The organism is Pedobacter sp. BS3 (genome assembly GCF_008274585.1).
In the GTDB taxonomy this organism is placed as follows: Bacteria; Bacteroidota; Bacteroidia; order Sphingobacteriales; family Sphingobacteriaceae; genus Hufsiella_A.
Map to the genome: position 1 here is coordinate 1 of NZ_VTRT01000013.1, position 47236 is coordinate 47236.

General features: G+C 43.9%; 33 protein-coding genes. 21 read left to right on the plus strand and 12 right to left on the minus strand.

Annotated features, from left to right (window positions below):
- Positions 1 to 135: 135 nt before the first annotated feature.
- The 3 genes from FW774_RS19790 to fbaA all read right to left on the minus strand — a co-directional run bounded on the left by FW774_RS19790 (position 136) and on the right by fbaA (position 2278).
- Complete coding sequence (locus tag FW774_RS19790; protein ID WP_242457894.1) at positions 136 to 525, minus strand: GNAT family N-acetyltransferase; 390 nt, start codon at positions 523 to 525, stop codon at positions 136 to 138.
- Positions 506 to 1060: a low affinity iron permease family protein gene (locus FW774_RS19795; RefSeq protein WP_149350204.1), complete on the minus strand. Its 555-nt coding sequence runs from the start codon at positions 1058 to 1060 to the stop codon at positions 506 to 508. Before FW774_RS19795 ends, FW774_RS19790 begins: the two co-directional genes overlap by 20 nt.
- A 138-nt stretch (positions 1061 to 1198) precedes the next feature.
- The gene (gene fbaA, locus FW774_RS19800) at positions 1199 to 2278 is read right to left on the minus strand and encodes a class II fructose-bisphosphate aldolase (protein WP_149350206.1); all 1080 of its coding nucleotides are present in this window, start codon (positions 2276 to 2278) and stop codon (positions 1199 to 1201) included.
- A 157-nt stretch (positions 2279 to 2435) separates the two neighbouring features.
- On the opposite strand from fbaA, the gene accD reads away from it, so the two are divergent.
- Entirely contained in the window at positions 2436 to 3278 is an 843-nt protein-coding gene (gene accD, locus FW774_RS19805; protein ID WP_149350208.1) for an acetyl-CoA carboxylase, carboxyltransferase subunit beta, read from the plus strand.
- A gap of 188 nt (positions 3279 to 3466) precedes the next feature.
- Here accD and FW774_RS19810 read toward each other — a convergent pair whose 3' ends face one another.
- The 6 genes from FW774_RS19810 to FW774_RS19830 all read right to left on the minus strand — a co-directional run bounded on the left by FW774_RS19810 (position 3467) and on the right by FW774_RS19830 (position 6397).
- The gene (locus FW774_RS19810) at positions 3467 to 3811 is read right to left on the minus strand and encodes a hypothetical protein (protein ID WP_149350209.1); all 345 of its coding nucleotides are present in this window, start codon (positions 3809 to 3811) and stop codon (positions 3467 to 3469) included.
- A 114-nt stretch (positions 3812 to 3925) separates the two neighbouring features.
- On the minus strand, positions 3926 to 4231 hold the full coding sequence (locus tag FW774_RS19815; RefSeq protein WP_149350211.1) for a hypothetical protein: 306 nt from the start codon (positions 4229 to 4231) through the stop codon (positions 3926 to 3928).
- Between the two features lie 210 nt (positions 4232 to 4441).
- Entirely contained in the window at positions 4442 to 4567 is a 126-nt protein-coding gene (locus FW774_RS20755) for a hypothetical protein (protein WP_262714451.1), read from the minus strand.
- A gap of 12 nt (positions 4568 to 4579) precedes the next feature.
- Positions 4580 to 5716, minus strand: a complete 1137-nt coding sequence (locus FW774_RS19820; RefSeq protein WP_149350213.1) for a cysteine desulfurase family protein — start codon at positions 5714 to 5716, stop codon at positions 4580 to 4582.
- 44 nt (positions 5717 to 5760) lie between these two features.
- Complete coding sequence (locus FW774_RS19825; RefSeq protein WP_149350215.1) at positions 5761 to 6066, minus strand: helix-turn-helix domain-containing protein; 306 nt, start codon at positions 6064 to 6066, stop codon at positions 5761 to 5763.
- Positions 6050 to 6397 carry a type II toxin-antitoxin system RelE/ParE family toxin gene (locus FW774_RS19830; protein ID WP_149350217.1) on the minus strand — a complete coding sequence of 116 codons (348 nt, stop codon included), beginning with the start codon at positions 6395 to 6397 and terminating at the stop codon, positions 6050 to 6052. Before FW774_RS19830 ends, FW774_RS19825 begins: the two co-directional genes overlap by 17 nt.
- 222 nt (positions 6398 to 6619) lie before the next feature.
- Between FW774_RS19830 and FW774_RS19835 the strand changes: the two genes are divergently transcribed.
- Positions 6620 to 7561 carry a hypothetical protein gene (locus FW774_RS19835; RefSeq protein ID WP_149350218.1) on the plus strand — a complete coding sequence of 314 codons (942 nt, stop codon included), beginning with the start codon at positions 6620 to 6622 and terminating at the stop codon, positions 7559 to 7561.
- 132 nt (positions 7562 to 7693) lie between these two features.
- Here FW774_RS19835 and FW774_RS19840 read toward each other — a convergent pair whose 3' ends face one another.
- Positions 7694 to 8224 (minus strand): dihydrofolate reductase family protein, encoded by a 531-nt coding sequence (locus tag FW774_RS19840; protein WP_149350223.1) that lies wholly within the window; start codon positions 8222 to 8224, stop codon positions 7694 to 7696.
- 254 nt (positions 8225 to 8478) lie between these two features.
- Between FW774_RS19840 and FW774_RS19845 the strand changes: the two genes are divergently transcribed.
- From FW774_RS19845 to FW774_RS19880, 8 genes are all read left to right on the plus strand, one after another.
- On the plus strand, positions 8479 to 8637 hold the full coding sequence (locus FW774_RS19845) for a DUF433 domain-containing protein (protein WP_262714452.1): 159 nt from the start codon (positions 8479 to 8481) through the stop codon (positions 8635 to 8637).
- A gap of 1097 nt (positions 8638 to 9734) precedes the next feature.
- Entirely contained in the window at positions 9735 to 10013 is a 279-nt protein-coding gene (gene rpsO, locus FW774_RS19850) for a 30S ribosomal protein S15 (RefSeq protein WP_149350224.1), read from the plus strand.
- A gap of 217 nt (positions 10014 to 10230) precedes the next feature.
- The gene (gene pnp, locus FW774_RS19855; RefSeq protein WP_149350226.1) at positions 10231 to 12387 is read left to right on the plus strand and encodes a polyribonucleotide nucleotidyltransferase; all 2157 of its coding nucleotides are present in this window, start codon (positions 10231 to 10233) and stop codon (positions 12385 to 12387) included.
- A 178-nt stretch (positions 12388 to 12565) separates the two neighbouring features.
- Positions 12566 to 13843 (plus strand): Na+/H+ antiporter, encoded by a 1278-nt coding sequence (locus tag FW774_RS19860; RefSeq protein WP_149350227.1) that lies wholly within the window; start codon positions 12566 to 12568, stop codon positions 13841 to 13843.
- Positions 13844 to 13967: 124 nt separating this feature from the next.
- The gene (locus FW774_RS19865) at positions 13968 to 14843 is read left to right on the plus strand and encodes a helix-turn-helix domain-containing protein (RefSeq protein ID WP_149350229.1); all 876 of its coding nucleotides are present in this window, start codon (positions 13968 to 13970) and stop codon (positions 14841 to 14843) included.
- A 61-nt stretch (positions 14844 to 14904) separates the two neighbouring features.
- The gene (locus FW774_RS19870) at positions 14905 to 15489 is read left to right on the plus strand and encodes a DapH/DapD/GlmU-related protein (RefSeq protein WP_317132772.1); all 585 of its coding nucleotides are present in this window, start codon (positions 14905 to 14907) and stop codon (positions 15487 to 15489) included.
- Between the two features lie 17 nt (positions 15490 to 15506).
- Positions 15507 to 16562 carry an NAD(P)-dependent alcohol dehydrogenase gene (locus FW774_RS19875; RefSeq protein WP_149350230.1) on the plus strand — a complete coding sequence of 352 codons (1056 nt, stop codon included), beginning with the start codon at positions 15507 to 15509 and terminating at the stop codon, positions 16560 to 16562.
- Between the two features lie 41 nt (positions 16563 to 16603).
- Complete coding sequence (locus FW774_RS19880; protein WP_149350231.1) at positions 16604 to 16999, plus strand: cupin domain-containing protein; 396 nt, start codon at positions 16604 to 16606, stop codon at positions 16997 to 16999.
- A gap of 252 nt (positions 17000 to 17251) precedes the next feature.
- On the opposite strand, the gene FW774_RS19885 is transcribed toward FW774_RS19880, so the two are convergent.
- Together FW774_RS19885 and FW774_RS19890 are read right to left on the minus strand one after the other, a co-directional pair.
- Entirely contained in the window at positions 17252 to 18886 is a 1635-nt protein-coding gene (locus FW774_RS19885; protein ID WP_149350233.1) for a RagB/SusD family nutrient uptake outer membrane protein, read from the minus strand.
- Positions 18887 to 18905: 19 nt separating this feature from the next.
- Positions 18906 to 21836: a SusC/RagA family TonB-linked outer membrane protein gene (locus FW774_RS19890; RefSeq protein ID WP_149350234.1), complete on the minus strand. Its 2931-nt coding sequence runs from the start codon at positions 21834 to 21836 to the stop codon at positions 18906 to 18908.
- 391 nt (positions 21837 to 22227) lie between these two features.
- On the opposite strand from FW774_RS19890, the gene FW774_RS19895 reads away from it, so the two are divergent.
- The 11 genes from FW774_RS19895 to FW774_RS19945 all read left to right on the plus strand — a co-directional run bounded on the left by FW774_RS19895 (position 22228) and on the right by FW774_RS19945 (position 46745).
- A complete protein-coding gene (locus FW774_RS19895; protein ID WP_149350235.1) occupies positions 22228 to 24816 on the plus strand; it encodes a glycoside hydrolase family 2 TIM barrel-domain containing protein in 2589 nt (862 codons plus the stop codon).
- A 211-nt stretch (positions 24817 to 25027) separates the two neighbouring features.
- Entirely contained in the window at positions 25028 to 28063 is a 3036-nt protein-coding gene (locus tag FW774_RS19900; protein ID WP_149350237.1) for a discoidin domain-containing protein, read from the plus strand.
- 158 nt (positions 28064 to 28221) lie between these two features.
- Complete coding sequence (locus tag FW774_RS19905; RefSeq protein ID WP_149350238.1) at positions 28222 to 31155, plus strand: glycoside hydrolase family 2 TIM barrel-domain containing protein; 2934 nt, start codon at positions 28222 to 28224, stop codon at positions 31153 to 31155.
- 235 nt (positions 31156 to 31390) lie between these two features.
- Positions 31391 to 32623, plus strand: a complete 1233-nt coding sequence (locus tag FW774_RS19910) for a DUF2264 domain-containing protein (protein WP_242457895.1) — start codon at positions 31391 to 31393, stop codon at positions 32621 to 32623.
- A gap of 228 nt (positions 32624 to 32851) precedes the next feature.
- Complete coding sequence (locus FW774_RS19915) at positions 32852 to 34048, plus strand: glycoside hydrolase family 88 protein (protein ID WP_149350239.1); 1197 nt, start codon at positions 32852 to 32854, stop codon at positions 34046 to 34048.
- Positions 34049 to 34172: 124 nt separating this feature from the next.
- Complete coding sequence (locus FW774_RS19920; protein ID WP_149350241.1) at positions 34173 to 35729, plus strand: GH39 family glycosyl hydrolase; 1557 nt, start codon at positions 34173 to 34175, stop codon at positions 35727 to 35729.
- An 876-nt stretch (positions 35730 to 36605) separates the two neighbouring features.
- Positions 36606 to 38873 (plus strand): GH92 family glycosyl hydrolase, encoded by a 2268-nt coding sequence (locus FW774_RS19925; RefSeq protein WP_149350242.1) that lies wholly within the window; start codon positions 36606 to 36608, stop codon positions 38871 to 38873.
- A gap of 47 nt (positions 38874 to 38920) precedes the next feature.
- The gene (locus FW774_RS19930) at positions 38921 to 39811 is read left to right on the plus strand and encodes an ROK family protein (RefSeq protein WP_149350243.1); all 891 of its coding nucleotides are present in this window, start codon (positions 38921 to 38923) and stop codon (positions 39809 to 39811) included.
- A 168-nt stretch (positions 39812 to 39979) separates the two neighbouring features.
- The gene (locus tag FW774_RS19935) at positions 39980 to 42634 is read left to right on the plus strand and encodes a galactose oxidase (RefSeq protein WP_149350245.1); all 2655 of its coding nucleotides are present in this window, start codon (positions 39980 to 39982) and stop codon (positions 42632 to 42634) included.
- A gap of 381 nt (positions 42635 to 43015) precedes the next feature.
- Positions 43016 to 45439 carry a glycosyl hydrolase family 95 catalytic domain-containing protein gene (locus tag FW774_RS19940; RefSeq protein WP_242457896.1) on the plus strand — a complete coding sequence of 808 codons (2424 nt, stop codon included), beginning with the start codon at positions 43016 to 43018 and terminating at the stop codon, positions 45437 to 45439.
- Positions 45440 to 45467: 28 nt separating this feature from the next.
- The gene (locus FW774_RS19945) at positions 45468 to 46745 is read left to right on the plus strand and encodes a glycoside hydrolase family 71/99-like protein (protein ID WP_149350248.1); all 1278 of its coding nucleotides are present in this window, start codon (positions 45468 to 45470) and stop codon (positions 46743 to 46745) included.
- Positions 46746 to 47236 lie beyond the last annotated feature (491 nt).

Below are 47236 nucleotides of genomic sequence, written 5' to 3' on the forward strand. Positions count from 1 at the left end.
TTAAGCCCGCCAGAGCCGATGGTACTGCCGTAACAGGTGGGAGAGTAGGTCGGTGCCACCCCTTTTTTTGAACGCCTGGTAATGACTATTACCGGGCGTTTTGTATTTAAGGAAGTTTTTAATTTTTAGAGATATTTAGCGATGTAATACCATCTTATAATGCAGTATACCTGCTTCTTCAAACGGATTGTTTTCCTTTACAAATCCAAATCTTTCATACAGCGGTATTGCCATTATTTGTGCATGAAGGCAAACCTGATCTCCTGGTGCCGGCCGGATATCGGCCAAAACGTTTTCTACCAGTGCACTTCCTACGCCTATCCCTCTGTAGTCTTTTAACACAGCGAAACGTTCTAATTTGATCCCCTGTTCTGTCTTACGCCAACGGGCTGTTCCGGCTGCATTGCCGTTAACAAATGCCAGAAAATGAGTAGATTCTTCATCGTACTCCCACTCCATTTCCGGTGGACAATGCTGTTCTTCAATGAAAACAGTTCTCCGGATATCAAATACTTTTTTTAGCATTTCCGGATCGGTTGTTTTTTTGACCTCGAGCTGATGATTTAGCATGTTTTATGTTCTTATCAATGGCTTCTAATTCCTTCTCTTCAGTCTTTAATTCATTTTTAATTTCTTTAGCATCAATAGAATGGGAGCAGGTAATATCACGTTCCTTTTTTGCTACCTGCGCCAGATGTGCATAGAATTTATGAAGATGATCCAGTTCTTCTTCTGTAAGATCTTCTATATCGACCATTCGATTGCTTGAACCTTCCTGTGCTGCTATCAGCTCATTAAGTTTGAGCTGTATAGCTTTTGAATCTTTGTTCTGAGTTTTCTGAATAAGAAATACCATTAAAAAGGTAACAATGGTGGTACCTGTATTGATTACCAGTTGCCATGTTTCCGAGTAATCGAAGAATGGGCCTGATACTGCCCATAAAACAACAATAAATACGGCTGAAATAAAGGCATAAGAACTTCCTGTGAAGGTTGTGGCTGCGTTAGCAAAGCGTTCAAAAAAGCTTTTTTTTACTTTGCTGTGCTTTGGATTATCCATGCAATATATATTTAACTATGAAGTTTGATGGGCTGACTATCAAGATTTTCGTTCCTGATGTGCCAAATCTTCAGTATATATACATAAAAAAACCACCGATAAAACATCGGTGGTTCTAAAAAAGAGTAAATAACTTAATTACAGTTTATCATTTACATTTAAGCAGTTGAGGTCTTCAAATGCTTGTTTTAATCGTTTTACAAAAGCTTCTTCACCTTTACGCAACCACACACGGGGATCGTAATATTTTTTATTTGGTGAATCTTCACCTTCGGGATTACCGATCTGGCCTTGCAGGTAAGCTTCCTTAGATTTGTAGTAATCTAATACGCCTTCCCAGAATGCCCATTGCATATCGGTATCGATATTCATTTTTATAGCTCCGTAAGAAATGGCTTCGCGTATTTCTTCTTTTGACGAGCCTGAGCCACCATGAAATACGAAATTAATCGGCTTTTCGGTAAACAGGTTATGTTGCTGTTTTACGAAATCCTGCGAATTTTTAAGAATTACAGGTTGTAATTTTACGTTTCCTGGTTTGTATACGCCGTGAACATTGCCGAATGCTGCAGCTATAGTAAAGCGCTCGCTAACACTTTTCAGTTCCTTATAGGTATATTCTACTTCTGCTGGCTGGGTGTATAATCTTGAGCTGTCAACATCTGAATTATCCACACCGTCTTCTTCACCGCCGGTTACGCCAAGCTCTACTTCGATGGTCATTTGCATGGCCTTCATGCGCTCCAGGTATTTTTTGCTGATCTCAATGTTCTCTTCCAGCGGCTCCTCTGAAAGGTCGAGCATGTGCGAAGAAAATAACGGCTTGCCATGCTGTTTGTAAAACTCTTCACCATAGGTAAGCAATCCGTCTATCCAGGGTAATAATTTTTTGGCAGCGTGGTCGGTATGAAGAATAACTGCAACTCCGTATTTTTCGGCTAACAAATGTACGTGCTTTGCTGCAGAAACTGCGCCTAATACGCATGCCTGTAAATTATCGTTGTTCAGTGATTTTCCTGCATAAAACTGGGCTCCGCCGTTTGATAGTTGAATAATAACCGGAGAGTTTACCGCTTTGGCTGTTTCCATTACAGCATTGATCGAGTTGGTGCCAATAACGTTTACTGCCGGTAAGGCAAACTGATGCTTTTTAGCTTCTTCAAATAATTGTTGTACCAAATCGCCGTATAAAACGCCTTTATAATTTTTAAGATCCATAGTTTAAGTTTGACTTTATTTGCGTGCCCGAAAATAGGAATTTTAAATGACCTGAGTATCATTAAGGTGCAGTTTTTAACGGCTGCCGGGAATGGTTTAATGTTTAGGCAATCTATTTTTTAAATTTTTTGTTTATTTGTACCGATAATCCTACTACATGGCTTGGTTTAAAAGAGAGAAAAAAGGAATAATTACAACTACCGAAGAGAAAAAAGAAGCTCCGGATGGCCTTTGGAATAAGTGCCCTAATTGTAAGAAGCCGCTGCATTACACAGAACAAGTTGAGAATAAGTACGTTTGCCATTATTGTAACTATCACTTGCGTATCGGATCAAAAGAGTATTTTTCTATATTATTTGATAATAATGAGTTTACAGAGTTGTTTGGGAACCTGAAATCGGGCGATCCTTTGCACTTTGAGGATACTAAAAAGTACACCGAGCGCCTGGAGGATAGCTATAAAAAAACCGGTCTTAACGATGCCATTCGGGCAGCTCAGGGTAAAGTTAACGGGATTGATATGGTAATTGCCTGTATGGACTTTAGCTTTATCGGTGGTTCTATGGGTTCTGTAGTGGGCGAGAAGATAGCCCGATCTATAGATCACTGTATAAAAAAGAAATTGCCTTTTCTGATGATATCAAAATCAGGCGGAGCCCGTATGATGGAAGCTGCTTTTTCATTGATGCAGATGGCTAAAACATCGGCAAAGCTGGCTTTATTGAGCAAGGCCGGCATTCCCTACGTTTCGTTGCTAACGGATCCTACAACCGGTGGCGTTACAGCTTCGTACGCAATGCTTGGTGATATTAATATTGCTGAACCGGGAGCGTTAATTGGCTTTGCCGGCCCACGGGTTATTAAAGAAACGATTAAGAAAGAACTTCCTAAAGGATTTCAAACTGCAGAATTTGTATTGGAACATGGTTTTCTCGATTTCATTGTAGACAGAAGACATTTAAAATCCAAGCTATCGGCGTTTTTGCGGATGGTAGAGTAGATAACAAAAATATACCTGCAAAAAGAAGGGGTTGTCTCAAAAGTCAGTAAAACCATCTATTTACAGTCACGCTTCCCCCGAATTCTCGGGGGAAGCGCCTGTAGCCATAATGAACCAATCCTTCGACAGGCTCAGGATGACCATAGGGGACTTTTGAGACAACCTCTTTTGTTTATTGTTCTTTCTGATTATTGCTTTGCGGCGTTTTGTTCTTTAATGGCTTTTTTCATTTCTTTTACTTTTTCGTTTTGTTCAGGAGTAAGCACTGCTGAAATAGCGTCATTAGTTTCTTTTGACATCTGTTTAGCTTTTGCCTTTTTATCCTCATCACTTAACGTGGTGTCTGCAGTGAGGGCTTTCCGGTCGGCACTGGCCTTTTTCCTGATCTCTGTAATTTTTTGCTGCTGATCTGCCGAAAGACCTAATTGTTCCATTGTTTCTTTGTTCCATGAAAACGTGGCCTTTTTCTCCTGAGCATGTGACGCTACACCCAGAAATAACGCAATAATTGCTGTTAAAAATAATCTTTTCATAAATTTATTATCATTAATATAAGGGATTAAATTACTATTTTATTTGAATAAAAAAGGCTTCGCTGAAAAAATATTTTTCAGCGAAGCCTTTTTGTAATGTATTGAAAATGAGTATTATATTCCGGGTTCGTGCCCCGGGCCCAAAGGTTCATGGGTACGTCCGGTTGGGCGACTGGCAAAGTCCGGGTCTATTGGCGGACTATTTGTATGATCGATGTGTATTTTTTCGTTAGAATCTTCATTCTCGTCCCAATCTTCATCGTTGTCAGTATCCGGGTTACCGGTATCTTCATTTTCATCCCAGTCTTCGTCATCATCAGGATCCGGAATATCCTCTGGTCCCGGGTGTTCTGGCCCCACATCATAGGGTGAATAATTCCTTGAATCATCAGCCCATTCGGTTTCTTTGATAGTTTCCATAGGTTTATTTATTGATAATAACAAGTGAGCGGGTAGTAATTGTTTTGGGGAAATTGTTAAAAGATGGAAGGTGGAAGGCTGGAAGGTAAAAGGAGTAAGGTTTAGGGCGTAATGCAAACAACGAAGGACTAACAACTAACAACTAACAACGAAACAACCAACAAACCAAACAACCAACATACTAACCAACGAAGGATTGCCCTGACTTATTTAAACCTGATTGAAGTGTATACCGGCCCGGTGCGTAATGCCCCGCGAGGTATCGGGCCGGGCAGCAGGCGTATGAACGGAAAGCAGGACTATTTTTGCCAAAGCCACACTGACCTTGCTTTTCAAAATTTCTTAATGCTATTTCTGAGGGTTAAATAGTTCTTTAATGCAATTGATGGCATAGTCTATTTCTTCACGGGTGGTGTATTTGCTGAAGGAGAAACGTACTGCCGGGCGATTGGGATCGGCGCCGATTGCAGTGAGCACGTGCGAGCCAATGTTGCTGCCGGAACTGCATGCGCTGCCTCCCGAAGCGGAAATTCCGGCTATATCCAGGCTGAACAGTAGCATATCGGCCATTTCGGTTTCGGGAAAGAGTACGTTTAAAATGGTGTACAAACTTTTACCGGGCGATGTTTCGCCGTTAAACGTGATTCCGGGTACGGCTTGTTGCAGTTGCTGCATCATATAGGTTTTGATTCCCTGGATGTAGTTTCTGTGGTTATCCAGGTTGGCATAAGCTAATGTGAGCGCTTTGGCAAGACCTGCTATGCCGTAAACGTTCTCGGTTCCACCACGCATGTTTCGTTCCTGTGCGCCACCGGTTATGAAGGGCTGTATTTTTATGTTGTGGTTGATGTATAAAAAGCCGGCTCCTTTGGGCCCGTGGATTTTGTGCGCTGAACAGGTTACAAAATGTACGTTTAGCTTGCTCAGGTCAAAGCGGTAATGTCCCATAGTTTGCACGGTATCGCAATGAAACAGGCTGTTATAGGTTTTGCACAACTCGCCTACTTTTTCAATATCGGTTAGGGTGCCTATTTCGTTATTGGCATGCATCAGCGATACAAAGCTGCGTTCGTTTTGCTGTAGTAATTGTTCCAGGTGCTGCAGGCTGATATTGCCTTTATCGTCGGTTTCTACGTAGCTTAAGCGGATGCTGTTTTCTTTTTCGAGCGCCTGAAGGGTATGCAGTACGGCATGATGCTCTAGTTGAGAGGTAATGGCATGTTTGATACCGTAATCGTGTATACCACAACGGATGGCCATGTTATCGGCTTCTGTGCCGCCGGACGTGAAAAATATTTCTGCCGGTGATACACCCAATAGTCCGGCGATGGCTTTGCGGGCTTTTTCTATAATGGTACGCACCTCACGCCCGTGCGCATGTATGGATGACGGATTACCGAAATGTTGTTCCATAACCTGGTACATTTCGGAAAGCACTTCCTTATCAATGGGTGTGGTGGCTGCATTATCCAGATAAACTCGCATAGGGATTATAAAGGTGTAAAGTTAAGATAGTATGGGTTTTCTTTTTACAGTTTGATTGAGAGTTCTAAATGCCCGCCAAATCCAAGTTCAACTATCTTTTGTAGTGTTGAAATTCGAGCTTCTTTAATGTTATTCTCAATTTTTGAAATGTAAGATTTGGTTGTGCCTACTTTTGCAGCCAGTTCTTCTTGCGTTAATCCTTTTTCAAGTCTGGCCTGGTGCAATAAAACTCCTATTTTGAAGTTTTCATAACCCGCTTCCAGTTCGTCCCGCTTTTTTGTTCCGCGTTTGCCGTAGTTCTTTTCTTTAAACTCCTCAAGAGTCATCACATTTTTATTTTTCGTTTTCATATTCTTCTTTTATTTTGAGCGCCAACTCAATCTCTTTTTTAGGTGTTTTTTGTGTCTTCTTATGAAATCCGTTTGCCAATACGACTAATTTTCCTTCGTCGAAAAAACAGAAAATGCGAAAAATATCGCTCCCTGACTGAACTCTTATTTCGTAAAGCCCGGCTGTATTCTTAATATGCTTGAGATAAGTTTCAGGGACTCTTTTTAAATCTTCTACCAGGTCAAATGTCCAAACAATCTTCGCTTTTACTTTCCTGTTCTGTTTCTCAAAAAAAGTTTGGAAGTAATCCTTGTAAAAGATAATGGTTCTGTATTTCCGATTTTCATTCACACTGCAAAGATACGCAAGTTTCACTTTAGTGAAACAATGTTTTGTTTTTAATAAGAATGTTTGTTCGGGAAGCTTGAAAGCGAGCGAAGCGGGGCTTTGTCATATAAACCAGACAAAGGACAGCGATAGTTGTCCGGAGTTAGAGACTTATCAATAAATGAAGCTGGAGCTTCGTTTAATCGAGCTTCTAAGAATTAAATTGTTTACCTATCTTTAAATGCCATGAGAAAAATATTTTTATTACTTGCCGGGGTATTCATCGGAATAGCGGCAAGCGCACAACATATTGGTACAGCGTACCGGTTAAAGAAAGTGATACCCGTATCGGGGCGCCAGGGAATTGCCATTGATAAGGACTATTATTATGTATCGGACACGAAGGCGCTTTATAAATACGATAAGGCAGGTAATGTTGTCATGAAGAATCTTCAACCGTTCCAACATCCGGAAATCGCGAATCATTTTGGGGATATAGATATTTTTAACGGTGAACTATATTGCGGCATTGAGAAATTTGAGTATGGACGCGGGCAGAATATAGCGGTTTCGGTTTATGATACGAAGACTTTAAAGTGGAAACGCGATATGAATTGGGAACCGGCTTCGGGGCAGGTTGAAGTTTCGGGCATTGCTATTGACCGTGAAAAGAATATGGTTTGGATGTCTGACTGGGTAGATAGTCGCTATGTGTATTGCTACAGTCTTGAAACCGGCAAGTATTACACTAAGATGCAATGCCGGCCTGCACCTTACTGGTGCCAGGGTATATTCATTGCAGATGGAAAGATGCTGTTTACCGCCGACGATGGCGAAGCTACGTACCAGATTGCCGATAATATTTATATTGCTGATATCTCTGCAGTTCCATTTACGGGTTTAAAGGACGGCGAACAATTTTCTGTGGTTGATAATAAACCGGTAAAAACACCTGGCAAGGTTGCTGCCGGAGCTATGGCGGGGCGTTTGACGCTGTTCCGTGAAATGTCCGACTTTCGGCGTGCAGGGGAGATAGAGGGCCTTTCTATCGACCCGGCGAATGATGACCTTGTTGTTTTAAACAATCGCGGCACACAAATTCTTCTTGGCATGTCGCAGGGGCCTTTTACCGATGAAGGCTACACGCAAGAAATTCATGAGCTTTATATTTATGAGAAAATTAAGTAGGAAAGGAGCTTTAGGCTTTACCATGATGGCATAAGGTAAACTCTGTACGGTTTAACCTTACGCCAAGAGTGGGCCTTCTAAGGCTTATTTATGCCAGCTTAGTCTCGCTGAAATCTAAGCCAGGCAGAATGTTTATTTCTTTATGGGTTGATAAGTTAGCTGGATTGTCCCTGTACTAAAAGTTTCAGTTTTTATCAGTTTAAAAATCGTTTCATCAGGTTTGTTTGCAAATAATGGTAACCCTTCTCCAATTACAATCGGTACAATCCGTATCAGGAGTTCGTCTACAAGCCCTTTGTTTAAAAACTCAGTATTGATCTGTCCGCCGCCAATCAACCAAATATCTTTTCCGCCTTTTGCTTTTAAGTTTCTTACCAGATTAGAAATGTCGGACGTGAACTGTACAAATTCTGTGTCAGCATGATTTGTTCTGCTTATAACATAGTTCTCTTTATCGGGGAAAGGAAATGGGATACCGAACCCCAAAATTTCTTTGTAGGTACTGTTCCCCATGATGGTTGTATCAATTTTCTTGTAAAATTCGCTGAATCCGTGGTCGGTCTTGTCAGGGTTGGGCACACTTTTTAACCACTCTACATCTCCGTTTGGTTTAGCAATATACCCGTCTAAGCTCATTGCTAATGATAAAATGATTTTTCTCATCTATTGCCTATATTAACTTATTTGGTTTAATGATATACAGCGTAAACTTTTTTTTGTGACAGAATTATTTGAAACTGGTCAAATTAAACATGTTCTAAAGTTCCAGATAGCATGAGCAAAATCGTAAGTATTTCGGACTTTAGAAAGAAAAATATTATTTTTGAATAAAGGCCAGCAATCATGGATACGCATGTTTATATCGAAGTCAATCCACAGATTATGATGGGTAAGCCCGTTGTAAAAGAGGTACACGCATTGCCGTAGAAATGATTTTAGAATCACTTTCGGAGGGTAAATCTATTGAAAATTTGTTGGAAGCCTATCCCAGGTTGTCCAGGGATGCCGTTTTAGCAGCCTTGTCTTTTGCCGCTGATGCGTTAAAAGGAGAAAAGATTTATCCGGTTGCGGTATGAAGTTCTTAGCCGATGAAGGGATTGAATACTTTGGAACGTTCTAAGATGGTTTGCCCGGCTATCTCTCAATATCATGAGCAATTGAACGGTTCGTTTACCGTTATCCAGCCTAATGCTGCCCGGATAAGGAAATAAATACCGGCTTATTTATGTCAGTCACTATGCTTTGTTGAAATTTGAGCCAGATGAAGCTTAATGCTTTATCAGGATGGCACAAGGTAAGCCTTGTACGGGTCGCCGCTTAACCTTGCGCCAGAGTGGGGCTTAATCTTTTCTCTTTACCCTTTTTCTTCTCCAATAAATCTACTATTTTACTCCTAATCATTCAACTCCTACAAACATAGGATGACGAGAGCTTTTTTGGTCAGCCCCTATTCGTAAGTTAATAGCAGCACTGCCCCGACCCATCTAAACCGCGATGGAAGCGGATACCGGCCTTGTGCGTAATGCCTCGCAGGCGTATGAGCGGACAGCCGGGCTACCGGAAACTAAGCGGCAATAGTTTTGCTTTTCAATAAAAAAATAAACCTGTTTGCCGTTCGCTCAACACTTTCTTTTAATATCGGTAATGATTTTATTGGGCGGGTAGCGTTAATCTCCGGCTTTATGAAAATATTACGGGGAAGTTGTAAGTGGGCTTATGGTTCATAGCTTATGGTTCATAGTTCATAGCTTATAGTCCGGAAGTCGGGAAGGTCAGAAAAGACCGGAAGCGAGAAAGGTGGAAGGTTAGAAGGCAGAAGGTTTAAGGCATAAGGGTAGCTAATGGCTTATGGTTCATGGCTTATAGTCCGGAAGTCGGGAAGGTCAGAAAAGACCGGAAGCTTTCTCCCTCCCTTTGGGAGGGTCGGGGTGGGCCAAACAAGAGACAAGACAAGGAGCAGAAACTACTCCCTCTCCGCCAGCCGGCGGAGGGTTGGGGGTGAGGCCTAACAACGAAGGACGAATAACGAACAACAATATAACCATTTAGTATTTCAGCCTGGTGACCGGGCAGGCGCTGGCATTTTTACTTTTTACTTTTGATTTTTGACTTAACAATGCGTACCTTTGCGGGCAATTAATTCATTTTTAACCGCTTTAATATTATTCAGGTAATGTATTTAAGTAAAGAAGCAAAAGCAGATATTTTTGCAAAGTATGGAAAAGGGGCAACCGATACAGGTTCCGCTGAAGGTCAGGTAGCGTTGTTTACTACACGTATTGCTCATTTAACCGAGCATTTGAAAGCAAACAAAAAAGATTTTTCTACCCAGCTTGCACTGCAAAAATTAGTAGGTAAACGCCGTGCAATACTGGCATATCTCTACAAAAAGGATATTGAAAGATATCGTGCTATTATCAAAGCCCTGCAGCTAAGAGATATTATTAAATAGATCTGGCCGGGCACAAAAAAGCCATCTCAGCGGGGATGGCTTTTTGTTTTTTCATCAGTAAATGCCGGCTTCAAAACCTGGTGAAAAAATGATAAAATTCTTTACGCTGTTTTAGCAAAATTCACCCGAAAGAATTTTATCTTAGCTGCAAAACAAACAAAAATTATCATATAAAAACGGTGTATTCAAAAGAGGAAAAATACACTACTTAAACAACATGAGTTATAACACAATTAAAAAAACATTCGATCTGGGCGATGGCCGTATGATCGAGATTGAGACCGGTAAGCTGGCCAAACAGGCCGATGGATCGGTTGTAGTGAAAATGGGCGATACTATGCTGCTTGCCACAGTGGTTTCGTCAAAAACAGCTAAAGAGGGCGTTGATTTTCTGCCCTTATCGGTAGATTACCAGGAAAAATATGCGGCTACAGGCCGTATCCCGGGAGGCTTTCTCCGTCGCGAAGCAAAATTATCAGATTACGAAGTATTGATCTCACGTTTGGTAGACCGTGCCTTGCGCCCGATGTTCCCGGACGATTATCATGCAGACACACAGGTAATGGTTACCCTGATCTCTGCCGATAAAAATATTATGCCCGATGCGCTTGCCGGCTTAGCAGCTTCGGCGGCATTGGCCGTTTCAGATATCCCGTTCAACGGGCCTATTTCCGAGGTTCGTGTAGCTAAAATTGACGGAAAGCTGGTGATAAACCCGCTAATGAGCGACCTGGAAAGAGCTACGCTGGAATTTATTGTAGCCGGCTCTGAGAATGATATTGTGATGGTTGAAGGCGAGGCAAGCGAAATTTCTGAAACCGAAATGGTGGAGGCTATTGAGTTTGCCCACAAAGCAATTAAAGTACAGGTACAGGTACAAAAAGAGCTGTCTGAAATGGCTGGAAAAACCGTTAAACGGGAATATTGCCATGAAGATAGTAATCCTGAGCTTCGTGAGAAGGCTTTCGCCGATACATACGATAAGGTATATGCTATTGCCAGATCCGGTTCATCCAAGCATGAGCGTTCTGAGAAATTTGCCGAAATTGAGGAAGCGTTTATTGCTTCGTTAGGCGAAGAAGCAGATGATACAACCGTATTTCTGGCCAAAAAATATTTCCACGATGTGCAATACGATGCGGTTCGTAACCTGGTGCTGAACGAAGGCATCCGCTTAGATGGCCGCGATGTACGTACGGTACGCCCCATCTGGAGCGAAGTAGGTTATCTGCCTGCCGCACACGGTTCGTCGATATTTACCCGTGGCGAGACCCAATCGTTAACCTCGGTTACGCTGGGCGCTAAAATGGATGAGCAACTGATTGACGGTGCATTCATTAACGGTTATAACCGTTTCCTGTTACACTATAATTTCCCGGGATTTTCAACCGGAGAAGTTCGTCCGAACAGGGGCCCTGGCCGTCGTGAAATTGGTCACGGTAACCTGGCTATGCGTTCGTTGAAAAAAGTTCTGCCACCGGATGATGAGAATCCGTATACTATCCGGGTAGTATCTGATATCCTGGAATCTAACGGTTCCTCATCAATGGCAACAGTTTGCGCCGGTACGCTGGCGCTGATGGATGCCGGTGTAAAGATCAAAGCACCTGTATCCGGTATTGCCATGGGTTTAATAACCGATGAGAAAACCGGTAAATATGCCATTCTGAGCGACATCCTGGGAGATGAAGATCACTTAGGTGATATGGATTTTAAGGTTACCGGAACAGAGAAAGGTATTGTTGCCTGCCAGATGGACCTTAAAATTAACGGTTTGCGTTGGGAAGTGCTTACCGCTGCCTTAGAGCAGGCTAAAGAAGCCCGTTTGCATATCCTGAACGAGATGAAGAAAACCATTTCGGCTCCGCGTGAAGACTACAAGCCGCATGCGCCACGTATCATTACGCTTAAAATCGATAAAGAGTTTATCGGTGCGGTTATCGGGCCGGGTGGTAAAATTATCCAGGAGATACAGCGGGAATCCGGCGCTACCATCGCTATCGAAGAAAAAGATAACCAGGGCATTGTTCAGATATTTGCTGATAATAAGGAAGCCATTGATAAAGCGCTGTCGCGTGTACGGGCTATAGCCGCAAAACCGGAAGTGGGCGAGATCTATGAAGGTAAAGTGAAATCAATTATGCCTTTCGGTGCATTTGTTGAAATTATGCCTGGTAAAGATGGCTTACTCCATATTTCGGAGATTGACTGGAAACGGTACGAATCAATGGATGGCATTTTCAATGTAGGCGATGAAGTTCGTGTGAAATTGCTGGATATTGATAAGCAGGGCAAGCTGAAATTATCGCGTAAAGCGTTAATTCCGCGTCCGCCAAAACCAGAAGAGAAAAAAACGGAAACAACAAATCTGTAATAAAAAAGGCTGCCAACAGGCGGCCTTTTTTGTTTAGGGCCGAAGTGATCAAAGCGTGATAATGATACTTCCTCTATATAGTGATTAGAGCAACATTTCCTTGAATTTCACCGTAATAAGAAATTGCATACAGCGTGTAACATTGCTATTTTGCATTTAATCTAAGTGGCATAGCCTCATGGAAAACTACACCATCATATTATTGTTGCTCGGTGTTATGGTGTTGCTAAGCACTATATCCGACAAGATAAAAGTTGCGTCGCCTATACTGCTTATCTGTGCAGGTATCGGTATGGGCTTTTTGCCCGGTATGCCGCCCTTACAGATCGATCCTGAAATTATTTTCCTGCTGTTTCTGCCGCCATTGCTGTACGATGCGGCCTTTAACATCTCACAACCACATTTTAAAACCAATTTTGGCACTATCAGCGCTTTAGCCATCGGGCTGGTGTTTCTCACTACGGCCGGCATAGCCGTTATTGCCCGGTACACTATTCCGGGTATGACCTGGCCGGTTGCTTTTGTACTGGGCGCCATACTTGCAGCCACCGACGCTGTGGCGGCCATTGGTATCACCAAAAATCTTGGTCTTACGCATAATACTGTTACCGTGCTGGAAGGCGAAAGCCTGATCAACGATGCCTCTGCATTGGTAGCCTATCGTTTTGCCGTAGCTGCTGTTACCGGCATCACTTTCGTCTGGTGGAAAGCAGCATTGAGTTTTGCGATCCTGATGGCCGGGGGAGCACTTACCGGCCTGCTGATGGGCAAGCTGTTAGGCATCCTGTTACGCTTTGTCCGGAAAAACAGCTTGGCCGTTCTGAGCTATACCTTGCTGGCTCCGTTTGTTACTTATCTGGTAGCCGAAGAATTTCATTTTTCCGGCATTATCGCGGTGGTGGTATTAGGTCTTGCGGTATCGAGATTAAGCGCCGCCAAATTTCCGGAGCATTTGCGCCAGCAATCGCATACTATCTGGAGTATGATCGTCTTCCTGTTAAACGGACTAATCTTTATCATTATTGGTTTAGAGCTGCCTATGGTCATCAGGTCAATAGACAGTAGCCTTTTGCTGCCATATATGGGGTATGCGTTGCTCATCTCAATTGTTGCGTTGCTTATCCGTATGCTGATGGTTTTCAGGGAACGGAAAAGCGTAGAACGTGTGCAGCAGCGTGCTCATCAGATACCGGCACGAAGAAGAGTGTATAAGTCGGTGCTCTTAACGGTGAAAGAAAGTCTGATCATTGGCTTATCCGGTATGCGGGGCATTGTGTCGCTGGCTATTGCGGTAGGTTTACCGGTAACATTAGAAAGCGGTGCAGATTTCCCGATGCGCAATGCTATTATTTTTATATCAACGATGGTGGTGCTAATTACCATATTAGGCCAGGGACTTTTGCTGCCCGTTTTTATTAAGAGACTTAATGTCAGAAACTCTGCAAAAGCAGCATAGTTCAATATTCCTGCACGGCATCCTAGAAAATTGAATGTCTGAACGGTAAATTAAGTACGATTGACAATAGGGACGCTCAACTGTAAAGTTGAATTAAAATGATTGATTTTCTTAATTTTGTTTTATGGATAAGCAAGTGCGTCCGGTGTCTGCATTCAACAATGAACTCAAGCTGAAAGGTTTCAATGTATTTGAGATTGAAAGCGACAGCCCGGCGGTGCGCTTTTACAGCCGGAAGGATTTTTATAAGATCTGCCTGACGACCGGCAAGAGCGTCATTCACTATGCCGACCGTAGCTTTGAAGCTGAAGGTACGGTTCTGTTTTTCGGTAACCCGCATATTCCATATTCATGGGAGACGATCTCCTCAGCTTATGCAGGCTATACTTGTCTTTTTTCGGAAGGATTTTTAAACACTTCTGAACGAGCAGCCATCTTGCAGCAGCCGCCTTTTTTCAGGGTAGGGGGAACTCCAATCTTAACCATCACCGAGCAGCAACGCATTTTTCTGAATGGCATATTCCGGAAAATGATCGAAGAGCAGCAGAGTGATTATGTTCACAAGGATGACCTGATCCGCAATTATATCAGCCTGATCATTCATGAAGCCATGAAGCTTCAGCCCTCTGAAAATTACGATCAGCATAAAAACGCGGCTTCCCGTATTACCGCTGTTTTCTTTGAGTTACTGGAGCGGCAGTTTCCCATTGAAAGTCCTGATAAACCTTTGCAGCTCAAAACAGCGCAGGATTATGCGCAACACCTTGCCCTTCATGTCAACTACCTGAACCGGGCGGTGAAAGAAGTTACCGGAAAGCCGACAACTGCCCATATTGCTGAACGGATCATCAGCGAGGCCAAAGCATTGTTACAACATACCGATTGGAATATCGCCGAAATTGCTTATGCCCTCGGCTTTGAATATCCAAGCTATTTCAATAACTATTTTAAACGCCTTACAGGTACCAATCCAATGTCGCTTCGTGTTGCCGAAGTTTGATTTTCTTAATCATTGGTTTGAAAATTATAAACAGCAGAAGCCCTGGATATCCGACCTTTGCATGATGAAAGGTATTTTTGAAAGATTGAAAGGCGGCAAGACCGTTCCATTGGATGACCCTGAGTTTCTCAAGGTAAACGAGGTGGTGAACCGTACGCTATCTTTGTCTCCGGCACTCAATGCTGCAACAAGTACGGCTGAAATACGGCAAAGATTAAGTGAGATCATCGGTACTTCGCTGGATGAAAGTACTACTATATTCGCACCATTCTATACCAATTTTGGTCGCTTTATAAAAATCGGTAAACAGGTTTTTATCAATCATGCCTGTTCTTTCCTGGATATGGGTGGTATCACCATAGAAGACCAGGTCATGATCGGTCCGAAAGTCAACCTCATTACGGAGAACCATCCTCTGGATCCGGCCGACCGGAGATCGATGCTGTGTAAGCCTATCCTGATCAAACGCAATGCCTGGATTGGTGCGGGTGTTACCATTCTGCCTGGTGTAACCATCGGCGAAAATGCCGTAGTGGCTGCAGGAGCCGTTGTTTCAAAAGATGTACCTGCAAACACTGTTGTTGGCGGCATTCCGGCAAAGGTTATTAAAAACAATTTTTTCATAAGGAACGATTATATTAATTAAGGTAAAATAAGAATCAGATGAATATAACAGCAGTTAAAGCGTATGGCACTAAAGCGGCCGAAGCACCGTTAAACCTATTAAATATTAACCGTCGGAAACCGACGCCGCATGATGTGGCCATTGATATCCTGTATTGCGGTGTTTGTCACTCCGATTTACATACAGCCAGAAACGAATGGCATGGTACGATCTATCCATGCGTTCCCGGCCATGAAATTGTGGGAAGAGTAGTCAGCGTGGGCGATCATGTCAGCAAATTTAAGGTTGGCGATTTGGTTGGCGTGGGTTGTATGGTGGATTCCTGCCGGGAATGTGAGTACTGCAAGGAAGGTTTGGAGCAATATTGCGAACCCGGTATGACCGGCACATACAATTCGCCTGATAAGCATTTAAATATGCAAACTTTCGGGGGCTATTCAGAAAGTATTGTGGTTGATGAAAATTTTGTGCTGCGTATACCAGAAAACCTGGATCTGGCGGCCACTGCACCGTTGTTATGCGCAGGCATCACTACTTATTCACCGCTGCGCCACTGGAACGTGGGCCCGGGCAAAAAGGTAGGTGTGGTAGGTATTGGCGGTCTGGGTCACATGGCTATCAAGCTGGCTAAAGCAATGGGGGCACAGGTAGTGGCTTTTACCACCTCAGAATCAAAGTTTGCAGAGGCCAGGCGGTTGGGTGCAGATGAAGTGGTATTATCCAAAGACGCTGAGCAGATGGCTGCATATCGCGGTAAACTGCATTTCATACTGGATGCTGTTTCTGCCGAACATGATATCAATGCTTATCTCAGCCTGTTGCGGGTAGACGGTTCGCTGGCGTTGGTAGGCGCTCCGGAGCAGCCATTGCCGGTTGTTGCCTTCAGCCTGATCCCTGGGCGCAAAAGCTTTTCCGGCTCGATGATCGGTGGTATTGCTGAAACCCAGGAAATGCTTGATTTCTGTGGTAAGCATAACATTACGGCCGATATCGAAATGATCGGTATACAGCAGATCAATGAAGCGTATGAACGTTTGCTGAAAGGCGATGTAAAATACCGCTTTGTGATCGATATGGCATCATTGAAAAAATGAGCACGGGTCTGAACCAGGAATTTTAACTATAAATAGCTATTATGGAAATTACAAGAAATGGCTCGAACCCATCCGTAAAGGGATCAGCGGATTGGTTCACCGGTGCAGTGAGGATAGATCCTTTATTTGACGCGAATGAAGCCCGGCGTGGGGCGGCTGCTACCGTAACCTTTGAACCAGGAGCGAGAACTGCCTGGCATACACATCCACTTGGGCAAACCCTGATTATTACAGCCGGGCTTGGTTGGGTACAACGCGAAGGCGGCCCGGTAGAGCAGGTTCGTCCCGGAGACGTAGTTTGGTTTGAACCTAACGAAAAGCACTGGCATGGTGCTTCGGCAACAAACGGAATGAGCCATATTGCCATACAGGAAAATCTTAACGGGAAAGTGGTTGACTGGCTGGAGCAGGTCTCAGACGATCAGTATAAGATCTAAGCAAAAACTGGCGTTTTGTACAGTGGTTGCCCCGAAATAAACTTTTGTTTCTATTTATTATTTATTTCCGGACTTTTTAGTAAAACGGGGTTGACTAAAAAGTTCTCGTCAAAATGACAGTGTTTTTTGACTTTTTGGTCAGCCCCGTTAAAAATAGTTGCCGTTATAAAAACAGGTTAATAAAGATTGCTTCTCCGCCAACTGGCGGAGAAGCAATGATGCTCTATTTTCGTCATTACCCCGAGGCCCAGTTTAATAATCTTTATTCTGCGGCATGGGTGTCACCCGGTTGGCATCAATTACATCCTGTGGAATAGGCAACAAGGTATCCCGTGCAGTTACTACCGGCCCGGCTATATGGTTGTATTGTTTTACACGCGTTAGCCAGGTGTGTGTACGCAGCAGCGTATAGCGGCGTTCTTCTTCAGAGAATAGTTCCCTGGAACGTTCGTCTAAAATAAAGTCAAGCGTGATCTGGCTGGCATTCACCGTTGGTGCATGAGCACGGTTACGCAAGGCATTAATTGCATCGCTGGCCAGATCGGTGCGGCCTAATTTCAGATACGCTTCGGCCAGAATAAGGTATGTTTCTGCCGAGCGGATATACATCTGATCGTTATATTGCCGGTCAACGTTAACGTCGATAGGGCTGGTATAATCCCATTTACGGGTACTGGGCCAGTTAGCATTAGAGTTTTTCTCTATAGAGGTACGGTTGAGTGCAACGACGTCTCCCAAATGATACCCGGCAGGAACACCGTTGGGGTTATTGATGGTATAAGAAAATCGCCAGGCGTAATCCGAACCGCGATCATCGCCGGCATCGTACAGGCTGATAGCATACAGGGTTGGCCCGAACCGCCCGATACCACGGCCGCCAAAGTCGGCTGATACCAGGAATGGCGAAGTGCTTTTTCCGTCGGTACCTTTCATTGTAAATGAGTAATAGCGATTCACCCAATAACGGCGCATCAGGTTATCACCTTCGCCGCCAGCCACATTTAATTCGTTTTGCAGTACCCAAAGCGCTTCGGTGTTACCTGCGCTGCGGTTCGCGTTGTCGCCGATAAACATATCGGTAAATGGGGTGCCGGGTTGCGAGGCATTAGCGCCAAAGCGTGCTGTTACCAGTTTATATTTGGCATTGGTGGTAACTTTTAACGCGTAATCCCTGGCTTTTTCGTTAAGCCCTTCGGCAAGATAAAGCTCTGCCAGGTAATGCTGGGCAGCGCCTTTGGTCATTTCGCCGGCATTGGAGGGTTCTTCGGGTAAATATTGTTCGGCAAATAACCAGTCATCTTCCATCGCTTTGCGTACTTCTGCTACGCTGTTGCGTGGCCAATCCTCGCGGATATTTTCTCCCGACGATTCTTCAAGCGTTAGCGGAACATCGCCCCATAAATAGGTTAAATGGCGGTAACACCAGGCCCGGATGAAACGGGCATTGGCCAGTATCTCATTTTTCTGAGCTTCTGTCCAGTCTATACCCGGGTTTTCTGCCCGGTGGATAATGGTATTGGCCGCGTTAATGGTTTCATACAGCCAGGCCCATTCTTTGCTGAACTGTGGTTGCGAGGAGTTGTTATTGGCTCCGAATTTATTGAAGATGTCTTCTAAAACGCTGGCATAGTTACCATACGCGTTATCAACACCGATGAATGCCGGCCCCAGCATCATGGAGTTTGGCGAGCCATAATCAATACCCGACCGTGAGCGTCTGACCTCGTTATACAGCCCGTTGATACCGGCATTAAAACCTGCTTTATTGGTATAGAGGTTGTCGGCAAGTAAGGTGCCCGGGGCGTCTATTTTTAGTGCATCTTTTGAACAACCGGCCAATAAGGTGATGGTGAAGATGCCGGTTGCTAATTTTTTATGTAGTTTCATGACTTTTCTGTTTAAGCTTTTACAATCCAATGTTTAACCCGAAAATAAACTCCTTTTGTAAAGGGATGCCTTTCTGATCTGTCAGTTCGGGATCCATACCCGTCCATTTGGTAATGGTAAACAGGTTCCGGGCATTAACGTATACCCGTAGCTTATTTACGTGAATATCCCGCAGCACTTTCTGCGGAATATCATACGAAAATGAAATATCCTTTACCCGAAGATAGCTATCGCTTTGAAAAATATGTGCAGGTGCCGTGTTTGCTCCCACAACGTTGGCATAATATTCATTAGTAGGATTATCCGGCGTCCACCAGTTCTTTTTAACCGTGTTATACCTTACGCCCGAGTTTACATCATCTATCAACAACGGGTTACTTCTGCTGGTGCCCTGTACACCCTGCATAAATACATAGAATGTGAAGTTTTTATAGGCGAAGGTGTTACCTAAACCCCAGATGAAATCGGGTTGCCGGCTGCCGATAATGGTTTTGTCGCGAGGATTGATCAAGCCATCGTGATTTAAATCGACAACTTTTGCATAGCCCGGTTTGGCATTGTATTTAGCGGCTTCTGTTGCTTCATCAAGCTGCCATACACCAGCATAGATGTAGTCAAAATTTACATTGATAGGCTGCCCGATAAACCAGGTATTCAGCGTATCGTTCTTGCCATCGCCGTACAGGTCTAAAATTTTGTTACGTACAAATGCAAAGGTAGCGTTGCTGTTCCATGAAAACCCGCTTTCTGTTTTCATATTGATGCTGTTCAGGCTAAGATCGAGACCTTTATTGGCTGTTTTACCCAGGTTCTGTACAATGGAACTGCTGCCATGCACAGATGATATCAGGCGTTTCAGCAGCAGGTCGTGTGTTCTTGCCGAATAGACATCCAGGCTTCCCTGTATACGACCGTTCAGCAGGCCAAAGTCAACCCCAAGGTTTGCAGTATTGGTAGTTTCCCAGCGCAGGTTGGGATTGGCCAATGTTTTGGGAATGTACCCGGGTGCTGTAGAGGAGCCATTAACATAAGATCGTTCTAACATGGCGGCTAATGTCCGGTAAGCACCTACGGCCTGGTTACCATTACTGCCGTACGATAAACGGAGCTTCAGGTTAGATACCCATTTAGTATTAAAAAATTTCTCGTTACTGATATTCCAACCCAGGGCAACAGACGGGAAGAAGCCGTATTTATAGTTCTCGCCAAAACCGGAAAATCCGTCTCTACGGCCCGTCAGCGTTAGCAGGTAACGGCTATCGTACGAGTAATTGATACGGGCCATCTGTGAGATCAGCGTTTCTTTGGTATAGCCGGCTGCGGGCAATGCAGAAAGAGCGACATTGGCCTGATAATAGGTTAAAACGTCGTTCGGGAAACCGGTAGCATCCAGCGTATCTGCTTTGTTTACATCATACTGGTAGCTATATAATCCTGTAAAGCTGATGGTATGCTTGCCGAATGTGCGGTTGTAATTTAAGATGTTTTCAATCAATAAATTATTTTCCAGGTTGTTACGGGTTCCTAAGCTACCCTTATTTTGTACACCTGTACGGGTATTCATGCCGTAATAGGTTTTCTGCTCACGCGATGTATACTCTATACCGGTATTTAAACGGTATGATAATCCTTTAATGAACGGCAGGTCTATATTCAGGTAATTGTTGGTTAGCACCTTATAGGTTTCATCGTCATTGCTGGCCAGGGTAGGAGCAAGGGGATTGGCAAAAAAGGTGTCCTCCGGCCAGGGATATATGGTAGGAGAGCCGTCGGGGTTGTATGCTGTAGTAAGCGGGTTAAAGGTAAATGCGCCGTATTCGCCGGCAAAAGTGGCCGGCAGGCCGCTGCGGTTATTGTAGGATAATTGCGTATTGGTACCGAATGTTAACCATTTGGTCACATTAGATTCTACGTTAACACGGGTTGAAACACGCTTGAAATCATCGTTAATGGCAATTCCCTTAACACCCAGGTAGGTGCCTGACAAATAATAACGGGTATTCTCACTGCCGCCGCTAACACCCAGCGAATGTTGTGTCCGCTGGCCGGTCCGGGTTACCAGGTCGGCCCAGTTCGGGAAATTTTTAGAGCTGTATACCGCCTGTTCTGAAGCGGTAATCACACCCGGCTCGCGGGTTTGCTTAAACTGGTAAAACTCTTCGGGACTCATCATATCCGGCAGGTTGGCATAATGCTGTATGCCATAAAAACCGTCATAAGTAATGGTTGGCTTGCCTCGTGTTCCTTTTTTAGTGGTAATAAGTATTACTCCGTTAGAACCACGGGAACCGTATATGGCCGCTGATGAAGCATCTTTCAATACTTCAATGGATTCAATATCCGTAGGATTAATATCCGATATGCTGCCATTATAAATAATACCATCTAACACGATCAGCGGCGTATTGCTGGCTGTAATAGAATTGCTGCCCCGAATCTGGATATCATTGCTGTTGCCTTCGGCTCCGGCACTGCTCTGGTCAATAGATACGCCGGCAACAGCTCCCTGTAAAGCCTGTGCGAAATTGGTGTTGGGCAGGTCTTCCAGCCGTTTCCTGTCTACCGATGCTACGGCCCCGGTAATATCTTTCTTCTTTTGGGTTCCGTATCCCACAACAACAACTTCTTCCAGGTTGGTAATGGCCGATGCCAGTACGGCATTAACGGTTGTTTTACCCGAAACCGGAATTTCCCGGGTAATAAATCCTACGGAAGTAAAAACCAGCATATCGTTATTGCCGGCTTCTATCTGGTAATTTCCGTTAGCATCGGTAACCACTTTTTTGCCTGTACTTTTTACAGCTACTGTTGTTCCCGGTAAAGGGCCGTTATCGCTCTGAGCGGTAACCTTACCCTTAATAATCTCTGCCTGAGCTAACGCTATACTGCTATAGCATAATGCAGCAAACAGCAGGAAGAGATGAATTGGATGTTTAAGTAATCGTTTCATACTTTCATTTAAATTTAGAATTGATTAAGTGTTGGCTTTTTGGATTCGTTTATTTAGTATTCTGACTATCAGATCATTGTTCTCAGAACGAATAATAAAAAGCTGATTAGTAAAAAAGCAATGAAAAGAAGACCGGCATAAAAGTTAGACTTCAGCTTGTTTAATATAGATTTCATAGGCAAAAACTGTTAATAAAATTAAGCTGACTTTTAAAAATTAGTACGGGTCATTTTTCCCATTTATACCTGTTAAATGCTGCAACACATTTGTACTGTATATTGTTACATCAGGTCTGATTTGTACGGTATATCTGTTTCATTTATCAGGTATCAATCTTTCCGGCTCTGTATACCTTGTGCTTGTCAATTTATAACCGGAATCAATACCTGTGATGCTAAAGAGATTTTTGCTATTGTGTGCCTGTATGTTGTTTCTGACACGTATAACGCCGGCCCAAACGCCACCGGGCAGGGTGCAGTGGAGCGTGAATGATAACTGGAGGTTTAAACCTTCGGGCAGTGAGTTTGCCATGCTTGCCAAAACCAGCGACAATGCCTGGGAACGTATTAACCTGCCTCATACCTGGAACGCCAAAGACCCTTTTGACGATGATGCAACTTACCGGCGGGGAATTAGCTGGTATCGCAAAACGTTATTTGTTGATGAAAGCCTGAAGGATAAAAAAGTATACCTGTATTTTGAGGGGGCTAACCAGGTTAGCGATGTGTATGTAAACGGTGCTTTTGTGGGGCAGCATAAAGGCGGTTATACCGCATTTTCATTTGATATTACCGGCTCCCTGAATTTTGGCGCCGACAACCTGATTGCTGTACAGGTAAATAATGCACAGGATAATTTTATTCCCCCTTTATCGGTCGGATTCGCCTTATATGGAGGCATTTATCGCGATGTATGGCTTATCGCGGTAAATAAGTTGCATTTTAATATGGCCGATCATGCCTCCTCCGGCATTTTTATTTCCACACCAAAGGTTTCGGCACAACAGGCCACGGTAAACATCCGCGGAAGCGTGAAAAACGACGGAACCGGATCAAAAACATTTGAAATTATCCATCAGATATATGATGCCCAACAAAAGCTGGTAACTACGGTAAAGCAAAACCTGTTGGCTAATGCCGGACAAACCAAAGAATTCAATCTTACCAGCGGGGATATCTCATCACCCAATTTGTGGAGTCCCGAAAATCCCTATTTATATACGGTGGTCAGCCAGGTGATCGAAGCCGGGAAAGTAGTGGATGAGATCCGTAATCCGTTAGGATTTCGCTGGTTCAGCTTTAGCCCCGATACCGGTTTTAGCCTGAACGGGAAGAAGTGTGTACTGCGTGGAACTAACCGTCATCAGGATATGGAAGGCAAAGGATCGGCGCTTAGCAACGAAGATCACATCCGTGATATGAAGCTGATCAAGGAAATGGGCTGTAATTTTGTGCGCCTGGCACATTACCCGCAGGATCCCGAAGTATTGCGTATGGCTGATAAGTTGGGTTTGCTGGTATGGGAAGAAGTGCCCGTAGTGAATAACATGAACGTTGACGCAGAATTTCTGAATAACAGCAAAAATATGCTGCGGGAGATGATCAGGCAACATTATAACCATCCATCGGTGATTGTATGGGGCTCAATGAACGAGGTGCTGCTGTGGAGCAAAGATTCAGAACGAATACAGGTACAAACCGATACCGCTTATGTCAATGGCGTTAAGAAATTCGCTGTGCAGTTAGACAGTACCGTAAGAGCCGAAGATCCTACACGTTACAGCACCATGGCCATGCACATGAGCGATGATTACGAGAAATATGGTTTTGCAAACATTGCGGCAGTTTCGGGCTGGAATATTTATAATGGATGGTATAGCGGAGAGGTAGCGGAATTTAGTAAGCTATTTAATGAAAAGCACCGGCTTTATCCGCATGAGGTGCTGCTGATCAGCGAGTACGGCGCAGAAAGCGATAAGCAGATCAATACCGAAAATCCGCAACGGCTGGATTTTTCGGGACAGTATCAGCGCTATTATCATGAATCTTATCTGGCACAGATGAAAAATATGCCTTATTTGGCTGGTACGGCCATCTGGAACGAATTTGATTTCTCGCAGCCCAACGTGGGTGGAACCATGTCGCACATGAACCACAAGGGAATGGCTACCTGGGATCGCAAGCCTAAGGATGTATATTACCTGTATAAAGCCAACTGGAACCCCGAACCGATGGTGTATGTTGCCACCCGCGACTGGCTGAAACGTGGCGGAAAGCCGGGAGCTCCGTCAACCATTGATGTGTATGCCAACACAGGCGAGGTAACATTAACGGTAAACGGAAAATCGTATGGAACGCATAAACCGGATGGTGTGAATAAGCTTAGCTGGAAAGTAACTCTTCAGGAAGGCGATAATGTAGTGCTGGCAACGGGGATAAAGGATGGCATAACTTATGCCGACAGGGTAGTTGTTCATTACTCGGTTTTTGATGATAAGATAGCGCCTGGTTTTAGTTCGCTGGCTGTGAATACAGGTTCAAATGCACAATATATTGATGATGCCGGACAGATATGGATTGAAGATCGCCCGTATAAAAAAGGCGGTTACGGTTATATTGGCGGCACTCAGGCGATGTTGAATATCAAGACATTGATAACCCATACCAATGATACGCCCTTGTTTTATTCGTACCAGGATGATGTTAAAGGCTACCGGTTTGATGTTCCTGATGGCCGGTATGAGCTGGAACTATGCTTTATTGAGCCGGAAAAAATTGATAAGAATGAACGGGTATTCAACGTTTCGGTTAACGGTTCTCTTTTTTTGCGGAATATTGATCTTGCAGCCGAATACGGGCAGGGTGTGGCTGTAAAGAAGAAAGTGATCGCCGAAGCTAAGAATGGACAAGGGGTTTTTGTTGAATTTGGTAAAGTAAAAGGAAATCCTGTGCTAAGCGGGATACGGTTAGTGCGGCAGTAAAGAATTGTAAACTAACATATAGTGAGAACGTAAGAGATTGCTTCGTCGTACCTCCTCGCAAAGACGAAAATAGGAGCGTCATTGTCCCGAGACTTCGGGAAAGGGTTGGGTGAATGATTGGAGTGAAGCAATCTTACATAATGTAATTGAACCGATAAATCCATAATTTAACTTGTCTTAAAAACTAAAAGAAAATCGCTACAGTATAATAATGAGAAATATCAGGCAGATAAATAACATCGTATTCAGCATTTTGCTGGTTCTTACGGCAACAAAAGTCAATGCACAGCAACCCAATATAGCCTTGCATAAGCCGGTATATGTTACATCCGAAGACCCGGCTAATCCGGCAGGAAACATGGTTGACGGAGTAATATCGCGAAAGTCAAAATGGGCTGCCAGTTTGTCAAAAGCCCCGCATATTGTAGAGATCGACCTGAAAAAATATTATACCCTTACGGAGATCAGGGTGCATAGCGGTATTATGGACAGCGAAAAGAAGCCGGATGAAATGACCCAGGCTGCCGGTTTCTGGTCGGTAAAGAATTTTAAATTGCAATATTGGGACGACGCAAACTGGAGTGATTTCCCCAAAGCAGAAGTACATGAAAACAGGCTGACTACCGTTGATTTTAAGTTTAATCCCGGAATCAGCACCTATAAAATACGCCTCGTGTGCGATGACGGAGAACCCATCAGCATCATGGAAATAGAAGCCTTTGGCGATGAAATGTCCAATATGCCAGCACCACCAAGTGTGAATGCTGATATCCCCGTAACCAAGAAAATAACCAGTCCTCAAGATGCGGTTATTACCGTAAACAATAAAATCATCGGCAAGAGCCTGAAATTTGTGGGTTACAACCAGGGTTACTATTTTCCCGGCAGTAACGTATCCGGCTGGATTGAATATTCAGGCGTGAATGCTTTGCGGGTATGGACAAGTCTCAATTCATTTGTCCCCGAAAGTGCTGTAGAAGTAAATCCTGCTATAAAGACCGTAAGCGAGTTTGATAAACGGAAGGCCGGATTGCGGGCTAACCCGGAGCATAACAGCTACATCAAATGGAATGATTTATATCCGTTATACGATAAGCTCGATTCTTCATCAACCAATGCTATGGAATTTAATTATGCGCTGGATGAATTAAAACGGCTGGGCATCCAGGTGGTGCTGCAAATTAATAATACCGATTTTAAGGATGACTGGGAAAATAAATGGAAGCAATGGCAGCGTTTTTACGCACTGGCGTACTATACGGCAAAGCGGGGTAACGTAGCTATGTTTGCCATGCATAACGAACCCAATCACCGCAATGCAGGCCCCATGAAGCTGGAAACCTGGATCATGGGTATGCAGATCGTGTCAGACGCTATACACGCCGCCGTTAACGATGTCAATAAGCAATACAACAAAAAGCTTGAGCCCAAATTCGTAGGGCCGGTTACCGCAGGGCAGAATACCGATTGGTGGGCGGCCATCTCAAAAGCCATACGTACAGATTATCATGGAAAGACCATCGATCATGATCTGATCGATATTTTTTCCACCCATTCCTACAATTCACCTGCGGCAGGTTACGAATCGCGGGTAAGCAATATCCGTAAAATTATTATGGATAATCATCCCGCACATCAATCATTGCCTATTGTTTATACCGAGATCGGTCGCTGGATGAATGCTTACCTGATTGATAAGGAAGAAACTATGGATTCGCCGTCGCTGTTTACCGAGTGGGCTGGTATCTATGCCAATAATATGAAGAACGGGTGTTATGGCATGTGGGCCTTTAAGCTCGCCAATACCTCAAGCAGCACCTATCCGCTAGGCATCAAATCGGGGCATCATTATATCTGGCAGGGAAAACGCATTGTAGAAGATGCTTATACCAACCTGGCGCTGGACAAAACAGTAACGGCGGGAAGCGAAACAGCATCGGCAAAATTAGTTACCGACGGAGATAAATCCGATGCCTCAACCTGGATCTCGGATACTACGGCGCAGGGTAAATGGCTGGAAATAAACCTGGGCGAAACGCGAAACCTTGGCAGCGCCGTGGTGTACACCGGTTCGTCGTATGGCGTGTATACCAGTCCCGACAGAGTGAAGAATTTCAGTCTGCAATATTTCAGCAACGGATCGTGGAAAGATATTCCGGGTGCGGTACAGAAAAATTGCAAATATGCCCAGGTGTTCATGACGTTTAAAACGCCGGTGTCCACCAGTCGCATCCGGTTTAAAAGTACCGATAAAGGGCAGATAAAAGTGCGTGAGATTAAGGTATTCGATAAGAATGATGGCCCCTCTGATACACCGGATTACAATATTTCGGGTATACAGCGTACCGGCGAAGTAGTCCGTTTATTTGCCAAAGGATTTAAGAATGAAAGGCCCTTATTGCAAACGTCGGCCTCAGTAAAAGATAATGATCTGGATAGCTGGACATCGTTCGACAAAGCATCCGGCAGCTATTATATGTGGCTGGTTCAGCGTGGTACATTCGATTACCGCTTAACCATCGATATTTCCCAGCTTGATGTGGCAGCAGGCAGCACCGCGATTGCCGAGACCGTAAATAAGGATTATTACGGCGAAGCAAGCCACGTATTGACCGTATCCGGCGATAAAAAGCTCAGCCTGACCTTACCGTCACAGAGCGTGATGCTGCTAACCATCCCGGCAGGTAAAAAAACAGCACATTCGGTAGTATATGCTTCAGCCGATGCTTCTGTTGCAGGCGGTGAACATTCGTCAGAGAACTACGGGGCTAATAAGCAGCTTGAGGTGCAATTAGATGCCTCAAAACCGGCAAATAATAAAGTGAGCTACATTTCCTTTGATCTGTCTAAAACCAATGTGACATCCGCACGGCGCATCCTGTTCCGGGTTAAAGGCTACGCGGATAAAGATAACCGGCCGTATCGTTTGCATGTATATGCCGTACCATCGGTCGCATGGCAGCAAAATCAGCTGAACTGGACGAATGCGCCTTTATTAGATAAAAAGGAAGCATTGATACACGAGGTAGGCACTAAAGCCGCAATAGCCGGCGAACTGGCATTTACCACAACACCGCAATATCATAACCTGGATGTTACAAACTTGTTAAAGAAACATGTCGGTAAAGCCGTTACTTTTATCCTGGTTCGTGAAACGCGGCAACTGGGCGATGATGAAGATAAAGGCCGTAAAGTGCTCATCAGCTCTTCCGAATCGGCAGATAAGCCTAAATTAGAGATTTGGTAGAGTGGGTGCTGAGATATGAGATTTGAGAAATCTCCGCTCACCGGGATTTGTAATCCCGGTGGCTATAACTCCGGATTTTAAATCCGGCGCTAACAAAGTCAGGATTACAAATCCTGACCAGCGGAATGTATTGAGACTTTAAATATAAACCTATAAACATGAAACGACTATCCTTTTTCTTTTTACTGATTACTTTATTATCCGTCCGGGTTACGGTTGCGCAGCCACCGGGAACATTCAGGCTGACGCCCTTTACCGGAATCGATTATGTGCGCCTGGTGGTTGATGCCTCATACCGTGCATCGGCAGCCAATACATTTAAAGCAGTTATCCGGTCTGCAAAAGATAACAGCATATTGTGGCAGGGAGCAGTAAATCCCGAAGCCGTAAAAATGGTCGAGAAAGATTATTTACAGTTTACCGTTAAAAGCCTCAAACCCATTCTGTGGGAGCCGGTAAATCCATATCTGTACGAGGTTACCCTGCAGCAGTACCGTGGCGGAAAATTGCTGAATGAGCTGAAACAACGGCTTGGCTTCAGGAGCTTTGCCAGCCGGAATGGCAATTTATTCCTGAACGGGAAGCCCATCTTTTTGCGGGGCATAGCCATTAATCCGCCCGGAAGGGGTATCCCTGATTCCGTGGAAACTAGTCGCAGTTTTGCCGAGGATTATGTGAGGTTCATGAAAAGTATTCACGTAAATATTATCCGCATACCGGATGATGAAACCTGGTTTAATGTATGCGATGAGCTGGGTATGATGGTATTTGGCGGTAATTACGGCTCAAAGGTAGCAGCGGGAGAGAAGGTAGGAAAGTTTGAGCAGGTAGGTGATGAAACCGACGGCGGTTTTCCAAAAGATTATGACCGGGGAGTATCCTGGTATGAGAATATCAAGCTGGGCGCTATAGCGCATCACCCTAGTTTGATGGTATACGCCATGACCAACGAAACGCCGTTCAAGGGAAGCCGTGCCGTACAATGGGAAAAATTCCTGGATTATGCCTATCATAAATTAAAGCAGTGGGATGAAACCCGTGTATATATTGCCAATGCGGGTTACGGCTATGGAAAAACCGGCGATATCTGCGATCTGCACCGGTATTGGGGCTGGTATTACAGTTCGCCGTTTACATTTTTACACATCCGCAACAATGCCGATATTATTCCTTTTCCTAAAAAAGTGGGACAACCCATCACCTTTACAGAATGTGTGGGTAATTATACCGGCCCCGACGGGCGCTACAACCTGACGCCGGCCCATAAAAATCCAAGCTCACAGCTTACCTGGACAGGACATGCCGCCCAGAATTTGCAGGCTCAGCTTGCCGATGAGCATCAGAGCTTTACCATGAAGCAGGTTACCGAAACTTTCCGGCAGTTACGTGTGGTAAATAATGAGCTGAGCGGTGTTTTCCCGTTTACCATACTGTTCTATAACTGGAATACCGTTCAGAAATTTATGGATATGAACCCCAAGCCGGTAACCGACCAGGTAAAAATATCTTACCAGCCGGTGCTGCTGAGCTGGGAGTGCTGGACGCCCAATGCGTTTGCCGGTGCTGAGATACATCCTGTTGCTCATATTATCAACGATAGCGATGATTTTAAAGACCTGAAAAACGTTACACTAAGCTACCAGTTGAAAGACAAAGCCGGCATGGTGTTTCTGTCGGACAGTATAAAACTGGGCGATATTCGTTATTACGGAACAGTTCAAAAGGAATTATCCGTTAAGCTTCCGGAAAACCTGGTTACAGGAAACTATTGGCTCGCTGGAAAAGTAAAGACCGCAAACAGGATTGTTTCTGAAAATACTTACAAATTGTTTATCGGCGATAAATTATTCACCCGGCCGGTTATGCCCTTACAGGCTTCGGTGGCCTTGTACGATAACAATGGAAAGACCAAAGCTGCATTCGGCAATCTTAAAATAGATGTTAAACAGCTGAACAATCCTGGAGATATCGCTAAAGGAAGTTTCCTGGTTATCGGCGAAAATGCTGCTGACGAAACCTTTGTAAAAGCGGCAAGGAAAATCAAAGATTTTGTGGCCAAAGGCGGTCGTGTGATCGTGCTGCGCCAGGATAGCCTGCACCTGCCCAATGTGAACGCTATTCTGAATTATAAGCTGCAAAACTCAACCGTAGATATTGATGACCCGGTTTACCCGGTATCCAGCACTGCACCAAGAAATGGTTACTATGTCAATCCCGAACGACCGGAACATCCCGTATTTTACGGCATTACCCGCGAGAACCTGAAAGTATGGTCTGATTATAGCAACTGGAATGAATCAAAACCCGGAATGCCGCAGATTTACCCGGTAACCGATGGCTTTATGTTTGAAAACCGCGATGCTGTAGGCGATATTGCCATTCTTGGTAACTATGCTTCGGGCTTGCAATCGGTGGCCCTGGCCGAACAATTTGACGGAGCAGGAAGCGTATTGCTTTGCGGAATGGATTTAGCTAACCGGGCAGGAGCAGATCCTGTAGCCAGTCGCCTGCTGACCAACATGCTCGAATACAGCAGCAAACCCGATGGTCACGAGCGTTACCAGCTGGTTACCAGCCCGATAATCTGGGGAGAATATGAGACAGAAAAGGGTATTGTGACCGATTATTATAGCGGTTTCCTGGTTAACTCCACACCCCGTATTCCGGCTTATAATGATCTGCCCAAACAGGAAATCGTAGTGACTAAAGAAGGTTACCAGTTTGCCGGTGGACGCCGGAGTGGCTTTAATACCCGGCCGGGTATACAGTATGTGGCTAATGGTCGCAGACCCTGGGGCCCTTATGCGCAGACTTTTGGTGGTCAGCCTAAGCTGATCGACTCATCCACAACCGGAACAGCAAAATTCTGGTGCCGCATCCCGCAAGGATTTAATACCATGAGTTCGGTAGTATGGAATCCCGCAAAGGAGCCGTTAAGCATACACATTAAGGTGAATGATCTGCCCGAAAAGGTTCAGGTGATCAATGCCGGCGGCAGGATATCGGTAGATTGCCCGGTAAACGCGACCAATGTCAATGTGACCTATGCGGGAGACCGGCGGTTGGTCGTATTGGAAACGGCGTTTAAGTAGTGGGTTAGTTTGTTGAGGTTATGAGTTATGAGTTATGTGTTATGTGTTACGGGTTACCTGACACATAACCCATAACAATCTTAAATCTCATGTCTTATATCTAAAATCTCAAGGCACACAAAAATAATCGTATATTGGAACAATATGCAGGTATATCTGAACGATATACCCGGCTTTGTTGCATGGGCTCTCTGCTATTTTTGGAGCTCATACATTAACCAGAATAAATCAATTTATGTTTATACCCAGAATGATGTTACGGGTGGCTTCCTTAGCTGTTTTGCTGCCCTGTATGGTATTTGCCCGTCAAAATACGCCGTCGAATGATGGTAAGGCAGAACGGGAATATCTCGTGAATAAGCTGACCCTGATTGCCGACCCGGTACTGAATGCATTGAGCAAAAATGAGCTGAAAAAGAAAATGCCGGTAGAAGCGGCATCGCCCAAAGACCGGCAGTACAGCACCCACCTGGAAGCGTTTGGACGTTTGCTGGCCGGAATGGCTCCCTGGCTGGAGCTGGGCCCGGATGATACTCCCGAAGGTAAGATCCGTAAAAAATATATTGATCTGGCGTTGGCAGGTATTCATAATGCTACTGATCCGAAAGCTCCTGATTTTATGAATTTTAATCAGGGACGCCAGCCGGTGGTGGATGCCGCTTTTTTTGCCCAAGCCCTGTTGCGTGCCCCGCACCAGTTGTGGGACAGGCTCGACAAACAGACACAAAAGAATGTTATAGATGCTTTAAAATCATCGCGGGTGATCACGCCGTCTTACAGCAACTGGCTGTTGTTCAGTGCCACCATTGAGGCCGCTTTACTCCGTTTTGATGGCTCCGGCGACCGTATGCGGATGGATTATGCCATCAGGCAGCATTTATTGTGGTACAAAGGTGATGGCGCTTATGGCGACGGGCCTAATTTTCACTGGGATTATTATAACAGCTTTGTGATACAACCTATGTTTGTGGAAGTGCTGCAAACGCTGAAAGATTATGGTAAAGATTCCAAATATTATGACCAGACCCTGGCCCGGGCACAGCGTTATGCGGCTGTACAGGAGCGGCTGATCTCACCCGAAGCCACCTATCCGCCCATCGGCCGGTCGCTGGCGTATCGTTTTGGCGCTTTTCAATTGCTTTCAAAAATTGCATTAATGAAAAAGCTTCCCAAAGAAATTTTGCCGCAACAGGTACGCTTTGCGCTGTATTCTGTGATAAAACGGCAGATAGAAGCGCCCGGAACCTTTAATAAAGATGGCTGGCTGCAAATAGGTATTTACGGTCATCAGCCCGGTATTGGCGAGGGTTATATCTCTACCGGAAGCCTGTATTTATGCTCCGAAGCCTTTTTGATCCTGGGTTTACCTTCAACAGATGAGCTGTGGACAGCCCCGGATGCCGACTGGACTTCACGCAAAGTGTGGAAAGGCGAAGCTGTGCCTATTGATCATGCTATTGCAGACTAATGGTAGAAATAAGAATGAAGAGATTGAGGCAGCTTATAGTTCATGGTTCATAGCGTTATAGACAGTCGGTAAGTCTGCAAGTCGGAAAGACCGGAAGCTAAATGAAATGTATTAAAACTTATAATTTACGAATAACAATCAACGACTAACAAAAAAGGAATAGCCAGTTAACAACCAACTTATTAGGTTTTTTACTTTTGAATTTTAACTTTTGATTTATTTATAGCAATGAAGATTAGGTATTTATTTACGGCAATAGCCTGTTTTGCAGCAGTTTCTTTTGGGTATGCACAAAAAACGGTAATCAAACCCAAACCAGAGATCCTTAAATTGATCAACGATGACCTTAGTTTTGCCGGGGCGCAATATAAATTCCTGATGAAACACGTACCGGCAGATAGCCTGCCTGAGACGTTCAGGCCGGATGGCACCTGGCAAAGTTGTGCTGCCAAATCCTGGACAAGCGGCTTCTATCCTGGAACCTTGTTTTACCTCTGCCTGGATAAAAAAGATACCATGTTATATAACGAGGGTTTAAGAAGGCTGAAGATCATGGAGAGCCAGAAAACTATAAACTCGCACGATATCGGCTTTATGATGTATTGCAGTTTTGGTAATGCCATGAAGCTGAATGCCGATCCTTCGTATAAAGATATTTTGCTCACCAGCGCACAATCGCTGTCAAAGCGCTTTAATCCAAAAGTGGGCTGTACCATGTCGTGGGGATCAAAGCCGGGTGAGTTTCGGGTGATCATTGATAATATGATGAACCTGGAGCTGCTGATGTGGGCTACCAAAGCCACCGGCGATTCATCCTATGCAAAGATTGCCATTTCGCATGCCAATACCACCATGAAGAACCATTTCCGTCCCGATTACAGTTCTTACCACCTGGTTAACTACAATTCAGAAACCGGTCAGGTGATCCGTAAACAAACGGTACAGGGTTATGCCGATGACTCAGCCTGGGGCAGAGGTCAGGGATGGGGATTATATGGCTTTACCATGATGTATCGTGAAACCAAAGACCCGAAATACCTGAAACAAGCCAAAGGGATCGCCAATTTTATCCTGAGCAGTCCTAATTTACCAGCCGATAAAGTACCTTATTGGGATTTTAATACGCCGGGTAAGCCAAACGCCTTCCGGGATGCTTCGGCCGGAGCCATTTATGCCTCAGCGCTTATTGAGCTTGCCGGTTATGTAGATGCGGTTAATGCCAAACGTTATGTGGATGCTGCCGAAACAATCATCAAAACCTTGTCCTCATCAGCATTCAGATCTCCTTATGGTGGAACCGGCGGTTTTATCCTGAAACATAGTGTAGGGCATTTACCAAAGGGCGTGTTGATTGACGTTCCCTTAACGTATGCCGATTATTACTTTGTAGAAGCCATGCTACGGTATAAAAACCTGGGCAAGTAGAGAGACGCTTAGGTGTGGAATACGGCTCATTAGTTAAGAAGTTTTGTCATTCTGAACGCAGTGAAGAATCTCTACTCACGCTTGTGCCTGTTTTCGGCAATCTTAACCGATTAAATAATACGCTATGAAACTACAAGCTTGTTTGCTGTCGGGTGCGCTTTTTGTGCAGACATTATACGCACAAATGCTTCCCGTAAGGGAAATTAGTGTCGACCTGAACCAGGTGGCCGGGAATAAAAGCCCGGTTTATACCGAATGTGTAGGTGCGGGTAGGGCAGGCGAGGGCCTGCGTGCCGACTGGCAGCAGCAACTGGCAGCGGTGCAAAAGGATATCGGCTTTAAATACATTCGTTTTCACGGCTTGCTGAATGATGATATGCATATTTACAGCCTGGATAAGCAGGGAAACGTAGTATATAACTGGCAGTATGTAGATAAACTGTACGATTACCTGCTGAGCATCCATATCCGGCCCTTTGTAGAACTGGGTTTTATGCCGCCCGATCTTGCTTCGGGAACTAAAACGGTATTCTGGTGGAAAGGAAATGTAACCAAGCCCAAATCGTATGATGAATGGGATAAGCTGATTAGTAAACTGGTAACCCATTGGCAGGAACGCTATGGCCGTGAAGAAGTAGAAAAATGGTATTTCGAGGTGTGGAATGAGCCGGATCTAAGAGGTTTTTTTGATGGAACCCAAGCCGATTATTTTGAGCTGTACGCCCATACCGCCAAAGCGGTAAAAAGTGTATCATCCGGTTATCGTGTTGGCGGGCCGGCAACCTCGGCAACCAAATGGATCGCCGAATTTCTGGATTACTGCACAACCAATAAGCTGCCTGTTGACTTTGTAAGTACCCATGATTACGGTACAACATCGGTGCTGGATGAATTTGGAACTAAGAAGCAAAAGCTCAAAAGCACACAGGATACCATTGCCATGAATGTTAAAAGGGTACGTGACCTGATCAACAATTCGGCATACAAAAACGCCGAGCTGCATTTCACCGAATGGAATACCTCACCTTCATCCCGCGACCCGATCCATGATACCTACCAGAATGCGGCGTATGTGCTGCACGTGCTTAAAAAAGCCGTTCGTAATAGCAACTCCATGTCGTACTGGACATTTACGGATATTTTTGAGGAAGCAGGGCCCGGGCCAACACCTTTACATGGCGGTTTCGGCCTGCTGAATCTGCAGGACATCCGGAAGCCTACGTATTACGCCTATAAGTTCCTGAACGAGCTGGGCTCCGCCGAGCTTAAAAATACAGATGCCTCATCGCTGGTTTGCAAACAAGGACAAAACGTACAGGCATTGATCTGGGATTTCACCATGCCTGGCAAGGATTATGATTCAGACCAGGGATATTTCATAAAGGAGCATCCTTCAACAGTTAAACAAACCGCCCGGTTGGTGTTAACCCATGTAAAAAAAGGAAAGTACCGTGTGGAGCTGTACCAGGTGGGATATCGCCACAACGATCCTTTTACGGCTTATATAGCTATGGGAAAACCTGCACAGGTTACTCCGGCACAGGTTGCTGAACTGAAAAAGCAATCGTCGGGTTTACCGGTTAGCAGCTATGAAGTTAACATTACCGATGGTACGTTTCGCAAAGATATCCCGCTAAGGGATAACGATATTATTTTTGTTAAGCTGATCCGGCTGGATTAGGTTAAACCAGTGTAAGTAATTCTAACGGACACTATAGCCCTAATCCCTTTACATTCTATTCTGAGAGCTTCGCCCTAATTCGGGAAGTAAGGGTATGTCAAGAAGGTTTGTTTTATAAATTCTAAATGTTCTTCTCCTGATACAGCATTTTACTGAATATACCTCATTACCTGAAGAAATAATTCCCGCAAAAAATACCTGATGATTTTTATGGCCTCTCGCTTACCAGAAAATATTTATCTTACTCTTGATATCAATCACAATCCAAAAATAGTTTTCTTTTGCCTGATTGCCAAAAAATGGGGCTTTGTTGATACTATTTGACCGCGAATGGCCGCATTTGGCCGGTTATTCCTGCTGGTTTGCATGGTTTTTAGCGAAAACAGACCAAATTGTAAAACGGTATAAAAACTACCTTTTGTTCGCTAGTCCTTCGCTTCTTCTTCGCTACACAGGCCCTTTTTGCCATCACCAGGGCACTTTCCAGCGAACAAGGTACGAACTTGAAGTAACCCAGACCTATACCAGGGCTGAGGTTGAAGAGGGAGAAGGATGAAGGACTAACAGCAAATGCAGGAGAAAGATCGTCCTTCTACGCATAAGAGGTTGGCGCAGTGAATATAGTGGGTGTTCCGCCTTAAGAGCCATCACCTAAAAAAGTATCTTAATTTTTTTCTGTTAAGCTATTATTAAGCTTTTTTTAATGGTTGCCGGATTACTTAGCGGGCATTTAACCAATTTAAACCGCTATGTACAGTTACAGCTTTATCCCCTTTTTTAGAATAAAAACCGCTTTCCGTATGGTCGGCTGGTATTCGGGTATTTTTTCAACTTCCACGGAATTTATTTACGACGATTTAATCACGATCCATGTATATGCGCCTTTCAAATCATAAACTATCTGTTATTTTCAGAACTTCTGTATACTGTTTCATTATTGGTTGTCATTTGGGTTACGCTCAGAACCGAACGGCTGCTGGTGAGCCTGGTAGTTTAAAATACGTTGATCCGCGTATCGGTAACGTAGGGCAATTGCTTGAGCCTACCCGGCCAACGGTGCAGCAGCCTAATCAACTGATCAGAATGTACCCGCAACGGAAAGATTATCTGGATGACCAGATCGATAATTTTCCGCTGACAATTGTATCGCATAGACTTGGACAAGTGTTTTCGGTTAAGCCCGATATTATGCCGGTTGATACCAGCCGATGGCACAAAAGGATGCCTTATGACCATGATCTGGAAATTACCCGGCCCTGGTATTATTCAACATATCTGGTTGACGATGAGATACAGGTTGAGTTTACGCCAGGTAAAAAAACAGGAATTTATCGTTTTACGTTTCCCCAAAAGGCAGTAAAGAACTTATTGTTCGGTAGCTATAACAGTGGGCGATCTGACTTTAAGTTCATTTCTCCAACCGAAATTACCGGTACGGAGACCTATCACAACGATATCAGAGTTTACCTGTATGGGGTATTCAGCCAGGGAGGCAGTACCGGGGTGATCAAAAGCGGAAAACCGGTTTCGTCTAATGAAACATCGGGTTGGAGATCACAAGCCTTTATTACATTTACCGGGCAGGAGTCGGCTATTGTATTCAAATATGCCATTTCTTATATCAGTCCTGAGCAGGCCAAACGAAATTTTGAAAGTGAGCTGAAGGAGCAAAGTTTTGAAACAATTAAGGATGCAGCAGAAAAGACCTGGGATGCCGTAATTAATCAGATAGAGGTAGCTGGCGGGACAGAAGCTCAGAAGCGGTCTTTTTATACCGCTTTATATCGTTGTTATGAGCGGATGGTCAACATCTCGGAGGATAACCGTTATTACAGCGGATTTGATAAGAAAGTCCACGAAAGCAGCAGGCCGTTTTATACAGACGACTGGACCTGGGATACTTACCTAGCGCATCATCCATTGCGGACCATCCTGAACCCCTCCCTGGAAGAAGATATGGTTAATTCGTATGTGGAAATGTATCGTCAGGGTGGGTGGATGCCTACCTTTCCGGTGTTGTTTGGTGATCACGCCTGCATGAACGGTTTCCATTCTTCAATCATGATCCTGGATGTCTACCGAAAAGGCTTACGGAATTTTGATGTGAATAAGGCTTACGAGGGTATGCTAAAAAATGCCGACGAGGCTACCCTGATTCCCTGGCGTACTGGGCCAAAAACGAAGCTTGATGACTTTTATCACGAGAAAGGTTATTTCCCGGCCCTGGCTGAGCATGAAAAAGAAACGGTGATAGAGGTAGACTCTTTCGAGAAGCGTCAGGCGGTAGCGGTAACTCTGGGTGCCAGTTTTGACGATTGGGCGGTAGCGCAGTTGGCCAAAGAATTGGGACGGCAACAGGATTTCGAACGATTTACCAAACGGACCTTGAATTATAAAAATCTGTGGAATGACGATAAAAATATGTTTATCCCCAAAGATGATCAGGGTAATTTCATTGACATTGATCCGAAGTTTGACGGTGGCATGGGTGGTCGCGATTATTACGATGAGAACAACGGCTATACCTATAAATGGCAGGTGCAGCATGATATACCCGGACTGATCTCACTGATGAAGGGAAAAGATAATTTTGAGCAGGAGCTGGATAAATTATTCAGGGAAGGGCTGGAGCGAAGCAAGTACGCGTTTTGGGCTAAGTTTCCCGATGCTACCGGTCTTATCGGGCAGTATTCTATGGGTAATGAACCCAGTTTTCATATCCCTTACTTGTATAACTTTACCAATTCCCCCTGGAAAACCCAGAAGCACATCAGGCTTTTGCTTGATACCTGGTTTAAAGACAATATTTTTGGTATACCCGGAGATGAGGATGGCGGCGGCATGTCGGCATTTGTAGTGTTCTCATCTATGGGATTTTATCCGATAACACCCGGACTACCGGTGTACACTATCGGAAGTCCTGTATTTCAGAAAGTTACTATTAAGCTTCCCAATGGTAAACAGTTTGCTGTGCTGGCCAATCATTGCTCTGTAAAGAATAAGTACATTCAGCAGGCAAAATTTAACGGACAACCTCTAAACACACCTTGGTTTACGCATGCGCAACTGTTGGAAGGAGGCACCCTGGAACTGGAGATGGGGCCGAAACCGAATAAAATTTGGGGAAGGCCGGCAGCCAGGTAAGGCATTAACGCAGAACTAAAATATAGAAAAGGTTATAATACAACTTTATGGAAAATTCTTATAATACTGTAACCGTTGGGGTAGATGTAGGAGGGTCGCACATTACTGCCGGAGTGATTGATCTTGCTGCTGGACTGATCTTAAACGGCTCCGTTATTCGCGAGAAGCTTGATACACAAGGGTCGCTTGATGAAATTCTCGACAGGTGGGCAACTGTGATTCATCATGCCTTTTCTTCTTCAGGTAAGAGCAATAGTATATTAAAACTTGGTATGGCTATGCCCGGCCCGTTTGATTATGAAGATGGCGTGAGCCTGATGGTTGGCCAGAATAAGTACGATGCCTTTTACGGGCATAACATCAAACAACTACTTGCAAACCGGCTTAATATTAGCAAGACAGACATTTTGATGATGAATGATGCCAGCTGTTTTTTAAAAGGCGAAGTATATGGCGGTGTGGCTAAAGGCTATGAACATGTGATCGGCCTTACGCTGGGCACAGGCCTCGGTTCAGCTAAATATAGTTCATCATTTACATACGATGCGGAGTTGTGGTGCCACCCGTTTATGGATGGTATTGTAGAAGATTATCTGTCAACACGCTGGTTTGTAAGTCGGTTTAAAGATCATACCGGTTTAAATATCAATGATGTAAAAGAATTAAGTCTGTATGTAAACAGCAATGTTTACGCATTGGAGGTTTTCAAGGAATTTGGGCGTAATCTTGGGGCTTTTTTGTGTGAATTTATTAATATGGAGAACCCGCAGGTGGTTGTTCTGGGTGGAAATATTGCCAATGCATTCGATTTATTTATCAGCGAATGTCAGGAGATATTGCAAAGCCGGTCAATTCGTATTCCTATTTTAAGATCTGTTTTGGGAGAGGATGCATCGCTTATTGGGGCAGCAAGTCTTTGGGCAAACATACTGGTTTAGAATTTAAATCATTGACAATTAACTCTATGGGTTTTTTGAGGATAGTTTCTTGTAATTTATATACAAATAACTGCTATTTTGTGAATAAAAAATTATCTAATCTGATAGTGCAAGATAAATGTATGAGCTGTTTTTAAAATCAAAAGAGCTTTAGATATTTGTTAATAAATGAAGCAGGGGTATCAGACATATCTGTATTTAATTCTGTTATTTGCTCACCTATACAGTCCGCTGATAGCCCTTTCGCAATCGTATGGGCTGGCATTCTCCAGTTATGAGGCTGTTCAGGATTCCCGGACAGCGCTCGATCTGACTCCCGACCGGGAATTGTGCCTGAGTAATAATTTTGAGCTTTCGTTTGATTTAGCTTTGATCTCTGGTCAGCCTGAATATTTCGGGTACGTATTCCGCTTAATAGACAATAATAAAAATAATATCGACCTGGTTTGCGATAATGCTACCGGTATTTCCCGTAACTTCACTTTGGTTGCCGGAAGCAGTTCATCGGTTATTCGCTTTGATGAACCCGATATAACGGCATTTAATACCTGGAATAAGGTAATATTGAAAGCAGATTTAGCCCATCATACACTTACATTTAACCTGGGGCCCAAAAAGATCATCCAGAGGATTAACACTGGACAGGGTAACTGCTATAAAATACTTTTCGGCGCAAACAACTTCGGTACATTTAAAACCACGGATGTGCCGCCTATGCGCATTCGTAATATTATAATAAAGGAAAATAAGGTGCCGAAGTACGGTTGGGCGTTAAATGAGGCTGAAGGGGATATTGCTTTAGATTCAATATCGGGAAAAAATGCACGGGTAAATAATCCTTTGTGGATCAAAAAAATGCATTACGACTGGGAGGTTTGTGCTAAAATGACCGTGCAGGGAGCGGCTAGTGTGGCGTTTAATAAGAAGGATGAACAGATATATATTGTAGGATTAGACTCTTTATACACTTTTTCGGTAGGGAATAATCATGTAAACAGCTTGAAATATAAGTCCGGCCGATTAAATCTGTTAGAAGGTAACCAGTCGTATTTTGACGATAGCCGATCAAAGCTGTATACTATTTATCTGGATCAGCGGCAATTTGTAACATTCGATTTCAGTACGCAAACATGGAGCGGTAATTTTGATACTTCCGGTCCGATAACAGATAACTGGCATTTTAATAAATTTTACGCTCCATCAGACAGCTCATTCTACATTTTTAACGGATATGGCCATTACGTATATAAAAATGATATTAAGCGTTATCATCTGCCTGATGAGAACTTGCAGGATATCATGCCGGCTAATGAGGTGTATTCTCCGCGTTATCTTGCAGCCCTGGGTGTTACTGATGACGGAGCCTATATTATCGGCGGTTACGGCAGTAAAAGCGGACAGCAAATTCTAAACCCTAAAAATTGGTATGACTTGCTGTATTTCAGTTTAAAAGACAGAAGGGTAAAGAAATGTTATGAGCTTAAAAGTCAGGGTGAGGATTTTGTTTTTGCCAATTCATTGGTTATTGATTCCAAAACCCGTTCGTATTATGGACTGGTATTTCCTAAACATAAATTCAATACGGCATTACAATTAATCAAGGGATCATTAGATACAGCTTCGTTTATACCAGTAGGCGATACTATTTCCTATAAATTTCATGATATACAATCGTTTGCCGATCTGTATTACTGCCCAACCAGCGGTAAGTTTATAGCCGTAACACTGTTCCATAATGAACGTGACCAAACCGAAGTGGTGATATATGCTTTAGCCAGCCCACCGTTAAAGGCCGATCTGAAATTCATCCCGGCAAGTTCCGCGGTCACCCGAAAATGGGTGTTATTTCTGCTTGCCGGGTGTCTGGTGCTTATCGGGTTATTTATAGCTGTCAGAAAACGCAGGCTGAAACAAAACCTAGCTAACATACAGCCCGTACATGCTGGTGGTGAGGCAGTTGCAATGCTTAGGGAACAATCTGCAGTACCCTCAACAGAAGATACAGGAGTTAAAGCAACTGAACCGATGGCGGCCGTGAATTTAACATCCGGTGTTGAAAATTTGCATGAAACATATCCTGCGAAAGATGAAGAAGCTGTAACGCGTAATGCCATTTACCTGTTTGGTGGGATGCAGCTGTTTGATAATGAAGGGAATGATATTACACGCTTATTTACCCCGCTTATTAAAGAACTTTTCCTGGTTATCTTGCTGTACACTATCCGATGGGAGCGGGGTATTAGTTCAGAAAAGCTAAAGGAACTGCTATGGTTTGATAAAACTGCTGAAAGCGCCCGCAATAACCGTTCTGTGAATATTGCAAAGTTAAAGTCCATATTAGACAAGATGCAGAGTTGCCAGATATCCAAAGAGACGGGATATTGGAAAATTAACGCCGATTACAGCCAGTTACAAGTAGATTATCACAAGTATCTTACCATTGTAAAAGATAAAGGAAAACTTGATAAGCACAAGATACAGCAGCTAGCAGAAATTACCCAGCGGGGAAGTTTTTTATCAAACGTTGAATATGAATGGCTTGATTCGTTCAAATCTGAAATATCCAATGATGTAATTGATACATACCTGCACTTTGCAAATGCCATTGAAGTAACAGATGATCCGGAGTTCCTGGTTAAAATAGCCAACTACATCTTTTATTTTGACCCGGTAAATGAGGAAGCCATGGTGATTAAATGTAAAGCCCTGGTATGTCTGGGCAAGCATTCACTGGCAAAAAATACATTTGAGAGCTTTTGCAGGGAATATAAATTGCTATACGACGAGGATTTTGAAAAATCTTTCCAGGAAATCCTGGAATAAATATTCAAATTCAAAGCTCTTTATGTTGATTAATGTTTTATTAATCATTTGTTATTTTCCGAAAGTTTACTTTGATCTGTAATGGTTATTAAAGGTTTTTACCTTTCTGTTTAATTAATTGGTTCAAAAAAACTCCTGCCCACCAGGAGTTTTTTGTTTATCACATCCATTGTTATCACGTCAAAGAATGAAGTACAGGAAAACCGGGTTAGATAATTACCATTGAACATGCACTATTAATTATTTTTTAATCTTTTATTAGGCTTTAATCACTTATTTGTGAGCTAAAACCAATAAAAACCTGTTATGCATAAGTTTTTGTGCCAATTGGCGATATGCAGTACAATACTATTTTCTGGCTGCTTATTACCAGGGGTTTCGATGTCGAAGGATAAACATTTAAAGCTTTGGTATGATACGCCGGCTGGCGATACCTGGGAAGCCGCATTACCCGTTGGAAATGGTCGGCTGGCAGCTATGGTATTTGGTAATCCTATTAATGAAGTGCTCCAATTAAACGAATCATCGGTATGGAGCGGAGGCCCTAACCGTAACGACAATCCAAATGCGTTAAAAGTGTTACCGCAGATCCGGAAACTGATTTTCGAGGGCCGGTATAAAGAGGCCAATGATCTTGCTGTTAAAAACATCCAGTCGGAGCGGATTAACGGTATGTGCTACCAGCCTGTTGGCGAACTGCATCTGGATTTCATGGGGCATCAGCAATATCGTAATTACTATCGTGAGCTGGATATGGAAACTGCTGAAACAAGAACATCATATATGGTGAATGGAGTAACATTTACCCGTTCTGTTTTTGCATCTGTACCAGCGCAGGTTATTGTAATGCATCTTACTGCCAGTAAACCAGGCAGTATCACATTCAATGCCGCTCTCTCAAGTCTTCAGCGATCAGACGTAGCTGTTGATAGTGTAAATCAGTTGATATTGTCCGGTATTAGTGGCGATAGAGACGGGGTGCCGGGTCAGGTAAAATTTAAATCCCTGGTTCGATTTAAAACTAAGGGAGGGCAGGTGACCGCATCCGGTAAGACCGTGCATATAACCGGTGCAGATGCCGTTACCCTTTATATCTCCATCGCCACTAACGTTGTACGGTATAATGATATCAGCGCCAGCGAAACAGAACAGGCAGAAAAGTACCTGGAGAGAGCATGGAATATATCTTATAATGAATTGATAAAAGCGCATATTGCATCTTACCGATACTATTTTAATCGTGTAAAACTTGATTTAGGAACAACGAAGGCAACTAAACAGCCTACAGATGTACGATTAAGTGCTTTTGCCAATGGTGATGACCCGCAACTGGCCACTTTATATTTTCAATTTGGCAGGTACCTGCTTATTTCTTCATCGCAACCTGGTGGTCAGCCGGCCAATTTACAGGGCATTTGGAATAACCGGATGGATCCACCCTGGGGGAGCAAATACACTATCAATATTAATACGGAAATGAATTACTGGCCTGCCGAGGTTACCAGTTTGCCGGAGATGCATGAGCCGTTGGTACAGATGGTCAGGGAACTTTCTGAAACAGGTGCCGAAACAGCCAGGGTAATGTATGGCGCAAGAGGCTGGGTGGCACATCATAACACGGATTTGTGGCGTATCACCGGCCCTGTTGATGGTATATACTGGGGAATGTGGCCTATGGGTGGTGTGTGGCTTAGCCGGCATTTGTGGGATAAGTACCTGTATAATGGCGACAAAAATTACCTGCAGTCCGTTTATCCGGTACTGAAAGATGCTGCACGGTTTTGCCTGGATTTCCTGGTGCAGGAACCATCGCATAACTGGCTGGTTATTTCACCATCTATGTCGCCCGAAAACAGTCCTTCCGTTCATCCTGAGATCTCTATTGCCGCCGGAACCACTATCGATAATCAATTGGTATTTGAGTTGTTTTCTAATGTAATTAATGCGAACAGGATATTAAAAATGGATTCTGTATTTGCAGATAGTCTCCGGATTGCCCGCGATCGCTTACCGCCAATGCAGGTTGGCCGCTACGGACAGTTACAGGAATGGCTTCAGGATTGGGACAGCCCCAACGACAAAAACCGGCATGTATCGCACCTGTTCGGGTTATATCCGTCTAACCAGGTATCGCCCTACCGCACGCCAGCGCTATTTGCTGCCGCTAAAAAAACGCTGCTGATGCGGGGCGATATCTCTACCGGATGGTCTATGGGATGGAAAGTAAATTTGTGGGCCCGTCTGCTGGATGGTAATCATGCCTTTAAACTTATTCAGAATCAGCTTACACCGGCAGGATTAAATCAGGGCGCACAGAACAGTGGCGGCGGTACATATCCTAATTTATTTGATGCGCATCCGCCTTTCCAGATAGATGGAAATTTTGGTTGTACGGCCGGCATTGCCGAAATGTTATTGCAAAGCCATGATAGTTATATCTTTCTGCTACCTGCTCTTCCCGATGCCTGGAAGAATGGAAGAGTAAGTGGCTTAAAAACGGTAGGAGGGTTTGAAATAACCGGTATGCGTTGGGAAAATGGCCATCTTACACAACTCAAAATTAGATCATGGTCTGGCGGAAACTGTCGTCTCAGGGCTTACGATAAGCTGCAATTAAAAGGAAAAGGTAAACTCAGGAAGGCAACAGGCAACAACCCTAATCCTTTTTTCAGTGTGCCTCAAACGGCGGAACCAATGGTTTCGGAAGCAGCTACGCTCACGCAGTATGAGCCTGCACATACCTTTCTGTATGATTTAAATACACAACCCGGTAAAAGCTATAAGTTGAAAGTAATATCAAGATAGATAAATAAAACTCCATTATATAAAAATTATGAACAAAGTCCTTATTACATGTGCAGGTATATTGCTGTTAGCTATGCAGCTTTATGCACAAAAAACGAATAAACACGCTATTGTAACACAATATCCCACATATAAGGGGCTGGTAATGGCCGGTTACCAGGGGTGGTTCAGACCACAAAAAGACGGTACTTTCTTTCAGGATGAGAAACGCATCTATATCGATATGTGGCCGGACGTGAGTGAATATGAAATTACGTATCCAACCGGCTTAAAGTTAAGAGATGGCAGCACAGCACGGTTTTTTAGTTCGGCCGATAAAAGCACGACAGCGCTACATTTTAAGTGGATGAAGGATTACGGTGTTGACGGCGTTTTCATGCAGCGTTTTTACGATGCTGCCAGAAAGGGTTCTAGGAGGCAGGTTGAAGCAGGAATTTTAAGCAATGCGTTAGAAGCCGCCTCAAAAAATAACCGGGCTATAGCATTAATGTACGATCTGTCCGGTCTTCATCCTGGCGAAGATTGCTCTTTACTGATAGAAGACTGGAAGTACCTGGTAGACTCATTAAAGATAACCAATCAGAAAGGCAATAAAACATATCTTCATCACAATGGCAAGCCGGTTGTTGCTATCTGGGGGCTCGGTTTTCCAGACAGACCATATAATATACGTAGCATCGGGATAGAGCAATTGATCAACTTTCTTAAAAACGACCCCCAATATGGCGGTTGTGCTGTAATGCTGGGAGTACCTACGTTTTGGCGTACATTGGATGCCGACTGTGTAAATGATCCCTACCTGCATGATCTGATCAAGCAGGCCGATATTGTGTTACCCTGGATGGTGCAGCGTTTTACACCATTGTTGCATAATGATATGGACCGTTACCGGGATATCATTATTAAAGATCTGCAATGGTGTAAAGATAATGCCGTTAGTTATGTCCCCTGTATATACCCGGGGTTTAGCTGGCATAATTTAAGTATGCATGAATTCCCGGACGATATAAAGCCCGTCGGTTCAATTCCACGCCAGGGCGGACGTTTCTATTGGCAGCAAATTACTACAGCCCTCAAGGCTGGAACAGAGATGTTATATGTAGCCATGTTTGACGAGGTAAACGAGGGAACGGCAATTTTTAAATGTACCGATCAACCGCCGGTAAGTGCTACCGCCCAATTTATAGATATGGACGGAAAGCCATCTGACCATTATCTGTGGTTAACCGGGCAGGCGGCAAAGATGTTACGGAATGAAATCCCATTTTCATTAAAACAACCTGAACGTTATCAGGATAAGAAATAATATTTATTATTCTGATTATCAGTGTTTTGTATTAAAAATTAAATGTTAATCAATTATTAATCTTTTATTAAGTGCCCGGGCGGTTATTTGAGTTACCAATATAACCGAAGATATAATTTATAGAAAAACTAACCGCTAAGCAAACTATGTATCCTCTTTTACCACCTTAATTGTGTAGTTCAGGCCGTAAAATCACCAGGTGATGGATGGGCTGTGTATGAGAGCCCTGGCCCGTCATAACAAACGCATACCGATTACTACGATGTATAACCAAGTTAAAACTAAATTATAAATGAAATGGCAGAAAATACCTACTTGAAATGAACATGATTATAACCGGCGATGATGTACTGTTTTTAAACCTGAATATCATCAGATTATTTAGAAAATGCTCAATTGCTACATAATAATATTAACGTGTTGTGCGATTAAAAAGCCAAAGCATATTTTAAATGATTTAGCGGTCTGTTATTCTGTTTATTGATGAACTG

What these genes read in the sequence shown, in the direction of transcription:
- FW774_RS19790 (WP_242457894.1), bottom strand. Translation starts at nt 525, where the DNA reads ATGCTAAAAAAAGTATTTGATATCCGGAGAACTGTTTTCATTGAAGAA.
- FW774_RS19795 (WP_149350204.1), bottom strand. Translation starts at nt 1,060, where the DNA reads ATGGATAATCCAAAGCACAGCAAAGTAAAAAAAAGCTTTTTTGAACGC.
- fbaA (WP_149350206.1), bottom strand. Translation starts at nt 2,278, where the DNA reads ATGGATCTTAAAAATTATAAAGGCGTTTTATACGGCGATTTGGTACAA.
- accD (WP_149350208.1), top strand. Translation starts at nt 2,436, where the DNA reads ATGGCTTGGTTTAAAAGAGAGAAAAAAGGAATAATTACAACTACCGAA.
- FW774_RS19810 (WP_149350209.1), bottom strand. Translation starts at nt 3,811, where the DNA reads ATGAAAAGATTATTTTTAACAGCAATTATTGCGTTATTTCTGGGTGTA.
- FW774_RS19815 (WP_149350211.1), bottom strand. Translation starts at nt 4,231, where the DNA reads ATGGAAACTATCAAAGAAACCGAATGGGCTGATGATTCAAGGAATTAT.
- FW774_RS19820 (WP_149350213.1), bottom strand. Translation starts at nt 5,716, where the DNA reads ATGCGAGTTTATCTGGATAATGCAGCCACCACACCCATTGATAAGGAA.
- FW774_RS19825 (WP_149350215.1), bottom strand. Translation starts at nt 6,066, where the DNA reads ATGAAAACGAAAAATAAAAATGTGATGACTCTTGAGGAGTTTAAAGAA.
- FW774_RS19835 (WP_149350218.1), top strand. Translation starts at nt 6,620, where the DNA reads ATGAGAAAAATATTTTTATTACTTGCCGGGGTATTCATCGGAATAGCG.
- FW774_RS19840 (WP_149350223.1), bottom strand. Translation starts at nt 8,224, where the DNA reads ATGAGAAAAATCATTTTATCATTAGCAATGAGCTTAGACGGGTATATT.
- rpsO (WP_149350224.1), top strand. Translation starts at nt 9,735, where the DNA reads ATGTATTTAAGTAAAGAAGCAAAAGCAGATATTTTTGCAAAGTATGGA.
- pnp (WP_149350226.1), top strand. Translation starts at nt 10,231, where the DNA reads ATGAGTTATAACACAATTAAAAAAACATTCGATCTGGGCGATGGCCGT.
- FW774_RS19860 (WP_149350227.1), top strand. Translation starts at nt 12,566, where the DNA reads ATGGAAAACTACACCATCATATTATTGTTGCTCGGTGTTATGGTGTTG.
- FW774_RS19865 (WP_149350229.1), top strand. Translation starts at nt 13,968, where the DNA reads ATGGATAAGCAAGTGCGTCCGGTGTCTGCATTCAACAATGAACTCAAG.
- FW774_RS19870 (WP_317132772.1), top strand. Translation starts at nt 14,905, where the DNA reads ATGATGAAAGGTATTTTTGAAAGATTGAAAGGCGGCAAGACCGTTCCA.
- FW774_RS19875 (WP_149350230.1), top strand. Translation starts at nt 15,507, where the DNA reads ATGAATATAACAGCAGTTAAAGCGTATGGCACTAAAGCGGCCGAAGCA.
- FW774_RS19880 (WP_149350231.1), top strand. Translation starts at nt 16,604, where the DNA reads ATGGAAATTACAAGAAATGGCTCGAACCCATCCGTAAAGGGATCAGCG.
- FW774_RS19885 (WP_149350233.1), bottom strand. Translation starts at nt 18,886, where the DNA reads ATGAAACTACATAAAAAATTAGCAACCGGCATCTTCACCATCACCTTA.
- FW774_RS19890 (WP_149350234.1), bottom strand. Translation starts at nt 21,836, where the DNA reads ATGAAACGATTACTTAAACATCCAATTCATCTCTTCCTGCTGTTTGCT.
- FW774_RS19895 (WP_149350235.1), top strand. Translation starts at nt 22,228, where the DNA reads ATGCTAAAGAGATTTTTGCTATTGTGTGCCTGTATGTTGTTTCTGACA.
- FW774_RS19900 (WP_149350237.1), top strand. Translation starts at nt 25,028, where the DNA reads ATGAGAAATATCAGGCAGATAAATAACATCGTATTCAGCATTTTGCTG.
- FW774_RS19905 (WP_149350238.1), top strand. Translation starts at nt 28,222, where the DNA reads ATGAAACGACTATCCTTTTTCTTTTTACTGATTACTTTATTATCCGTC.
- FW774_RS19910 (WP_242457895.1), top strand. Translation starts at nt 31,391, where the DNA reads ATGTTTATACCCAGAATGATGTTACGGGTGGCTTCCTTAGCTGTTTTG.
- FW774_RS19915 (WP_149350239.1), top strand. Translation starts at nt 32,852, where the DNA reads ATGAAGATTAGGTATTTATTTACGGCAATAGCCTGTTTTGCAGCAGTT.
- FW774_RS19920 (WP_149350241.1), top strand. Translation starts at nt 34,173, where the DNA reads ATGAAACTACAAGCTTGTTTGCTGTCGGGTGCGCTTTTTGTGCAGACA.
- FW774_RS19925 (WP_149350242.1), top strand. Translation starts at nt 36,606, where the DNA reads ATGCGCCTTTCAAATCATAAACTATCTGTTATTTTCAGAACTTCTGTA.
- FW774_RS19930 (WP_149350243.1), top strand. Translation starts at nt 38,921, where the DNA reads ATGGAAAATTCTTATAATACTGTAACCGTTGGGGTAGATGTAGGAGGG.
- FW774_RS19935 (WP_149350245.1), top strand. Translation starts at nt 39,980, where the DNA reads ATGAAGCAGGGGTATCAGACATATCTGTATTTAATTCTGTTATTTGCT.
- FW774_RS19940 (WP_242457896.1), top strand. Translation starts at nt 43,016, where the DNA reads ATGTCGAAGGATAAACATTTAAAGCTTTGGTATGATACGCCGGCTGGC.
- FW774_RS19945 (WP_149350248.1), top strand. Translation starts at nt 45,468, where the DNA reads ATGAACAAAGTCCTTATTACATGTGCAGGTATATTGCTGTTAGCTATG.